61 protein-coding genes and 2 tRNA genes (1 of these 63 running past the window's edge) are annotated in these 55,523 nt (G+C 65.9%); 16 read left to right on the forward strand and 47 right to left on the reverse strand.

The features are described from left to right. Nucleotides 1-591: 591 nt before the first annotated feature. The gene (locus AruPA_RS15055; protein ID WP_265637560.1) at nt 592-1,179 is read left to right on the forward strand and encodes a hypothetical protein; all 588 of its coding nucleotides are present in this window, start codon (nt 592-594) and stop codon (nt 1,177-1,179) included. Nucleotides 1,180-1,212: 33 nt separating this feature from the next. After that, complete coding sequence (locus AruPA_RS15060) at nt 1,213-1,713, forward strand: DUF3291 domain-containing protein (RefSeq protein ID WP_265637562.1); 501 nt, start codon at nt 1,213-1,215, stop codon at nt 1,711-1,713. Between the two features lie 35 nt (nt 1,714-1,748). Here the strand turns inward: AruPA_RS15060 and AruPA_RS15065 are convergent, their stop codons facing one another. The 13 genes from AruPA_RS15065 to AruPA_RS15125 form a co-directional block, all read right to left on the reverse strand. Beyond that, complete coding sequence (locus tag AruPA_RS15065) at nt 1,749-2,777, reverse strand: Hint domain-containing protein (RefSeq protein ID WP_265637564.1); 1,029 nt, start codon at nt 2,775-2,777, stop codon at nt 1,749-1,751. 47 nt (nt 2,778-2,824) lie between these two features. After that, a complete protein-coding gene (locus AruPA_RS15070; protein ID WP_265637566.1) occupies nt 2,825-3,817 on the reverse strand; it encodes a Hint domain-containing protein in 993 nt (330 codons plus the stop codon). A gap of 191 nt (nt 3,818-4,008) precedes the next feature. Next, nucleotides 4,009-4,941, reverse strand: coding sequence for a LysR family transcriptional regulator (locus AruPA_RS15075; protein ID WP_265637568.1), 933 nt, complete (start codon nt 4,939-4,941; stop codon nt 4,009-4,011). A 45-nt stretch (nt 4,942-4,986) separates the two neighbouring features. Then, the gene (gmk, locus tag AruPA_RS15080; RefSeq protein ID WP_265637569.1) at nt 4,987-5,568 is read right to left on the reverse strand and encodes a guanylate kinase; all 582 of its coding nucleotides are present in this window, start codon (nt 5,566-5,568) and stop codon (nt 4,987-4,989) included. 6 nt (nt 5,569-5,574) lie between these two features. Next, nucleotides 5,575-6,495, reverse strand: coding sequence for a YicC/YloC family endoribonuclease (locus tag AruPA_RS15085; RefSeq protein ID WP_265637570.1), 921 nt, complete (start codon nt 6,493-6,495; stop codon nt 5,575-5,577). Continuing rightward, nucleotides 6,492-7,508, reverse strand: a complete 1,017-nt coding sequence (locus AruPA_RS15090; RefSeq protein WP_265637670.1) for a site-specific DNA-methyltransferase — start codon at nt 7,506-7,508, stop codon at nt 6,492-6,494. The genes AruPA_RS15085 and AruPA_RS15090 overlap by 4 nt, the downstream gene beginning before the upstream one ends. A gap of 242 nt (nt 7,509-7,750) precedes the next feature. Next, entirely contained in the window at nt 7,751-8,257 is a 507-nt protein-coding gene (locus tag AruPA_RS15095; protein WP_265637572.1) for a Cupredoxin, read from the reverse strand. 24 nt (nt 8,258-8,281) lie between these two features. After that, entirely contained in the window at nt 8,282-11,389 is a 3,108-nt protein-coding gene (locus tag AruPA_RS15100; protein ID WP_265637573.1) for an efflux RND transporter permease subunit, read from the reverse strand. Beyond that, complete coding sequence (locus AruPA_RS15105; protein ID WP_265637575.1) at nt 11,386-12,303, reverse strand: hypothetical protein; 918 nt, start codon at nt 12,301-12,303, stop codon at nt 11,386-11,388. The genes AruPA_RS15100 and AruPA_RS15105 overlap by 4 nt, the downstream gene beginning before the upstream one ends. Then, nucleotides 12,300-13,685 carry a TolC family protein gene (locus AruPA_RS15110; protein ID WP_265637576.1) on the reverse strand — a complete coding sequence of 462 codons (1,386 nt, stop codon included), beginning with the start codon at nt 13,683-13,685 and terminating at the stop codon, nt 12,300-12,302. The genes AruPA_RS15105 and AruPA_RS15110 overlap by 4 nt, the downstream gene beginning before the upstream one ends. Before the next feature lie 78 nt (nt 13,686-13,763). Next, nucleotides 13,764-15,233: a heavy metal sensor histidine kinase gene (locus AruPA_RS15115; protein ID WP_265637577.1), complete on the reverse strand. Its 1,470-nt coding sequence runs from the start codon at nt 15,231-15,233 to the stop codon at nt 13,764-13,766. Then, the gene (locus tag AruPA_RS15120) at nt 15,226-15,906 is read right to left on the reverse strand and encodes a heavy metal response regulator transcription factor (protein WP_265637578.1); all 681 of its coding nucleotides are present in this window, start codon (nt 15,904-15,906) and stop codon (nt 15,226-15,228) included. The genes AruPA_RS15115 and AruPA_RS15120 overlap by 8 nt, the downstream gene beginning before the upstream one ends. Further along, nucleotides 15,903-17,399, reverse strand: a complete 1,497-nt coding sequence (locus AruPA_RS15125) for an LssY C-terminal domain-containing protein (RefSeq protein ID WP_265637580.1) — start codon at nt 17,397-17,399, stop codon at nt 15,903-15,905. Before AruPA_RS15125 ends, AruPA_RS15120 begins: the two co-directional genes overlap by 4 nt. Before the next feature lie 148 nt (nt 17,400-17,547). Between AruPA_RS15125 and AruPA_RS15130 the strand changes: the two genes are divergently transcribed. Further along, nucleotides 17,548-18,297, forward strand: a complete 750-nt coding sequence (locus AruPA_RS15130; RefSeq protein WP_265637581.1) for a sulfite exporter TauE/SafE family protein — start codon at nt 17,548-17,550, stop codon at nt 18,295-18,297. 208 nt (nt 18,298-18,505) lie between these two features. On the opposite strand, the gene AruPA_RS15135 is transcribed toward AruPA_RS15130, so the two are convergent. Continuing rightward, a tRNA-Ser gene (locus AruPA_RS15135) sits at nt 18,506-18,595 on the reverse strand. 133 nt (nt 18,596-18,728) lie between these two features. Between AruPA_RS15135 and AruPA_RS15140 the strand changes: the two genes are divergently transcribed. Next, nucleotides 18,729-19,256: a ferritin-like domain-containing protein gene (locus AruPA_RS15140; RefSeq protein WP_265637582.1), complete on the forward strand. Its 528-nt coding sequence runs from the start codon at nt 18,729-18,731 to the stop codon at nt 19,254-19,256. Nucleotides 19,257-19,385: 129 nt separating this feature from the next. Then, nucleotides 19,386-19,643, forward strand: a complete 258-nt coding sequence (locus AruPA_RS15145; RefSeq protein ID WP_265637583.1) for a hypothetical protein — start codon at nt 19,386-19,388, stop codon at nt 19,641-19,643. Here the strand turns inward: AruPA_RS15145 and AruPA_RS15150 are convergent, their stop codons facing one another. The 8 genes from AruPA_RS15150 to AruPA_RS15185 all read right to left on the reverse strand — a co-directional run bounded on the left by AruPA_RS15150 (nt 19,644) and on the right by AruPA_RS15185 (nt 29,217). Next, a complete protein-coding gene (locus tag AruPA_RS15150) occupies nt 19,644-20,327 on the reverse strand; it encodes a Crp/Fnr family transcriptional regulator (protein ID WP_265637584.1) in 684 nt (227 codons plus the stop codon). It abuts the gene before it with no gap. A 238-nt stretch (nt 20,328-20,565) separates the two neighbouring features. Further along, nucleotides 20,566-22,809, reverse strand: a complete 2,244-nt coding sequence (locus tag AruPA_RS15155; protein ID WP_265637585.1) for a xanthine dehydrogenase family protein molybdopterin-binding subunit — start codon at nt 22,807-22,809, stop codon at nt 20,566-20,568. Between the two features lie 2 nt (nt 22,810-22,811). Beyond that, nucleotides 22,812-23,795 carry a xanthine dehydrogenase family protein subunit M gene (locus tag AruPA_RS15160; RefSeq protein WP_265637586.1) on the reverse strand — a complete coding sequence of 328 codons (984 nt, stop codon included), beginning with the start codon at nt 23,793-23,795 and terminating at the stop codon, nt 22,812-22,814. Beyond that, a complete protein-coding gene (locus tag AruPA_RS15165; RefSeq protein WP_265637587.1) occupies nt 23,795-24,316 on the reverse strand; it encodes a (2Fe-2S)-binding protein in 522 nt (173 codons plus the stop codon). The genes AruPA_RS15160 and AruPA_RS15165 overlap by 1 nt, the downstream gene beginning before the upstream one ends. After that, the gene (locus tag AruPA_RS15170) at nt 24,313-25,791 is read right to left on the reverse strand and encodes an NAD-dependent succinate-semialdehyde dehydrogenase (protein WP_265637588.1); all 1,479 of its coding nucleotides are present in this window, start codon (nt 25,789-25,791) and stop codon (nt 24,313-24,315) included. Before AruPA_RS15170 ends, AruPA_RS15165 begins: the two co-directional genes overlap by 4 nt. A gap of 325 nt (nt 25,792-26,116) precedes the next feature. Continuing rightward, the gene (locus AruPA_RS15175) at nt 26,117-26,800 is read right to left on the reverse strand and encodes a hypothetical protein (RefSeq protein WP_265637589.1); all 684 of its coding nucleotides are present in this window, start codon (nt 26,798-26,800) and stop codon (nt 26,117-26,119) included. A gap of 293 nt (nt 26,801-27,093) precedes the next feature. Next, the gene (locus tag AruPA_RS15180) at nt 27,094-28,677 is read right to left on the reverse strand and encodes a PhoX family phosphatase (protein ID WP_265637590.1); all 1,584 of its coding nucleotides are present in this window, start codon (nt 28,675-28,677) and stop codon (nt 27,094-27,096) included. 3 nt (nt 28,678-28,680) lie between these two features. Continuing rightward, nucleotides 28,681-29,217 carry an outer membrane protein assembly factor BamE gene (locus AruPA_RS15185; RefSeq protein ID WP_265637591.1) on the reverse strand — a complete coding sequence of 179 codons (537 nt, stop codon included), beginning with the start codon at nt 29,215-29,217 and terminating at the stop codon, nt 28,681-28,683. A gap of 138 nt (nt 29,218-29,355) precedes the next feature. Between AruPA_RS15185 and AruPA_RS15190 the strand changes: the two genes are divergently transcribed. From AruPA_RS15190 to AruPA_RS15220, 7 genes are all read left to right on the forward strand, one after another. Beyond that, on the forward strand, nt 29,356-29,943 hold the full coding sequence (locus AruPA_RS15190; RefSeq protein ID WP_265637593.1) for a DUF177 domain-containing protein: 588 nt from the start codon (nt 29,356-29,358) through the stop codon (nt 29,941-29,943). A gap of 115 nt (nt 29,944-30,058) precedes the next feature. Next, entirely contained in the window at nt 30,059-30,262 is a 204-nt protein-coding gene (gene rpmF / locus AruPA_RS15195; protein ID WP_265637595.1) for a 50S ribosomal protein L32, read from the forward strand. A gap of 45 nt (nt 30,263-30,307) precedes the next feature. Then, nucleotides 30,308-31,435, forward strand: coding sequence for a phosphate acyltransferase PlsX (gene plsX, locus AruPA_RS15200; protein WP_265637597.1), 1,128 nt, complete (start codon nt 30,308-30,310; stop codon nt 31,433-31,435). Then, complete coding sequence (locus AruPA_RS15205; protein ID WP_265637599.1) at nt 31,432-32,400, forward strand: beta-ketoacyl-ACP synthase III; 969 nt, start codon at nt 31,432-31,434, stop codon at nt 32,398-32,400. The genes plsX and AruPA_RS15205 overlap by 4 nt, the downstream gene beginning before the upstream one ends. 195 nt (nt 32,401-32,595) lie before the next feature. Then, complete coding sequence (locus AruPA_RS15210) at nt 32,596-32,907, forward strand: integration host factor subunit alpha (RefSeq protein ID WP_408858768.1); 312 nt, start codon at nt 32,596-32,598, stop codon at nt 32,905-32,907. Next, the gene (locus tag AruPA_RS15215; protein WP_408858770.1) at nt 32,904-33,491 is read left to right on the forward strand and encodes a MerR family transcriptional regulator; all 588 of its coding nucleotides are present in this window, start codon (nt 32,904-32,906) and stop codon (nt 33,489-33,491) included. Before AruPA_RS15210 ends, AruPA_RS15215 begins: the two co-directional genes overlap by 4 nt. Nucleotides 33,492-33,550: 59 nt before the next feature. After that, nucleotides 33,551-33,627 (forward strand) — tRNA-Pro (locus AruPA_RS15220). Between the two features lie 718 nt (nt 33,628-34,345). On the opposite strand, the gene AruPA_RS15225 is transcribed toward AruPA_RS15220, so the two are convergent. The 23 genes from AruPA_RS15225 to AruPA_RS15335 form a co-directional block, all read right to left on the reverse strand. After that, nucleotides 34,346-34,645, reverse strand: coding sequence for a hypothetical protein (locus AruPA_RS15225; RefSeq protein ID WP_265637600.1), 300 nt, complete (start codon nt 34,643-34,645; stop codon nt 34,346-34,348). A gap of 520 nt (nt 34,646-35,165) precedes the next feature. Further along, nucleotides 35,166-35,741 carry a hypothetical protein gene (locus AruPA_RS15230; protein WP_265637602.1) on the reverse strand — a complete coding sequence of 192 codons (576 nt, stop codon included), beginning with the start codon at nt 35,739-35,741 and terminating at the stop codon, nt 35,166-35,168. 1 nt (nt 35,742) lies between these two features. Beyond that, nucleotides 35,743-36,201: a hypothetical protein gene (locus tag AruPA_RS15235; protein WP_265637604.1), complete on the reverse strand. Its 459-nt coding sequence runs from the start codon at nt 36,199-36,201 to the stop codon at nt 35,743-35,745. Continuing rightward, a complete protein-coding gene (locus AruPA_RS15240) occupies nt 36,198-36,506 on the reverse strand; it encodes a hypothetical protein (RefSeq protein WP_265637605.1) in 309 nt (102 codons plus the stop codon). Before AruPA_RS15240 ends, AruPA_RS15235 begins: the two co-directional genes overlap by 4 nt. Beyond that, complete coding sequence (locus AruPA_RS15245) at nt 36,503-36,871, reverse strand: hypothetical protein (RefSeq protein WP_265637606.1); 369 nt, start codon at nt 36,869-36,871, stop codon at nt 36,503-36,505. The genes AruPA_RS15240 and AruPA_RS15245 overlap by 4 nt, the downstream gene beginning before the upstream one ends. After that, nucleotides 36,868-37,083: a hypothetical protein gene (locus tag AruPA_RS15250; protein WP_265637607.1), complete on the reverse strand. Its 216-nt coding sequence runs from the start codon at nt 37,081-37,083 to the stop codon at nt 36,868-36,870. Before AruPA_RS15250 ends, AruPA_RS15245 begins: the two co-directional genes overlap by 4 nt. Nucleotides 37,084-37,129: 46 nt before the next feature. After that, nucleotides 37,130-38,266, reverse strand: coding sequence for a phage major capsid protein (locus AruPA_RS15255; RefSeq protein ID WP_265637609.1), 1,137 nt, complete (start codon nt 38,264-38,266; stop codon nt 37,130-37,132). 42 nt (nt 38,267-38,308) lie between these two features. Further along, complete coding sequence (locus tag AruPA_RS15260; RefSeq protein ID WP_265637611.1) at nt 38,309-38,644, reverse strand: hypothetical protein; 336 nt, start codon at nt 38,642-38,644, stop codon at nt 38,309-38,311. Continuing rightward, the gene (locus AruPA_RS15265) at nt 38,644-41,172 is read right to left on the reverse strand and encodes a phage tail length tape measure family protein (protein WP_265637613.1); all 2,529 of its coding nucleotides are present in this window, start codon (nt 41,170-41,172) and stop codon (nt 38,644-38,646) included. Before AruPA_RS15265 ends, AruPA_RS15260 begins: the two co-directional genes overlap by 1 nt. Continuing rightward, complete coding sequence (locus tag AruPA_RS15270; protein WP_265637614.1) at nt 41,165-41,515, reverse strand: hypothetical protein; 351 nt, start codon at nt 41,513-41,515, stop codon at nt 41,165-41,167. Before AruPA_RS15270 ends, AruPA_RS15265 begins: the two co-directional genes overlap by 8 nt. Continuing rightward, nucleotides 41,512-42,969: a virulence-associated E family protein gene (locus AruPA_RS15275; RefSeq protein ID WP_265637616.1), complete on the reverse strand. Its 1,458-nt coding sequence runs from the start codon at nt 42,967-42,969 to the stop codon at nt 41,512-41,514. The genes AruPA_RS15270 and AruPA_RS15275 overlap by 4 nt, the downstream gene beginning before the upstream one ends. Further along, nucleotides 42,969-43,841, reverse strand: coding sequence for a toprim domain-containing protein (locus AruPA_RS15280; RefSeq protein WP_265637617.1), 873 nt, complete (start codon nt 43,839-43,841; stop codon nt 42,969-42,971). The genes AruPA_RS15275 and AruPA_RS15280 overlap by 1 nt, the downstream gene beginning before the upstream one ends. A 217-nt stretch (nt 43,842-44,058) precedes the next feature. Then, a complete protein-coding gene (locus AruPA_RS15285; protein ID WP_265637619.1) occupies nt 44,059-44,265 on the reverse strand; it encodes a hypothetical protein in 207 nt (68 codons plus the stop codon). Beyond that, nucleotides 44,262-44,519, reverse strand: a complete 258-nt coding sequence (locus AruPA_RS15290) for a hypothetical protein (RefSeq protein ID WP_265637620.1) — start codon at nt 44,517-44,519, stop codon at nt 44,262-44,264. Before AruPA_RS15290 ends, AruPA_RS15285 begins: the two co-directional genes overlap by 4 nt. 61 nt (nt 44,520-44,580) lie before the next feature. Beyond that, the gene (locus AruPA_RS15295) at nt 44,581-44,883 is read right to left on the reverse strand and encodes an AlpA family transcriptional regulator (protein ID WP_265637621.1); all 303 of its coding nucleotides are present in this window, start codon (nt 44,881-44,883) and stop codon (nt 44,581-44,583) included. A 64-nt stretch (nt 44,884-44,947) separates the two neighbouring features. Next, nucleotides 44,948-45,655, reverse strand: a complete 708-nt coding sequence (locus AruPA_RS15300) for a hypothetical protein (protein ID WP_265637622.1) — start codon at nt 45,653-45,655, stop codon at nt 44,948-44,950. Beyond that, a complete protein-coding gene (locus AruPA_RS15305) occupies nt 45,652-46,059 on the reverse strand; it encodes a hypothetical protein (protein WP_265637623.1) in 408 nt (135 codons plus the stop codon). Before AruPA_RS15305 ends, AruPA_RS15300 begins: the two co-directional genes overlap by 4 nt. After that, nucleotides 46,056-46,457 (reverse strand): hypothetical protein, encoded by a 402-nt coding sequence (locus AruPA_RS15310; protein WP_265637624.1) that lies wholly within the window; start codon nt 46,455-46,457, stop codon nt 46,056-46,058. The genes AruPA_RS15305 and AruPA_RS15310 overlap by 4 nt, the downstream gene beginning before the upstream one ends. Continuing rightward, entirely contained in the window at nt 46,454-46,645 is a 192-nt protein-coding gene (locus tag AruPA_RS15315) for a hypothetical protein (protein WP_265637625.1), read from the reverse strand. Before AruPA_RS15315 ends, AruPA_RS15310 begins: the two co-directional genes overlap by 4 nt. A 100-nt stretch (nt 46,646-46,745) precedes the next feature. Next, a complete protein-coding gene (locus tag AruPA_RS15320) occupies nt 46,746-47,957 on the reverse strand; it encodes a site-specific integrase (RefSeq protein WP_265637626.1) in 1,212 nt (403 codons plus the stop codon). Nucleotides 47,958-48,149: 192 nt separating this feature from the next. Beyond that, a complete protein-coding gene (locus tag AruPA_RS15325) occupies nt 48,150-50,183 on the reverse strand; it encodes a prolyl oligopeptidase family protein (RefSeq protein WP_265637628.1) in 2,034 nt (677 codons plus the stop codon). Nucleotides 50,184-50,275: 92 nt separating this feature from the next. Next, entirely contained in the window at nt 50,276-50,698 is a 423-nt protein-coding gene (locus AruPA_RS15330; protein WP_265637630.1) for a YMGG-like glycine zipper-containing protein, read from the reverse strand. Between the two features lie 87 nt (nt 50,699-50,785). Beyond that, entirely contained in the window at nt 50,786-51,169 is a 384-nt protein-coding gene (locus AruPA_RS15335; RefSeq protein WP_265637631.1) for an energy transducer TonB, read from the reverse strand. A 90-nt stretch (nt 51,170-51,259) separates the two neighbouring features. On the opposite strand from AruPA_RS15335, the gene AruPA_RS15340 reads away from it, so the two are divergent. Next, on the forward strand, nt 51,260-51,961 hold the full coding sequence (locus AruPA_RS15340; RefSeq protein ID WP_265637632.1) for a type 1 glutamine amidotransferase domain-containing protein: 702 nt from the start codon (nt 51,260-51,262) through the stop codon (nt 51,959-51,961). A gap of 47 nt (nt 51,962-52,008) precedes the next feature. Here the strand turns inward: AruPA_RS15340 and AruPA_RS15345 are convergent, their stop codons facing one another. Both AruPA_RS15345 and AruPA_RS15350 read right to left on the reverse strand, forming a co-directional pair. Continuing rightward, nucleotides 52,009-53,238: an argininosuccinate synthase gene (locus AruPA_RS15345; RefSeq protein WP_265637634.1), complete on the reverse strand. Its 1,230-nt coding sequence runs from the start codon at nt 53,236-53,238 to the stop codon at nt 52,009-52,011. A 62-nt stretch (nt 53,239-53,300) separates the two neighbouring features. Then, nucleotides 53,301-53,912, reverse strand: coding sequence for a TlpA disulfide reductase family protein (locus AruPA_RS15350; protein ID WP_265637636.1), 612 nt, complete (start codon nt 53,910-53,912; stop codon nt 53,301-53,303). On the opposite strand from AruPA_RS15350, the gene argH reads away from it, so the two are divergent. The 3 genes in view from argH to lysA are tightly spaced (each overlapping or abutting the next) and all read left to right on the forward strand, a layout consistent with a single transcriptional unit that may run on beyond the window. Beyond that, nucleotides 53,911-55,359, forward strand: coding sequence for an argininosuccinate lyase (gene argH, locus AruPA_RS15355; protein ID WP_265637637.1), 1,449 nt, complete (start codon nt 53,911-53,913; stop codon nt 55,357-55,359). The genes AruPA_RS15350 and argH overlap by 2 nt on opposite strands. Continuing rightward, the gene (locus AruPA_RS15360; protein WP_265637639.1) at nt 55,356-55,478 is read left to right on the forward strand and encodes a hypothetical protein; all 123 of its coding nucleotides are present in this window, start codon (nt 55,356-55,358) and stop codon (nt 55,476-55,478) included. Before argH ends, AruPA_RS15360 begins: the two co-directional genes overlap by 4 nt. Beyond that, nucleotides 55,475-55,523: the start of a diaminopimelate decarboxylase gene (gene lysA, locus AruPA_RS15365; RefSeq protein ID WP_265637641.1), read on the forward strand. 1,271 nt of this gene lie beyond the right edge of the window; the window shows 49 of its 1,320 coding nt (coding positions 1-49); it begins with the start codon at nt 55,475-55,477; its stop codon lies off the right edge, out of view. The genes AruPA_RS15360 and lysA overlap by 4 nt, the downstream gene beginning before the upstream one ends.

The raw sequence follows: 55,523 nt of genomic DNA on the forward strand, positions 1-55,523 counted from the left end.
CAAGAAACTCAGGGACACCCCGTCTTATGAGGCTCCGGATGACAAAGAGCTGACGCCCTTCAAATACATGCCGTTTACGAGTGACGACGATCGAATCCGTACCGTCTTGGTGATGGGTAGTCTGTCGTGTCTTCGTTAGAGTGATGCAGCGCGAAACGATCATGGCGTTTCGGATGCAGGTCAAGCCATCACTCTACGATTTCATGCACCCTGCCAAGAATCATCGATGGAGGTGTTGATGTCGCGGCCAATTTTCCGACCGATGAGGCGGCGCCCTATGACCAGCGATCTACGTGTGCCCGACGTGATCGTGTTCATCCTCGTTTCGGTGACGTCATCGACCTGCCATGAGCTGGCGGATTGCGCATAATGAAGGGTCCCGCCTAACCAGACTCATAGGCTGCGCCGGCAACGCGCAAAAACCAGCCAGCATGCGATCAGGCCAGCATTACCCAAAGTCGATAAAACCGCCCCAAACCCAGAGCACCAAAAGTTTTTTGCTTTCTTTTTTTCAAAAAAGAAGCGCTTTCTTCCTTTCTCACCCCCCGCCCACCATGGTTATCTCCCCTTGTGCGCACCGCCCCAACCCCGTTGACGATCTCACTCCTCGACCGCTTCGCCCTCATCATGGCGATGCTTGCCGAAATCGCCGTCCGGCAGGGCCACGCGCAACACCTGCCGGGGGCCAGAATCATCGCCATCTGGCAGCGCCTCACCGGCATCGCCGCCCGCTTCGCCCGCGCCGTCCTGCGCGGCCCCACCCGAAGCCGCAAGCGCCCCACCCCAGCCAAACCCAGCCGCACCGAACGCCCATCCCTGCCGGCAGGCTTCGGCTGGCTGCCCCGCGTCTTCCCCGGCACACCGGACATGCCCGCCGCCGTCACCTACCCCGCCCAGCAACTCCGCGACCTGCTCGCCGACCCCACCATGGCTCAGCTGATCGAAACCAACCCCGCCATCGGCCGCATCCTCCGCCCCCTCTTCGAAGCCCTCGGCATCGAACGCCCCGCCATCCTCGCCATCCCCAAACCCGCAGCCGAGGCCAGGCCCGTCCCCATCGAGCACCCCCAATCATCCCGCGCGACACAGATCCTCCCGGACCCCGTCCCACCACCCACGCCCGCACCGCCACCGGACTGCGTGCACCGAAATTCGAACCTCCCAGCCGTCCCTGCCTGATTCCATCGATTTCGTTGCAATATCGAAACTAATTTGAACCGCGCCCCGCCGATCATCGCCCTTCGCTCCACCCGCATCACCACCAGAACCCCGGACAGAACCATGACTTTCGTCAGTATCACCCGCCTGCGCCTCCGCTCGGTCCGTTTCCTGCCGTCATTCATGATTTACGCCCTGAAATCGGTCCGCCAGTGCAAACACACGCCCGGCTTTCAAGGCGGCTCCCTCCTGCCCGATCGCAAACTGACCTTCTGGACCATGACCCTCTGGCGCGACCAGAGCGCGATGCGCGCCTACATGACAACAGGGGCCCATCTCACTGCAATGTCGAAACTGCTCGATTGGTGCGACGAGGCGAGCATCGTGCACTGGATGCAGGACAATGCAGCGCAACCAAACTGGCACGAAGCCGACCGCCGGATGCGAACCGAAGGTCGCCCGTCGAAACTCCGCAATCCCGGCCCCAACCATGCCACATTGGGCTTCGCCCCGCCCCGCCCGACCCGTGCCGTAGCCCTCATGCCGCGGGCATGAGGGCTACGGCACGGTGGCCCGGCGCCCTTGCGCTGCTAAACCTCAGCCGACGGCGGCAGCGCCGAGAGCGGATACGCAAGCGTCGCCGCAATCGTGATGGCGATCTCGCGTCCCCCGGCCACGAGCGCGGCCGGGATCACACCGGCACCATCGGTCCAGCGCCCGTCGGCTTCGGGACTGTACCAGCCCTCCGTCAACGCCGGATGATCGAGCGGGACCGGCCTCCCATCGATCGTCAGTGCGGCGATCTTGATGCCAAGCGCGCGGCGGTCGCGCGGGTCCGCCAGGCGATAGCCCGGGATGGTGCTCCGGCTCGTGATCATCGCCGAGCCATCGGCGCAGTGATGGATCAGCACGGCCGCATCATCGGTGGTCGGCACCGGCGCGCGCGCCAGGATGCGCGCGCGCACCGTCTCGACCGCCGCGCCCGCTTCGGTGAACGGGGCAAACCGAGCGCCCTGCCGCCCACCCGCCGCGCGCTCAGGATCACAACGCATCGGCGTCACATCATCGAACACAGTGCGATCCCCGGCTTCGAAAGATGTTTCACACGCGATGCCCTCGGCCAGCAGAGCCGTGGGTTCGGGCACCTCGATCTCGAAATAGGTCACGAGACGGCGCGCCACCTGCACGATCGCATAGCCATCAATCAGCGATCTGACCGGTATCAAATGGCCATCCAGCAGAAGCGCCTGATCGGGCGATACCAACAGGTCGCACCGGGGCAGCTCATGCGCCAGCGCGCCGGCGCGCACCAGGATCGGTTGCACCATCGCAGGCGCCGGGTGGGAAATCAGCTTTATCCGCCGCCGGCTGATCCGCACGATCGGCGCGGGCCTGTAATCATGGCAGATGACGCGGTCACCCGTCCGCAGTTCCTCGACCGGCACCTCACCCCGCATGGTCAGAATGCGCGTGCCGATGGTCACGCCCGCGGTATCGGCCGGCACCCCCGAATCGGAGGCGTGAAACGCCAGATCAGCAACAATAAAGGATCTCGCACCACCGGCGGTGCCAGGCGTCATGCCGACAGTCATGGTACGATCGATCGTGGTGCCGGGCATGCTTGATCTCCGGTTGGGTTGGACTGTCAAAAGGGTAGGCAAGCTGATCAGCGCGCTGAATGCCGCGGTTGCGCCGCGGACCCCACGAGCGGATAGGCCAGCGTGGCGGCAAGCGTGACGGCAATTTCCGACGAATCCGACAGCAGGGACGCAGGGATCACCCCCGCCCCGTCGGTCCAGCGCCCATCGGCTTCCGGCTTATGCCAGCCCTTCGTCAGCGCCGTGTGCCCGAGCGGCAAAGTCGCCCCGTCGATCGTCAATGTCGCGACCTTGATGCCAAGCCGGCGGCAATCGCGCGGATCGTGCGTAATGTGCCCCGGAATCGCGCTGCGACTTTCGATAATCGCGGCACCGTCGGCCCGGCGCCGGATGACGAGCCTGGGATCACTGGTGGTGATGATGCCCGTGCGCGCGAGCAACCGGCGACGGACCCGCTCGACGATACGGCCCGAGACCGCGACCGGCGCGCACCCCTCCATTTCGCGCCGGGTTGGCGCGAATGCGGGGTGCAGAACGAGCGGCCCGTCGGCGTTGTCGAACCCTGCGCGGGTGGGGGTCTTGCGAAGGGATTCCGCAGGAACACCCTCGGCTTGCACCACGGCATGGACCGGCAGTTCGACATGATAATACATGACCGCATCCAGCGCGACCTGTCGGATGGTCACGCCATTGATCAGCACCTTGGCAGGGATCAGATGCCCCTCCAGATACAACGCATGATCAGGCGACAGCATCAGGTCGCGCCGCGGCATGCCATCGGCGATCGCTCCGGCCTCGATCAGGACCGGCAGGTCACGGTCACGATGGGCGTGGCGGCGCAGGTCGATCCGCCGGTGTCCGAGCCAGACGAGCGGTGCGGTCTGGCCATCGGCCAGGACCAGCGCGTCGCCGGCGCGCAGATGCTCCACCGCCACTTCGCCTCTGGCGGTCAGAATGCGGGTTCCTGCAACGAAACAGGGCGGCGGGCCCGCATCGACGGCGCGCCGACGCCTCCGGATAGCGACCTCCGTGTTGCCGGTAATTCCGCCAGGCGCGGTCACGGAGTCAAACCTGGGCACGAGCGGTATAACGCTTGGAGATTCGGTCATTGCCAATACAGACCTTCGATAATGCGTCGGCTTGAAAGGTTTCGTTCAATATTCCGGCTTCTGTTGTTAACCATGCCTGAACTGAACGGATAGCATAATGATCAGGCCACCCTGTTGCCGAAATCAGTACGCGTCGTCCTGCTTCAGTCCTGATTGGCGCCGGACAGATCAGACCGCAGAACATCGGCCACGGCCTGCGCGCTGCTGGACAGAACCCGGCCCCGGCGGGCGGCAAGGAAGAGCCGTGCGCTGGCAAGCGGCCGGTCCGCGAGCGGGATCGCAATCACGCCGTCGAGCGGCGCGCGGCCGCTACCGGCGAAGTGGAACTGAAAAGAAACCGCATCGGTCAGCCGCACATAATGCTTCATCACTTCGAACATATTGGTGATCAGCACTGGTTTGGTCCGAACGCCGCTGCCTCGCACGGTTGCAGCGGTGTCAGCCAGGGCGGTATCGACCAGAGCCCGTGCCGCAAGGTCGGCCTCGGCCAAAACAATCGGGTAGTCGAGACAATCATGGATCGACAGGATCGGGTGGTTGGCCAGCGGATGATCCTGGCGCATCATGGCGCAGAATGATTTGCCGATCTGCGCAAGCACCGCGACATCATGATGGCGCGGTTCCTCATGGGTCAGGATCAGATCCGCCCGGTCATCCAGCAGATCTTCCAGCAGGGCCGCAGGCGTGCCCACCGCGACGCTGAACCGCACATGCGGAAATTGCTGCTGGAATTGCACCATGATGCCGGGCAGCAGTTCGATCGCCGCGGATTCGGCGGAGGCGACGATAACATGGCCGCGCATCGGCCCCTGCAATTCCCGCAATGCCTCGCTGGTCTGGCGCACATCGGCCAGCACACGGCGGACATGGGCGGCAAAGATTTCACCGGCCGGCGTCAACTGCACGCCTTTCTGCGAACGGTCGAACAAGGCCGCGCCGAGTTCGGCTTCAAGGTCGAGAATACGGCGGCTGACCGCGGAAGCGGCGACGCGCATAGCCTCCGCCGCGCCGCGGATCGACCCGTGGCGGATCACCGCATCGAAATAGAGGTACAGGCGGGGTGGGGCGATGTCCAAGCCGTCACTCTAGCCAGGTGCGGCGTGAACACAACGCTGCGTGGACTAGGCGAGCCGCGACGTCATCAGCCGGCACGCCCGCCGCACCGCCCGCAGATCGCTCAGCGCGACCTCGAAATCGCGATTTTCGATGATGAAATCGAACTCGGTCTGATGCGCGAGTTCGGTCTCCGCCTCGGCCATCCGGCGTGCGATCGTCGCCGCGTCGTCGCCGCGCCGGATGAGCCTGGTCCGCAGATCCTCCAGCGTCGGCGTGCGGATGAACACGCCCATCACATCATTCGGCAGCGCCGCCCGGAGCTGGCGGTACCCCTGCCAGTCGATATCGAACAGCACGTCCCGCCCGGCCGCCAACGCCGCTTCGACCGGCGCGCGCGGCGTGCCATACGATCGGCCGAACACGTTGGCGTGTTCCAGGAATTCCCCCGCGGCGATCATCGCCGCAAAGGTTTCAGGCGTCTTGAAATAATAATGCACGCCCTCCTGCTCGCCCGGCCGCGGCGCGCGGGTGGTGGCGCTCACCGAGAGCGACATGAACGTGTCGCCATCGAGCAACGCGCGTGAAAGCGATGTCTTGCCCGCACCCGAGGGCGCCGCCAGCACCAGGCAAAGCCCGCGCCGCTTCATCGGGGATTATTCAATATTTTGCACCTGTTCGCGCAACTGCTCGATCGCCACCTTCAGCTCGAGCCCGATCTCGGTCAGCGCCAGCGAGGTCGATTTGCTGCACAAAGTGTTCGTCTCGCGATTGAATTCCTGCATCAGAAAATCGAATCGCCGTCCGATCGGCACCGTCTCACCCAGCAGCGCCCGCGCCGCGGCGCAATGAGCACCCAGGCGATCCAGCTCCTCGCGCACATCCGATTTGCTGGCCAGCAGGGCCACTTCCTGCGCCAGCCGATCCGGTGCGAGCGGATTTGCCTCGCTCAACAAAGTCGCCAGCGCCGCTTCCAACCGGGCGCGATGCTGGGCCACCTGGTCATCGGCCCGTCCCCACGCCGCCTCGACCTGCGCCTCGATCCGATCGAGAAACGCCGCGATCAGCACGCCCAGCCGAGCGCCTTCGGCAATCCGTGCTGCGGCCAGGTCACCCAGCGCCGCCTCGAAACTCACCGCCAGCTCACTCGCCAACGCCGCCTGCGCCACTTCATCGTCGTCGATCTCGACGGCATCGTGGCTCACCGGGCGGATTACCCCCGGCAATGCCAGCAACGCCGTCGCAGAGGGCACCGGCGCGCCGGGAATCTGCGCCGCCAATGCCACCGCGCGCGCCCGATACCGCTCGAGCACCGTCTCGTCGATCACATTGCCGGCCGCGGCGTCACGCTTGAGCGTCAGCGTCACCGAAACATTGCCACGCTTCAGCCGGCGCCCGGCTGCCTCACGCAGTGCCGGTTCCAGCGCATCGAACCCGGGCGGCAGCCGCAGCTTGAGGTCAAATCCCTTGCCGTTCACGCTCCGGAGCTCCCAGGCATAGCTGGTCGCTGCATGCACGCCGGCCACGCGGGCGAAGCCGGTCATCGATGCAAGCGTGGGCGCAATCGGGTTGTTCATGGCCGCAAGGTTTCGCGCACATGATCCAGTGCGACAAGCCTGCCGTCACGCTCGACGTGCCAGAACGTCCATCCGTTACAGCTTGCCGCGTTCTGCACCAGCGAACCGACCTGATGGATCGAGCCGCGGTGCGCGCCGGCGATGATCGTGCCATCCGCCGTCACCGTGGCCGCAACCCGCCGCAACCGGTCGTGCAGTACCGTTCCCGGCGGCACCAGACCCCGCTCCACCAGCACGCCGAAGGCGATCCGCGGCGCCTCGCGGCGGTTGGTTGCCGAACTGGTCAGATGCGCCGGCGCGGCGCGCAGCGCGCGCAGCCTCGCCCACCCCGCCTCGACATAGGCGGGATGCCGCTCGATCCCGATGAAATGCCGGTTCAGCCGCTTGGCCACCGCCGCCGTCGTCGCCGTGCCGGAAAACGGGTCGAGCACCACGTCGTCCACATTGGTCGCCGCGAGAATAACCCTGTGCAGCAACGCCTCGGGCTTCTGCGTCGGATGCAGTTTCAGCCCATGCTGGTTGCGTAAGCGCTCGTTGCCGGTGCAGAGCGGGATTGTCCAGTCGCTGCGCATCTGCGTGTCGTCGTTCAATGACTTCATTGCCTGATAATTGAAACGATAGCGGGATTTCGGCTCGCGCGCCGCCCAGATCATCGTCTCATGAGCGTTGGTGAACCGCCGGCCGCGGAAATTCGGCATTGGATTGGTCTTGCGCCAGATCACGTCGTTCAGGATCCAGAAGCCCAGATCCTGCATGATCGCGCCGAGGCGGAAAATATTGTGATACGACCCGATCACCCAGATTGTCGCGTCCTTGTGCAGCAGCCGCCGCGCCTCGCTCAGCCATGCCCGCGAAAACGCATCGTAGGCGGCAAAGTCGGTGAACTTATCCCAATCGTCATCCACCCCGTCGACCAGACTATCATCGGGCCGCCGCAATTCCCCGCGCAGTTGCAGGTTGTATGGCGGATCGGCGAAGATGCAGTCGATCGATGCATCAGGCAGCATCCGCATCGTCTCGGCGGCATCGCCGAGAAGCAACTGGTCGAGCGGCAGTTCACGAATTGCGGACAAGGGCAAGGGCAGCCTCAGCAGGTTTCGACCCTTATACCTGACGAAGCCGCCGTAGTCGCGTCAATGGGCTTCGCGCCGGGATCGCGGAAGACGGGCCGGGCGAGAGACTAATTTGTTTCCGTCTTTCAAGGAAAACGCACTCCCTGCCCTGCCTTGGCCCGCCCTGCGCGTCCCGGCCGCGATCAGCCGCCGAAATAACCGGGCAGGATCTTTTCGCTGGCGGTTTTCGGGTTGTCGGCGAGCAGTTTGGGATCGGTGGTGACGATGATGGTGCCGGCCATCGGGTCGCCGAAGCCATGGACACCGGGGCGGACCTTGGCAACGGTGCGCCCGCCGGGTTCCTTGGCAAGAACCGCATGGACCGAGCAGTAGTAATGCACGATGCCCTGATGCGGAAAGCTGATGGTATAGGTGTGCACCGGGCTGCCGGCGCCCTTGGTGCCTGCGACCGCGCCATCGAAGCGGGAACTGACTTTGCCGGAACTCGCACGGTAGCCGATGATGGTATGCCCGCCGGTATCTTCATTGACGAAGATCACCTTCTGACCCGGGCGCACGGCGACCGGGTTTTCAAGGAACATGTTGGCCCCGTTCATGTGGATATAAACCGGCTTCGGCGCGGCGGCGCGGGCTGCGAGCGGCGAGGCCAGCGCGGCGGCTATCAGGGCTGTGCGGGTGAGGTGGCGCATGGTGGTGTCCTTTCGTGTGATCGATCAATGGTCTGGCGGGTCCAACCCGTCGTTGACTGGCGGGCCGATCCGCAGGTAGCGGGAAGCGAGGCGCGGCAGCACCAGCAGGGTGAGCATGGTCGCGGTGAACAGGCCGCCGAGGATGATGATGGCCATCGGCCCCTCGATTTCATCCCCCGGCGCGCCGTTGGCAAGGGCGAGCGGCAGCAACCCGATCGCGGTGACGGTCGCGGTGATCACGATGGCGGGCAGACGATCCATCGCGCCACGCCGTGCGGTCGCGGCCGACCAGGCGAGCCCGTCGGTCTGCACCAGCCTGGCATAGTGGATCAGCAGCAGCAGCCCGTTGCGCAGCGACAGGCCGAACAGCGTGACCAGCCCGACCATCGCGCCCAGGCTGATCGTGCCGGCCAGGAACAGCCAGGCGGCAGCGATGCCGCCCGCCAGCGCGAACGGCAGGCCGAGCGCCATGAGCGCGACACCGCGCGCCGATTTCAGCGCGAGCGCCACCAGTGCTGCGATCAGGACCAACGCGATGCCGGCATGGATCAACAGCGAACGCCGCGCCGCGCCGCCGGCCACGGCACTGCCGCCATAGGTCACATAGGCATTGCCGGTCAGATGCAGGGTGGCGATGCGGCGCTTGATCGCCGCGAGCACGGCATCGCCGAAACCGGGTCGCGTATTGACGGTGATCACCTGTTCGGTGCGCCCGGCATTGTGCAGAATGAGCGCCGGCGCGCTGGTCTGGCGGATGTGGGCGACCAGACCGAGCGGCACGATGCGATGATCGACCGCCTCGATCGGCAGGCTGCGCAGCGCATCGGGATCGGCCCGGCGGGCTTTGGGCAGGGTGATCACGATCGGTTCAATCACGCTGCCCTGATAGACCTGGCCCACCCGATCGCCGGCGTACCCCATATTGATGGCGGCGAGCAGCGCGCGTGCGGTAACGCCGTAGCGCAGCATGGCCGCGCGGTCGGGTGCGATCGCCAGTTCAGGCGTGTTCGGCGGGGCGGCGACGGATGCGACGATGACGCCTTTGATCGGGCGTATGGCGTGCAGGATACGGTCGGCGTCCGCCGCGATGTTCGCGAGCGTGTCGCCATAGACCGAAATCACCAGCGGTGCGGTGAAACCGGACAGGGTTTCGTGGATGCGCTCGGTCAGGAAGCTGTTGGCCCACCAGCGCACGCCGGGCACGGTATCGATCGCGGCGAGAATTTTGCGCTCCGCCACCGTATTATGGGCGTTGCCGCTGCGGCTGAGCGTGATGTCGACTTCGGCCTTGTTGACATCGGGGTGGCCGTTGCCGAGCGTCGCCCGGCCGACATGCTCGACCACATCGGCCACTTCGGGCATCCGGCCCAGAACGGCGGCGACATGCCGGCCGATCGTCAGCATCGTCTTGATTGAGGTGCCGGGGGCGGCAAGGTAATGGGCGATCATATCCTGCTCGCGGAACTGCGGCAGAAACTGGGTGCGCACCAGCGGCAGCGAGGCGCCCATGCCGATTACGAACACAATGGCGATCAGCGCGAGCAGGCCGGCACGGCGGGCGACGCCATCGAGCAGGCGGCCGTAGGCGCTGCGCGCCGATTGCATCGGCACATGTGCGGCCCCGCCGGTGCGGCGCGCCAGCAGCAGCCCGGCGAGCGCGGGGGTGAGCGTGAGGGCGACGAACAGCGAGGCGATGATCGCCGCGAGATAGGCGATGCCGAGCGGGGCGAACAACCGCCCGGCCACACCCCCCAACAACAGCACCGGGGTGAACATCACCGCAACGCATAACGTCGCGAAAATGATCGCGCTGCGCACTTCGACCGAGGCATCGCGGATCACCCGCAGCACCGGCAGCGGCGTCGCGCGTGCGCGGTTTTCGATCAGCCGCCGGTTGATGTTTTCGATATCCACCACCGCGTCATCGACGATTTCGCCGAGCGCGATGGCGAGGCCGGCGAGCGCCATAGTGTTCATGGTGACACCGAGGGCGCGGAGCACGAGGGTTGCCAACAGCAGCGCCACCGGGATCGAGACGAACGAAATCAACGCGATCCGCCAGTCACGCAGGGCGAGCAGCAGCACGATCAGGATGAGCACGGCGCCGATCAGCAGCACCCGGCCCAGATCGCTCAAAGCTTCGCGCACGAAACCCGAGGGTGCCAGGGCATGCGCATCGATTTCGATGCCCTGGCGGCGCAGCGCCGGGGTGACCGCGGCGAGCGCCTGTTCGGCGCCATGCGCGACGCGCAGCGTATCGGCCCCGGCGAGCGAGGAAACGATCAGCAGCAGGCCCGGCTTGCCGTGGACCAGCGCGGCACCGAACCGGGGCGGCGGCGCGGTGATGACGCGTGCGACATCGCTGAGGGTGACCGGCAGGCCGGCGTGTTCGCCGAGCAGGCTTTGCGCCAGCGCGCCAGCGTCGCGGGTCTGGCCATGGGCATCGAGCACGAGTTGCTGGTTGCCGGTATCGATGAAGCCGCCGCCGAGCAAGGTGCTCGCATCATGCGCGGCGGTCGCGACCTGGTTGAGCCCGAAGCCGCTGGCGAGCAGCGCGCGCCGGTCCAGTTGAATTTCCAGCCGCGGCAGCGCCAGGCCGAACACGACGACATTGGCAACCCCCGGCACCGCCAGCAGCGCGGGGCGGATGGTGGTCTCCGTGATCGCGCTCAGGCGCATCAGCGACATCGCCGGTGCATCGAGCCCGATCACCACCGCCGTGCCGGTCGCGGATTGGCGCGGCATGATCACCGGCACGGCGCGCGGCGGCAGCGCGGCGGTCAGGCTGGTCAGCCGGCCGGCAACGCTCGCGCGATCCGCCGCGATATCGGTGCCGCCGTGGAACACCAGGTTGATCACCGACAGGCCGGCACTCGACTCCGAGCGGATGGCGGCGATTCCAGGCAGGCCGCTCAACCCCTGCTCCAGCCGGTCGGTCACGGTGTGCTCGACCTCGCGCGGATTGAGGCCGTTGGCGTTGGTCTGGATCTGCACGGTGGGCGGCGCGAATTCGGGAAACACGCCGTAATGCGCCGCCGGCAGCGCGGCCGCGGCGGACAGAGCCACGCTCGCGATGCCGAGCACGACCAGCAGGCGATAGCGCAGCGACAGGCGGATGATCGCCTCGATCATCGTGTGCGGCCGCCCGTCTGGCCGTTATGGCTGGCGACGATCGAGAGCAGCAATCCCGCGCCGGCGATCGCCACGGCGGGGTGCGGCGGCAGGTTGGCGCGGCGGACGAACGCATAGCGCAAACGGCCACCGGTTCGCACCGGTACGGCACCGCGCAGCGCCACCATGCTGAAGCGGTGCGGCGCGGTTTCGACAAAGATGGCCCGGCGCCCCGGCTGATAGATGATCGCCGAGGCCGGGATCAGGTAGCCGCGATGGGCATCCGCCTGATCGAGATGGAGTGCTAACGGCTCGCCGGCGGGCAGCAGCGGCGCGCGGTAGTAGACGCCCGGCCCGATCCGCCCGGCCGGCGCATGCGCCATGGCGCCGATGAGCTTCAGCGTGATCGGTGCACCGGCGGCATCCCGCCCGCTGGCCCGCGGCGGCGGGCTCGCGGTGAGCGCGACCGCGACCAGCGCGGCCTTGCCGGCGGCGATGGCGGCGACCGGACCGGTCGGCTGCGCCATCATGCCGGCGAGCGCCGGGCCGAACCGGGCGATCGCCTGGGCAGTGAGTGCCTGCAGGCGCGCGGTGGCGAGCGCATCGGCCGCCTCGGCCTGTTGCAGGCTGGCGGCGGAGACGTTCTGACCGGCGCGGTATAACTCGTGGGTGCGCGTGAGTTCCGCCGCGCTGAGATGGGCGCGGATGCCCGCGTTGATCAACGCCGCCCGCAGCGTCAGCAAGCCGGCCGGATCGATCACGACGCCATCGGCCTCGCGCGCCGGCTGAAAGCGGGTCAGTGCCAGTGTCGCGGTGCGCACGCCGCCGGCGAGCGCCGGGCCGCTGCCGATCACGGCGACCGGCTCGGTGCCACCGGCCGACGCCGGCAGCGGCAGCAGGGCCAGTCCGGCGAGGATGAGCGCGCGACGGATCATGGGGAACTCCTGAAGAAACGATGATGCAGGGCATCTTCCAGCCGACCGATCGCGGCCAGGTTCTGCACGCGGGCGGTCAGCGCGTCCTGCCGGGCCACGATCGCCGCCTGCCGCGCCCCCAGCAGGCTGAGCCTGCCGCTGGCACCGACGTGAAACGCCTGTGCAGCGGCGGCCGCGGTGCGGTCGGTGCTGGCGACGCTGCGATCGGCCGCACGCAGCGCGACCGCGCTCGCGCGCAGATCGGCCCGCGCCTGATCGATCATGGCGAGCACGTGCTGCTGCACCGCATCGAACCGCGCGGCGGCGCGGCGGCGTTGAGCACGCGCGATCGCGATCGGCCCCTCGTTCTGGTTGAACACCGGCAGCGGCACGGACAGCGCGAGCAGGAATTTGTTGTCGCCCTGGTCGTAATGATAGCCAGGCCCGATGGTGAAGCCGGGATATTGCCGGTCGATCGCGGCGCGCAATCGATCCTGCGCCGCACGATAGGTGGCGAGTGCCGCGCGTACCGCCGGCCGGCCGATCAGCGCGGCGCGCGCGAGGCGCGCGACATCATGCGGCTGTGGCACGGTGTCGAACGCGGCGAGATCGAGCGGAATACCGCGCAGCGCCGCCGCCGGCATGCCGATCGCGGCGGCCAGACGCGTCAATGCGAGCGCGCTGCGCCGCGCCGCCTCGGCGGCGGCGAAGCCGGTCTGCTCGGCATTGATCTGCCCGGCGGTGAGCACGGGTGCCGCAATCATGCCGGCCGTGAACCGCTGTTCAAGCACGATCTGGCTGGCGGCGGCGGTACGCGCCGCCCGATCGGCGATCGCGGCCTCGGCGCGCGCCTGCCAGACCGCGAGCAGCGCATCACGCACGCGGGCGCGCTCACGCCAGGCGGCCGTGCGGATCGCCGCGCGGGCCGCTGCGATGTTCGCCCGCGCCGCCGCGGCATCGGCCGCGCGGGCACCGAAACTGTCGATCATAAAATCGACGATCGGACCGATCTTGATCGGTGACGGCAGGCCGGCAGCGGTGTTGAAGGTGGGGCTGAGCCCGAGCGTCGGGTTCGGCAGGGCGGTGGCTGCGACCAACCCGCCCCTTGCGATCGCCTGGTCCGCCACCGCGATCCGCAGGTCCGGCCGCTCGAACACCGCAACCAGCGTGAGCGTGCCGATGCCCCAGCGCGGCGTGGGATGACCCATCGCGGCAAGAAACCGGCGCAAGGCCGCGTCATCGAGCCGGCGGGCCGCAAGGTGGGAGGCGCTGGTGGCTGCATCGATCGGGCGCGGCACATAGCGCGCGCAACCGGCGAGCGTCGCCGGCAGCAGCAGCGCGGCCAGCATCACAGCGCGCCATCCGCATCGCCGCCGGCAGGTCGAATCCATCATCGGGCTCATGTCGACCGAGCCGTTACCAGCGCAATCTGACGTTTGATAAACACGAACCTGACGGAAGCGTCAGAAACGAAAATTTGTTCAGCCGGCGGCGAGCGGCAGACGCACGCTGACCACGGTGCCGATCCCGAGTGTGCTCGCGATCGAGACCGTGCCGCCATGCAGCGTGGCGATGCTGCGCACCACCGCGAGACCGAGGCCGAAATTGCCGCCGCGGCTCGAACGCGCCGCATCGGCGCGGTAGAACCGGTCGAACACATGCGGCAGATGCGCGGGCGCGATGCCGCTGCCGGTATCGGCCACATCGATCCGCAGCATCGGCGCGGGTGCGCTGACCGCATCCGATCCCAGCGCCACGGTGACCGTGCCGCCCCGGCCGGTATGGGCGATCGCGTTGGCGACCAGATTGCCGACCGCCTGCTGGAACAGCGTGCGATCGCACGGGGCGATCAGCCGCGCATCGGCGTGCAATGCCAGACTGATGCCGGAGTCGAGCGCCGCCGGCTCGTAGAACTCCAGGATTGCCTCGAGTTCCGCTGCGATGTCCAGCGCCTCGCGGCGCGGCGCCGCACCGGCGGCCTCGGCACGCGCCAGAAACAGCAGGCTGTCGATCACCCGATTGATCCGGCCGCATTCCTCGAGCGCCGATCCCAGCACATCGCGGTAATCCGGCGCGGACCGGACCCGGCCGAGTGCGACCTCGAGCTCACCGCGCAGATTATTGACCGGCGTGCGCAGCTCATGCGCGACATCCGCCGAAAATTGCGAGACCTGCGCGAAGGAGGCTTCCAGCCGGTCCAGCATGTCGTTGAACGTCGCGGCCAGCGATTGCAGTTCGTCGGGCAGATCGGCGGTATCGAGCCGTTCGTGCAGGGTGGTGGCGCGGATGCTGCCCGCCGCCGCCGCGATCCGCGCCACCGGGCGGATGCCGCCACGCGCGATGGCATAACCGATCGCGGCGCACAGCCCGAGCGACAGGATCAGCATGAACAGCAGCCGCTCGCGATCCTTGACGAGCACCCGCTGGTCGCGCGCCCGGTCGATCGCGACCTGCACGATGGTCTCGGTGCGGCCGGCGCCGAACCGCTCGCTCAGCAACTCGAACGGGGTGCCGTGCTCGTTCTGCACCGTCGCGAAATCCTGCGCGCCGGGGCGCAGCGCCAGCAGCGCCGCGAAATCGGCCAGCGGCACCGCGCGGTCCATACCGGCGGTCTCACGCTCGATCCGGCCGTCCGGCGCGATCAGCCGGAACCAGATGAAACCCGAACCGGGCAGGACGAGGCGCGATGCACGGGTATCCGGCCCGGCAGCGCGGGGTACATCGGCCGTCAGCAACCGCAGATTGGCCGCCGTATCGGTCAGGATGCGCCGATCTTCCGCGCGCAGATTGCCGGCCACGGTGCCATACAGCACGCTCGCCGCGATCAGGATGAGCAGAAAACTGGTCCCGGCGTACCACGCCGTCATGCGGATCACGATCGAGCCGGCGGCATGCGGCACCGCTGCCCGCGCGGCCGCGCCCGGCGCCGGCAATCCGCCCTGGTCAGGCACCGGAGCGATCCTCGAGCACATAGCCGATCCCGCGCACGGTATGGATCAGCCGGACGGGGAAGGGATCGTCCACCTTGGCGCGCAGACGGTGCATGTGCACATCGACGACATTGGCCCCGCTGTCGAAATTGATGTCCCACACCTGCTCGGCGATCAGGGTGCGGGTGATCACGTCACCGGCGCGCCGGGCCAGCAGCGAGAGCAGCCGAAACTCCTTCGGCGTCAGATCGAGCGGCCGGCCGGACCGCAGCGCGCGGTGGCGCTGCACATCGATCAGCAGATCGGCGACCTGCAGCGTCGCGGCCTGGCGCTGCGGCCCGCGGCGCAAGATGGTGCGGATGCGCGCGAGCAATTCGGAAAACGCAAAGGGCTTGACCAGATAATCATCCGCGCCCAGCTCCAGCCCATGCACGCGGTCGGCCACCGCGTCGCGCGCGGTCAGGAACAGCGCGGGCGTGTGATCGCGCCGCTGGCGCATGTCCTTCAACAGGGTCCAGCCATCGACGCCCGGCAACATCGCATCGAGGATGACCAGATCATAGGCGCCCTGGCGGATCAGCGAGCCCGCGATCGCCCCATCGTTCGCGATGTCGGCGCTGAAGCCGTTCTCTTCGAGGCCTTTTTTCAGAAACCCGGCGGTCTTGGGTTCATCCTCGACGATCAGGAGCTTCATGGCGCGGACGGTCCTTGTGCCGCAACGAAAGCGAGGCGGAGCGGTTCGCCGCCGACGGCACGGTCGATTACGATCGGTGCGGTCATCGCGCGGATCAGATGGTTCCTGGCCCCGGCATCGGCGCCGATTTCAAGCGGCAACGGGAAGATCGATCCGATGCGGCGAATGCGCTCGGTCGAGACCGCGCCGAGCCAGATGTGCGCAAACCCGCCCGTGCGCGACGGCACCATGACGCGCGAGCGCCACAGGCGGAACACCAGGCGCCGATCGGCCGGCAGCGTGCCACCGGCGCGGATCATCACCAGGGCGGGCAGCCGGCCGTCATCGAAGCGCGGCACCACTGGCAGGGCGCCGGGTGCTGCCCCTCTTCCCAGGAAGCGCAGCAGCGTCGCCACTTGCCACGGCGGCGGCTGGCGCCAGCCATGCGCGGCCAGATCGTGGCGCAAGGCGCCCGGCGGACCGAGAAACTGCACCGTGAACGGATGACCGAACCGGCCGAGCAGCGAGAGCGGCCGGCGCGGCAGGCGCGCCCAGCCGCCATGCAACCACGCGCCGCGCGACATGGTCAGGCTGCCCGTCGTCAGTGTCGCATCGCGCAGGGCGGCGCGCTGGCCGATCGCGCCGGAAACCCCGCCGACGCCGAAGATCACGACCAGGATCATCAACCCCAACCCCGCCGGGCGCACCGCCTCGGCCGGATGCACCAGATAGACCAGCCCGAGCAGCACCGCCCAGGCGGCGCCGAAGGCGATTGCTTCGAGCGCGGTCGAGAGATAATCCGCCCCGAGATACAGCCGCGCCGTGAGCAGCCCCGCCAGAAACAGCAGCGTGGCGCCGACGATCATAATCCGCCAAAACGCGCCGGCGCTGCGGCAGATCACCACGCCCATGAAGCCGAGCAAGGCGGTCAGCACGGCAAGATGCGTGCCGGGAAACGGCAGCAGGCTCAAGCCGGTGGGGCGCAGGAACGGTGCCGGCCGGCCCAGCGCGACATCGAGCCCCGCGGTGAACAGGATTGCGCCGATCGCGGCGGTGATCGCATAAGCCATGGCGCGCCAGGCGCGCCGCCGGTCGAGCCAGAGCACGATGCCGATGCCCAGCGCCACCACGACCGCGCCGCTGCCCAGCGCGCTGCACCAGACCGCCAGCCGCAGCGCCCAGCGGACGCGCAGCGAGAGCAGCAGTTGCAGCACCGCGTGATCCGCCTGTACCAGCGGATCGCCGGCGATCAGGTCCTGCATCACGCCGAACAGCAGCCACAGGCTGGCGACCAGCAGCACCCCGAGGGCGGCGATGCCCGGCAGTTCGGCGCGTGCGGGGTCGAGCAGGGTGCGCAGGCGGCGCGGCAGCAGGCTCGCCGGCGCGCCGGAGGCGGCCAGGATCGGCACCAGAACACGCACCGCGGCCTCGGTGGCCCAGGCGAGCGCGGCCGCGACGCCCAGCAGCACAACGCCGCCCAGCCCCAGCCCGATCAGGATCATGTCACGCGTCATGCCAACGCATCATAGTCCGGCCCGGGCCGGATGCCCAACATCGCCGCCTGCGCCACCCACCGATTGGATACCGGCGCTCCGTCATGTCATAGCACATCCCATCATCGCGTTTGACGTCTGACCGACGATTTCACCATCGGGCCGAACCATGCTGCTTGCGACGACACCCTGGTTTCTCCTCGCCGCCGGTCTTGCGGGGTTCGCGGCCGGCTTCGTGAAGGGGTTCGCGGGGTTTGGCTTCGCGGTCGTGTTCACACCGGTGATGTCGCTGCTGTCACATAATCCGCGGCAGGTGGTGTTCGTGGCGCTGGTGCTCGGCACGGTCATGAGCCTCGGGGTGATCGCCGAACTGCGTCACGCGATCGCACGCGACCGGACCGTGCCGCTGGTGATCGGCACGGTGATCGGCACGCCGCTCGGCATCATGCTGCTTGGCGTGATCGATGCGGCGACGTTGAAGCTGATTATCGCCGGCGTTGCGATCGCGGTGACGGCGCTGCGCCTGGCCGATGTCCGCATTGCGATCCGCTCCGGCGCCGGTCCACTTGCCGCCGGGGCGGTTCTGGGCGGGGCGCTGAACGGCTGCACCAGCATGGGCGGGCCGGTGCCGGCGCTGATCGTCGCGTGGCAGGGCCGCGGCATCGACGAGAGCCGGTCGATCCTCGTCGTATTCAACCTGCTCGGCTATGTTTTAGCCATTGCGATCGCGCTCGCCACCGGCGTCGCACGCGCGCGATGGCTCGCCTCCGGCCTCTGGCTGCTACCGCCCGCCGGCCTCGGTACCTTCACGGGCATCCGGGCGGTACGGCGCGTCTCCCCGACCAGGTTCGCGCATGTCGTGACCGGTATCATAGGGCTGGCCGGCATCGCGGGTGCGCTTTCAGCGGTGCGTTTATGACCCCGGGCGGCGAGGCGCCTTTCGATCATCGGCGCCTGGTTGATCATCTCCAGCAAAACGCGCTTCGCATCCGCCGCATACCGCAACTTCAACACCCGCAGACCGCGGGATAGCGCCACGTCGAATGGGACAGAGACGGTGCATCCCGCTGAGAAACGACAATATCTTAGACGGTGCGGGTAAGGTGTGGCTGCGCCATACGCGACAGTGGCGGATGGGGTGGGATTCGAACCCACGGAACGCTTTCACGTTCGGCGGTTTTCAAGACCGCTACCTTAAACCGCTCGGTCACCCATCCAACGGCTTCGTCTCGCCGATGTACCCCGGCCCTCGTCGCTACTCAAGGCCGACCGGGCTTGCGTTGCCTCGCACGGCAAAAGCTTTATGATATTCATCACGTTAAACAGGTTCCACCGCGAAAGTTCAAGCCGATGGCCGATACCATGGTGTCCACCGACAATCTGTTTCTCCGCGACGTCGTCGCGTTGCGGTCGAGTGTGCAGGAGTTCCTGGCCGCCCCGTCCCGCCCCGCGCACGCGGACGACGCCATCTCGCTGTTACAGGCGGCCCTCACGATCGAGATCGTCTGCGTCTGGCGCTACACCATGATGTCGGTCTCCGCCCGCGGCCTGCGTGAAGAACGGGTCGGCTTTGAGTTCCAGGAACAAGCGAACGACGAGCGCAAGCACACGAGGATGGTGGCCGAACGGATCGAGCAACTCGGCGGCGTGCCCAATTTCCAACCAAAGGGCCTGATGTCGGGCCTCGCGATGGATTACAACGCCGATTTCGACGGCATGATCGCCCAGAACCTCAAGGCCGAACAATCGGTCGTCGAATACTACACCGATCTGATCAACCATTTTCACGATTCCGACCCGCAGACCACCGCAATGCTCGAAATCATCCTGCAGGACGAGGAAGACCACGCCACCGACATGCAGGATCTGCTCGCCTGAACGGATCATGCGCGATTGATAGCGCCCCCGAAACGAGTTATGTGACACCAATCACAGAACGCAGGACATGAAATGACTATGAATGCCTGGACGGCGACATGATCGCCCTCCATCAGAAAGGCATTCGACATGTACAACCATTATCGCCACATCGTCCTCGCTGAACCCAAGGCAACCGCGGTTACATCGCTCGGCGCGACCGACCACGAACTCGCCAGTTTCAGCAAGCCTGCCAAACATTCCAAACTTCGCGAATTGGCCTCGAATGTCGCTCCCGCCCTGCCATTCGTGGCAGCCATCTTGCTGGTCACGGGTTTCGCAATCGCGGCCTACCCGCTCATCGTCCACGATCTGCCGGTGTTTCTTGCACAAAGCCCGCTCGGTTGATCACGCCACCGGCGAGATCGACGATACCAGTGCCGCCAGCCGGGCACGATCGAGAATGGTGATCCGCCCTGGCGACAGGGCGATCAGCCCCTGCATTTCGAGGTCCCGCAACCGCCGGTTCACCGTCTCACGGGCCGACCCGACCACACGGCCTAGTGCGCTCTGCGTAATATCGATCCGCGCCAGCCCCCGCTCGTCGTGGCGGCGCAGCAAATACATGATCAAGCGCTGATTGACGTCTTGAAACACCATCGAATCGAGTTGCGCGATCGTTGCGCGCAGCCGGGCACAGATGATTTCCACCACCCGGTGCGCAAAGCCGCTGTCCTGCTCCATCAGGCGCAGCGTTGCCGCCCGCTCGATCACCAGCAGCCGGCCGTTGGTCACCGCGACCGCATCCGCGCTGCGGGATTTTCCGTCGAACAGGGCGATCTCACCGAACACCGCGCCCTGGGTCAGCACATTCAGCACCTGATCCTGGCCGTCCTCGCTCGGCAGCACAATCCGCACCTCGCCGGCCAGAATCGCCATCATCGACACGCCGGGATCACCGCGCTGAAACAGCGTTTCGCCCGCGCGCATCGTCCGCTCATACGCGCAGCCGAACAACGCATCGAGATCGGCCGGGCGAAACGGCGCAAACAGCGGAATCCGGCCCAGCAATTGCCGACCGTCGCGGATCATCACGTCAAACCGAGCCTGCGCAAACCGTCATCACGTCACATCAGTAACGAAAACGCCAATGGATCGCAACGTCGGGGCGTACACGCGCACGGAGAGGGAAGCACTGCTTTTTTGTAAAAAAGCAGCAAAAAACTTTCTTTAATTTGGTGCACGGGCGTTTTCGTAAGCACAGACCCAGACAAATAAAAGTTTTTTGCTTCTTCTTTACAAAAAGAAGCGCTTCCCCTCCTTTCTTCCCTTACAGCAAATCCTCCATCAGAATCGGCGTCTTGCGGACCCGCACACCCGTCGCGTGGTAGACCGCATTCGCGATCGCCGCCGGCACGCCGACAATTCCGACCTCCCCGACCGCCTTCGCGCCGATCGCGTTCACCACGCTATCATGCTCATCGAGCATCTCGACCACCACCTCGCCGATATCCGCATTCGCGGCAAAATGATATGATGCCAGATCGGTATTGGCGAACCGCCCGCGCGCCCGATCGACCTGCGATTGCTCGAGCAGTGCGGAACTGGCACCCCAGATCATGCCGCCCATCAGATTGCTGCGCGCGGTCCGCGGGTTGATGATCCGGCCGCAGGCAAACACGCCCACCATGCGCGCCACCCGGATCGTGCGCAGCAGCGGATCGATCCGCACCTCGGCAAACTGCGCGCCGAACGAGAACGACACATGTGTCTCACCCACCGGCCCGGCAAACGCCATGCCGCCGGCGAGACCCTGCCGCATCGTCTTGTCGTCCATATCGGTCGGTTTCCAGTCGGCCTGCTCCTCGATCACGCCGCCCGGCAGGCCGCCAATGATGTCGCTGATCGCGCGCCGGGACCCATCGGGCAGCACCACGTGCCGATCCGCCAGCGTCATTTTCGTACGATCCTGCCCGCCCGCAACTGTCGCGAACAGGCGTTCGCGCACCGCGCGTGCAGCCATATGCACCGCCGAACCGGCCGAGCCCGTGGTGATCGAGCCGCCCGAAACCGGGCCGGAGGGATGCCTGCTGTGCCCCATCTCGACCGTGACGAGCTCATCCGGCACGCCCAGCACGTCCGCCGCCACCTGACCGAGCACGGTATAGGCGCCGGTGCCGACGTCATGCGCGGCGCAATACACCACGCACGAGCCATCGGCGGCAAGCCGCACCCGCGCCGAGGATGGCGCCATCGCCGAAGGATAGGTCGCGGTCGCACAGCCGTAGCCGATCAATGTGCCATCCGCCGCCACCATCGAACCCGGCTTGGCGTTGCGGGCGCTCCAGCCGAACAGCGCGGCCCCGCGCCGGTAGCATTCCACCAGGGAACGGCTGCTCCACGGCAGGCCGCTTACCGGATCGCGCGCGGGTTCGTTCATGATCCGCAGTTCGACCGGGTCGATCCCGAGCGAGACCGCCAGTTCATCCATGGCGCTCTCGAAGCCGAAGAAGCTCGGTGCCTCGGCCGGCGCCCGCATGAAGCCCGGCGTGTTCACATCGGTCGCAACGGTTGCAGAGCGCATGCGGATGTTCGGCGAGGCATACATTTTCGAGGTCGCCTCCATGCCCGGAAACGCGACATGGTCGATCACCGCGCTTTGGCCGACCTCGTCATGCATCACCGCCGTCAGCTTCCCCTCACGCGTCGCCGCCAGGCGCACCCGGCTGCGTGCGGCGGGGCGGAAACTGCCCACGGTGAAGCCGGCCTCGCGCGGCACGACGAGCTTCACCGGTCGGCCCAGCCGCCGCGCCGCCATCGCCACCAGCACGACATGCGGCAGGATCGACGCCTTGGCGCCGAACGCCCCGCCGACATAGGGGCTTTCCACCTGCACATCCTCGACCGGGATGCCGAACACCTTGGCCAGTCCCGCGCGCGTGCCCATCACCCACTGGCTCGGCAGATTGATCAGCAGTTTGCCGTCCCGCCAGGCCGCCGCCGCGGCATAGAGTTCGATCGGGTTATGGTGCTGCGCCGGTGTCAGGTAGGTCGCATCAACCTTGACCTCGGCCGCCGCGAACGCCGCCTCGGCGTCACCCACATCGATGCCGCTGTCGGCTGGTTCCTCGGTCAGCCCGGCATCGTCGATCGATGCCGAAGCCGGCTCGGTCGTGTAGTCGATCGCGACCAGCCGCGCCGCTTCCTCCGCCGCTTCCTGCGTATCGGCGATCGTCAGCGACACGATCTGCCCGGCGTAATGGATCTCATCGGAGGAGAGCGGCAGGAAGGAGGATTGCATGTGCCCGCCCTTCATCACGAAGGTCTCGTCGCCGAGGCTCTCGTTCAGGCTCCGATGAGTCAGGACCAGCCGGACCCCTGCCACCGCCTCGGCCGCCGCGGTGTCGAGCCGGCTGATCCGCCCGCGCGCCACCTTGCTCAGCGTCAACGCCGCATAGGCGGTGTTTTCATGCGGAAAATCGGCGGCGTATTGCGCGAGACCCAGCGCCTTGGCCATCGCGTCGCGGCGGACCACCGGCTCGCCGATGCCGCCGTTACCCATATTGATATCCATGCTCAATGCTTTCCTTTCGCGACCATGGCGGCCCGCGCCACCGTGCGGGCCCCCAGATCGATCTTGAATCCGTTGTGGCGCAGTGGCCTGGCATCGGCGAACGCCGCTTTGCCCGCGTCCAGCGCCACCGCCTCGTTCAACACCTTGCCGACCAGCGCCGCCTCCGCCGCCGGCGCGCGCCACGGCTTGCTGGCAACGCCGCCCACCGATACCCGCGCGGCGGTGACGCGATCACCATCGAGTTCCAGCGCGACCGCCGCCGATGTCACCGCATAGGCATAGCTCTGCCGGTCGCGCACTTTCACATAGGTCGAATGGCGTCCCGCCGGCGTCGCCTGCACCAGAATCGCGGTCACGATCTCGCCCGGCTGCAAAATGCTCTCGCGCGCCGGATCATCGCCATAGGCCACGTGAAAATCGGCAAACTTCACGGTCTTGGTCCCCGAGGCCGAACTGATCTCGACGCTGGTATCGAACGCCGCCAGCGCGGTTCCCCAATCGCCCGGATAGGTTGCCACGCACCGGTCGGAGGTTCCGAACAGCGCCATCTCGCGATCCTCGCCGTCCAGCGCCGCACAGCCGGAGCCGGGTACGCGCTTGTTGCAGTCGGACACGCCGTCGCGGAAATAAACGCAGCGCGTCCGCTGCAACAAATTGCCGCCCAGCGTGGCCGCGTTGCGGATCTGCTGCGAGGCGGCGAGCTGCAAACTCTCGACCAGCGCAGGGTAATTCTGTTTCAGAAACGGCAGCTCCGCGACATCCGCCATCCGCGCCAGCGCGCCGAACCGCAGCACCGGGCCATCCAGCTCAACCTTGGCCAGACCGGGCAGATGACCGATGTCGATCACGTGCTCGGCCCCTGCCAGATCGCCCCGCATCAGATCGACCAGCGTGGTGCCGCCGGCCATGATCGCGGCGTGGCTTTGCGCCGCCTCGCTCATCGCCTGCTCCAGCGTCATCGCACGGCTGTATAGAAACGGGCGCATCAGGCGGCCTCCGCCATCGTCGAACCCGCAACTTCGCGCACTGCCGCAACGATGTTCGGATAGGCCGCACAGCGGCACAGATTGCCGGACATATATTCGCGGATCTCGTCATCCGACCCCGCATGACCCTCCGCCACGCACGCGACCGCCGACATGATCTGCCCGGGCGTGCAGTAGCCGCACTGCAAGGCATCGTGCGCGACGAACGCCGCCTGCATCGGGTGCGGTGCACCATCGGCGCCGGCCAGTCCCTCGATCGTGGTGATCGCCGAACCCGCCGCGGCCGCCGCGAGCATCAGGCAAGACAATTGACGACGGCCATCGACATGCACGGTGCACGCGCCGCAGGTGCCGTGGTTGCAGCCGACCTTGGTGCCGGTCAGGCCCAGATGCTCGCGCAGCGCATCGAGCAGCGTGGTGCGCGGATCGAGTTGAATGTCGTGATCGGTGCCGTTGACCGTCAGTGTCACCCGCATGCGCGGACCGATCGCCGCGTTACCCATCGTGTCGTTACCGCTCATGAGCCAATGCCCCCTAACGCCAGATATTTGATTTCAAGATAATCCTCGATTCCGTATTTCGAGCCCTCGCGGCCCAGGCCGGAGGATTTGACACCGCCGAACGGCGCCACCTCCGTCGAAATTAAGCCTTCGTTGATGCCGACGATGCCGTACTCCAGCGCTTCCGCCACGCGGAAAATCCGGCCGACGTCGCGCGCATAGAAATAACTCGCAAGGCCGAACTCGGTGTCGTTCGCCATCGCCACCGCCTCGTCCTCGGTCTTGAAGCGGAACAGCGGCGCCACCGGCCCGAATGTTTCTTCGCGGAAAATCAACGCCTCGCGCGGTACATCCGCCAGCACGGTCGGCTCGAAGAACAGTCCGCCCATTGCGTGCGGTTTGCCGCCGGTAACAACGCGCGCACCGTGCTTCACCGCATCGGCGATATGTTCCTCGACCTTCTCGACCGCGGCGCGGTTGATCAACGGCCCCTGGGTGACGCCGTCATCCATCCCGTTGCCGACCTTCAAGGCTTCGACGGCAATTTTAAGCTTCGCGGTGAACGCATCGAACACGCCGTCCTGCACCAGCAAACGATTGGCGCACACACAGGTCTGGCCGGCATTGCGGAATTTGGAATCGATCGCGCCCTTCACCGCCGCATCGAGATCGGCATCGTCGAACACGATGAACGGCGCATTGCCGCCCAACTCCATCGAGGTCTTTTTGATCGTCGGCGCGCATTGCGCCAGTAACTTCGCACCCACCCCGGTACTGCCGGTAAAGCTCAGCTTTCGCACGATCGGGTTGGCGGTCAATTCCCCGCCGATCGGGCCGGACGGGCCGGTGATCACATTGCACACACCCGGCGGCATGCCGGCACGCTCGGCCAAAACGCCCAGGGCCAGCGCGGAAAACGGCGTCTGGCTCGCCGGCCGGATCACGCCGGTGCAGCCCGCCGCCCAGCCTGGCCCCGCCTTGCGGGTGATCATCGCGGCCGGAAAATTCCACGGTGTGATCGCGGCAAACACGCCGATCGGCTGCTTCTGCACGATGATCCGGCGCCCCTTGGCATTTTCCGGAATCGTATCGCCATAAATCCGCTTTCCCTCCTCACCGAACCACTCGATGAACCCGGCGGCATACGCGATCTCGCCCTTGGACTCCGCCAGCGGCTTGCCCTGCTCCGCTGTCATGATCACGGCCAGATCGTCCTGATTTGCCATCATCAGATCGAATAATTTGCGCAAAATCCTGGCGCGCTCCTTGGCGAGCATGCCCCGCCAACCCGCCAGCGCCGCATCCGCCGCGACAATCGCCCGCCGCGTCTCCGCCGCGCCCATCGCGGGGACCCGGCCGACCAACGCGCCCGTCGCCGGATTCAAAATCTCGATCGTCGCCCCATCATCGGCCCCCACCCACTTGCCGCCAATCAAATTGGCCTCACGCAGCAAGGTCGGGTCACTCAATTTCAGCTTGCTCGGCTGGTCCAGCATGGCATCCTCCACTTCACTGCGGCATCACATAGGGATGCCTCGGTCGAATCAGAACCCGCCGGATGCAAAACAATGCGGTCGGGGTGATCGGGGAAGGACGTGAGGGAAGACCTTCTTTTTTGGGAAAAAAGAAGCAAAACACTTTTGGTCCTCTGGGTTCGCGGCGGTTTTAGTGGCTTGGGCCAGAGCGGCCGGGATTGCATTTGGCCCGTTATCGCGTCTGGTCGGCGAACGCCATGGATATAGGCAGCCGGAGATCTTTATGATGGTCAACCCACCGGCAAATGGCGGTCCGATGCCGTCATCGAACTGCGGATGAGCAGGATCACGCGGGCGTATGCAAGCTGATTAATGTTTCGAATTCGTAATAAAATAGCTGTGGTCGGGCGGCGGGCTCAGTGTGGGTTGATATTCGGTCGTCGGGGCACGTGGAGGTTTCCGGCACCCGGGCGGTGAGCCGGGCGGGGTGATGAACGCTGGGCGACCGGGCGGGTGGGGGTTCGGGGTTGGCGGGTGTGGGTTGGGGTGCGACGGGTTGGGGTGCGGCGGGTTTGGGGATGGCGAGGATGGCGGGGCGTTCGAGGCCGAGGGCTTCGAACAGGGGGCGGAGGATGCGGCCGATGGCGGGGTTGGTTTCGATCAGCTGAGCCATGGTGGGGTCGGCGAGCAGGTCGCGGAGTTGCTGGGCGGGGTAGGTGACGGCGGCGGGCATGTCGTGGGTGCCGGGGAAGACGCGGGGGAGCCAGCCGAAGCCTGCAGGCAGGGATGGGCGTTCGGTGCGGCTGGGTTTGGCTGGGGTGAGGCGTGGGCGGTTTGGGGTGGGGCCGCGCAGGACGGCGCGGGCGAAGCGGGCGGCGATGCTGGTGAGGCGTTGCCAGATGGCGATGATTTTGGCCCCCGGCAGGTGCTGCGCGTGGCCCTGGTTGACGGCGATTTCGGCGAGCATCGCCATGACGAGGGCGAAGCGGTCGAGGAGTGAGATCGTCAGCGGGGTTGGAGTGGTGCGCACAAGGGCAGATAACCACGGTGGGCGGGGGGTGAGAAAGAGATTTGTTAGAATTTTTATCAGAATTGTTGGCGTGAGGCATCGCCAGCTTCACCAGCAACAGCCCAGATTAAAAAAGTTTTTTTGCTTCTTTTTTGTTCACAAAAAAGAAGACTCTGCCTTTCCGCGCCTGTCTCGCCTGTGTTCAGGCCGGGAGGGCTCGGTCGATTTCGGTTGTGTCGGTCGGACCGGACGGATGAAGCGTGGCTGAAGTGGTGGGGTGCGGTAGGGCACCCCACCCTACGCGTCGGGCAATCTCACCGCGCCAGTGCGACCAGTGTCGTCTGCGGCGGCATGCCGGGCTGGACTGTCGGCCAGCGGGTTGCCGGGTCGGCGAAGCTGGCGTTCGGGGTGGCGCCGGGGTGCCGGGCGACGGTGAATATTGTGTGTCCCAGCGGGCCGAACGCCGCGGCGCCGATCGCGCCACCGATGGGGGCGAGGTAGAGTTCGGTCAGCGCGTATCGGTCGTAGCCTGCAACGTCCATCACGAACAATCCATCGGCGGTGTCGCTGACCGCGCCGCCCTGGTCGGTGCCGACGTACAGCCGGTCGGCAGGGCCGAAATTCAACGAATAGGGCGCGCGCAGCCATGCCAGCGATCCCGTGCCGTAGCGTGCCGAGGGGTCGGTGGCGGGGTCGCCGCCGAGCAGCACGACTTCGCCGGTGAAGCGCGGGGCCGCGAGATCGCCGCCGGTTGGCCGGAGCGCCAGGATATGGCCGCCGCCGTTGCCGGCGCGTGGATTGAGTGCATCCACCTGGTTCACACCGCGACCGGGATTGCCGGAGCAGGCGAGGTAGACCGACCGGTCCGGCCCGATCGCGAGGCCGGCTGGCGCATCGAAGCGGGCGCCGTGCCGCGCGGCGGAGAGGGTTGCGGTGACGCTGGGCAGGCCATCCGGCAGGTCGTGCCAGACGATCGAAGCGCCTTCGATGGTCGCCACGGCGAGCGTGCCGGCGTCGAGTGCGGCGCTGCCGTCGCCGATCGGTGCCGCGCCTTTGAAGCGGAACAGGCGGCCCATCGGGGCGTCCTCGGTCATGAAGACGACGGCCGAGCCATCGGCGGCGATGCCACAGGCGAGGCCGGCGCGCGGCATGCGCCCGAGCGCGGTGCGTTTGGCGGGAAACGAGGTCGGGCTCAGCGCATCGAGTTCGACCACCCAGCCGAAGCCGGCGCCGACGGTGGGTGCCGCGAAGCCTGCGGCGCGGCCGGCGAGGCGGGTGATCCAGGTATCGGTGCGGCCTTCGGGCAGCAGCACGGTGTTCCAGGGTGTGACGCAGCCGAGTCCCGGTGCGAGCACGCCTTGCACGCTTGCGCCGATCGCGCTCGCGGCGGGTCCGGTGATGGTGCAGAGCGTGCCATCGGTGATCCGGCGGGACTGATAGCCGCCGTCCACCACCACCCAGCGGCCGCCGCGCTCCGACAAATTCAACACCGATGCGCCCTGGAGCTTGCCGGCGATCCGTGGCTGATCGCGCCCGCCGGGGAATACCATGCGCGCCGAGACATCCGGGTGGGTGACCACCATGACGAGCCGCGCGACGCCATCCTGCGCCTGCGGCGGTGTGACGATGCCGGCGATGATGCCATCCCAGCCGAACTGGCGCGCGGCCTCGGTTTCGGTCAGGCGGTTCGGGGTGAAGGGCGGCGCGTTGGCCAGGACCGGATCACCCCAGCGGATGATCACGTCCCGGCGCAATCCGTCCGCCACCACATCGTTCAATTGCGGCGATTCCGGGTTTGCCCCCTGCAGCAGGGGCGAGACGGTCTGCGCCCAGGCGCGGGCCGGCACCGCCAATGGTGCCAGCGCCACACCCGCCATCAGGCTACGCCGTGTCGCCATGGCTCAGAAACCCGACAATCCGCTGCTGCCGCTGGCGCCGCCGATGTCGCTTTGCCCGCCGGTGCCGAAGCCGCCGGCGCCGGTGCCGCCGAGCGGATTGTAGTGCCCGACACCGCCGACCAGCTGCTGGAACAGGCTGGCGTGGCCGCCGGGCGCGGGGGTGTGGCCGGCCGCCATCGCCACATTGACCGCGGCTTTCTTGCCGACGTCGTGGATGGATTGCAGCACGCCCGCATTATTGAAGGTGAGTTTGACGACTTTTTGTTTCAGGACACCCTGGGTCTGGCCGATCCGCCGCTTGGTCACCTGGCTGACGTAGAGCCATTGATTGCGGTCGAACGTTTCATGCAGGGTGGGCGAGCCGAGCAGCGCGGTGGCATCGGCTTCGGTCGAGACGCCGGGGGTGAGTTGTTTGAGCGCGTGGGACGAGACGTCGTTGCCGCGATAATGCGGGGCCGCCGAAAAAATCGCACATCCGCCGAGCGCCGGCAGCAGCAGCAAGGGCAACAGGCGGTGGAGCTTGATGGCTGGTTTGCGCACGCGGCTCAATCCTTACGATAGAAACGATGGTGATCCCAGGCCGTGCTGCCTGAGGGCGGTGCCACCGGCCGCATGCGAGCGATCGCGGGTTCTATGGGCGAGCTTCCCGCTTCGCGCAAGATGCGACATGATCGGGTGATGACCGACACGCCAGCCCCCATCCTGTCCCATAATTTCGACCTGTCGCGAGTCGCCGATGTGCGGCGCCGTGATCCGGCGCACGAGATCGGCATCACCGCGACCGAAGCGCAATGCGCCGCGATCGCCGCCGGTTTCGGCCTGCCGGGCATTGCGGCGCTGACCGGCCATTTCGCGCTGCGCCGCGCGCCGGATGGGCTGGTGCATGCGACGCTGACGCTGCGCGCGCGGGTGACGCAGACCTGCGTCGTCACCAGCGAGACCTTCGAGCAGGCGGTTGCGGAACAGGCGGCGCTGATTTTGCTCACCGAGGCGCAGGCCGAGGCGCGGCGCGATGCGGGCGCGGAGGGGTTGATCGACCCCGATGCGCCGGATGACATTGTGGCGACCGGCACCTTGGTCGACCTCGGTGCGATTCTCACCGAGCAGCTCGCGCTGGCGCTCGACCCCTACCCCCGCAAACCGGATGCGGCGATTCCGGCCGACCTTACCCCGCAGCGCGAAAGCCGGTTCAGCGCCCTTGCGCAGCTGCGTGATCTTGCCAATGCCGCCGGCAAACCCGGCCCCGACAGGTCGCGCCCTGAATGAGGGCGGCGCTTGCCGGGGTTGAGCGGCTCTGCTAGACGGCGTGATCTTGAACCACCCCCGTCATGGGGCGGTCGCGCGTTGCTGCGCCGCCGATACATAAGATACGAGAGTTGATATGGCCGTACCCAAGCGTAAAACCAGCCCGTCCCGCAAAGGCATGCGCCGGAGCCATCAGGCCCTGGTGGTCCAGCCGCACGCCGAGTGTGGGAATTGCGGCGAATTGAAGCGCCCGCATCACGTTTGCGGCCATTGCGGCCATTACGACGGCCGGGAAGTCGTTGCCGCGGGCAAGGACATCAAGGGCACGGTCCGGGTCTGATCTTCCATTGATCGCGCCACCGAAGCCGCCGCGCCAGGCGCGATCATGACATCCGAGACCGACCAGATCGTCACACTGACGCCGCAGGCCGGCGCATCCGCGATTCTGGCCGTGGATGCGATGGGCGGGGATCATGCACCGGGTGTCATTATCGCGGGACTCGATATCGCCGCCGAGCGCCACCCCAAGGCGATCTTTCATGTGTTCGGGGATGCCGCGCTGATCGAACCGCTGGTGCGCGCCGCCAGGCGGCTTGCCGGAAGGGTCGTGGTGCACGGCACCTCCGAGATCATCGCGGATGATCTGAAACCGACCGCCGCGCTGCGGCTGCGCGATGCCTCGATGCGGCGGGCGATCGATGCGGTTGCCAGCGGCGAGGCGGCGGGCATCATTTCGGCCGGCAACACCGGCGCGATGCTGGCGCTCGCGAAAATCGTGATCAAGACCATGGCGGGGATCGATCGTCCGGCGATGGCCGCGATCGGCCCCTCGGCCAAGGGGGATGTCGTGATGCTCGACCTTGGTGCCAACATGGTCTGCGACGCCCGCAATCTGGTGGAATTCGCGGTGATGGGCGAGATGTTCGCCCGCACCGTGCTCGGCCTGCCGAAACCCACCATCGGTCTGCTCAATGTCGGTTCCGAGGAGATGAAGGGCGACGAGACCCTGAAACGCGCCGCCGAGGCGTTGCGCGCCAGCCCGATCGGGTCGCAATTCCACGGATTCGTCGAGGGCCATGATATTGCGGGCGGCACGGTCGATGTCGTGGTCACTGATGGGTTCACCGGCAATGTCGCGCTGAAAACCGGCGAAGGGGCGCTGCGGCTGGTCGGCGATCTGCTCAGGCGGGTCTTTACCGCGAGCCTTGCCGCCAAACTCGCCTATCTGCTGGCCAAGCCCGGCCTCAACCGGCTGCGCGAGTGGCTCGATCCGCGGCGCTACAACGGGGCGGTGCTGCTCGGGCTCAACGGCGTCGTCGTCAAATCGCACGGCGGCACCGATGCCGAGGGCTTCGCCCATGCGGTCGATGTTGCGATGGACATGATCGTGAACCGCTTCAATGAACGGATCAAGGACGGTCTGCTGCAGCATGACAACCGCGATGCGCTGGTCGCCGATGCGGCGCCGCGCGTGGCACCCCTGCCCGTCCCGCCGATCGTCTCTGCCGGATGACCACGCCGGGGACCACGCTCGATGGCATCGGCGGTTATCTGCCGGAACGCATCGTCACCAACGATGAGCTTGCCGCGCGCGTCGATACCTCGGACATCTGGATCCGCGAGCGCACCGGCATCACCATGCGCCATATCGCCGGGCCGCACGAGACCGCCACGTTCATGGGTGAACAGGCCGCGCGGCGCGCCCTGAGCCGGGCGGGTGCGACGGTCGATGAGGTCGATGCCATCATCGTCGCGACCGCAACGCCCGACCAGGGGTTTCCGGCGACCGCGGTCAGCATTCAGCACGCGCTCGGGGTGACGAGCGGTTTCGCGTTCGACCTTTCGGCGGCGTGTTCGGGCTTCGTCTATGCCCTTGCCGTCGCGGATGCGATGGTGCGGGCCGGCCAGTGCCGCGGCGTTCTGATCATCGGTACCGAGGTCTATTCGCGCATTCTCAACTGGCAGGATCGCGGCACCTGCGTGCTGTTTGGCGATGGTGCCGGCGCGGCGTTCCTGCGGGCCAACACCACCGGAGCGGATCGGGGGGTTATTTCGACGCATATCCATGCCGATGGGCGCTATGGCGATATTCTGTTTATCGACGGCGCCACCGGCCAACCCGCCAAACCGCAGCATCTCGTGATGAACGGCCGCGAGGTGTTCCGCCATGCCGTGCCCAAACTGGCCGGTGCGGTCGACGAGGCGCTGCAGGCCAATCATCTGAGCCACGCCGATATCGACTGGCTGGTGCCGCACCAGGCGAACCGGCGGATTATCGACGCCATGGGTCGGCGGCTGAACCTGGCCCCGGAGCAGGTGGTGGTGACCGTCGACCGGCACGCCAATACCTCGGCCGCGTCGATCCCGCTGGCGCTGGACGATGCGATTGGCGACGGGCGCATCAAACCGGGGCACCTCGTGCTGATCGAGGCGCTGGGCGGTGGGCTGACCTGGGGTTCCGCGCTGATCCGCATGTGAGCGGCTGCATGGGCCGCCGGAGCGGTGAGGCCGCCACGGCCGATGCTGCCCGCGCGCCGATGGTGCTCACGGGCCGAGACACATCCGCTCGTCCCAATCGGTGCGAAGGTGTATTTTTTCTTTGATTTCCAGCGACTTTGCCGGGGCGGCCGACATTTCGGTTGACCCGCTTGGCTTTCTTGCTAATCTCGTCTGATGGGCACTTTGACGCGCGCGGGTCTGGCGGAATCGATTTATGCGGCGGTCGGTTTGTCGCGTAACGAAAGTGCGGCACTGCTGGAATCGGTGCTGGACCGTATGAAGATGGCGCTCGCCGATGGTGATTCCATTAAAATCAGTGGGTTTGGCACGTTTTCGGTGCGCCAAAAGGGGCGGCGGATCGGTCGTAATCCCAAGACCGGGCATGAGGTGCCTATTCTGCCGCGCCGGGTTCTGATCTTCCGTGCCAGCCAGATCCTGCGCGAGGCGGTCGATCGGGGCGCGCCGGACGGGGCCGGGCGGTCTTGAGCGGGGATGCCGGCACGGTGACCGCGGACGGCGACGAATTCCGTGGCCGTACCCGCAAATCGGCGGAAGCCTACCGCACCATCAGCGAAGTTGCGGACGAGTTGCATGTGCCGCAGCATGTTCTGCGTTTCTGGGAAACCAAATTTCCGCGCATCAAACCCCTGAAACGGGGCGGCGGGCGGCGCTACTATCGGCCGGATGATGTCGTGTTGCTGCGCCGGATCGCGGATTTACTGTATATTCAAGGCTATACGATCAAAGGTGTGCAACGTCTGCTCAAGGAAGGGGGCGGCGCGCTGCATGATGAAATCCCGCCCGCCTCCGAGGAGGAACGCGCCGCCGCCGCCGCCGAACGCGCCCAGACATCCAGCCTCGGCGCGGGTGCGCCGGCGCGCGCCGACCTTCCCGAACTGCCGATCCACGATGCGACGCCGGTCGCCCGTGCAACGCCAGCGCCGCCGGCGGCGGGTGACGATCTCGAGTCGATGCTCGCCCGAAGCCAGCGGGTCAACGCCATGCTCCGCACGACCCTGCGGATGACGCTCACGGAGCTGGAAAACCTGCGCGCCCGCCTCGCGGGCTGAGGCCGGCCGGGGCGGTGGGGGTTTCCCTCGGTTGATGGACTTGCTAAGGACCGTGGCGTCGGAGCGTAGCGCAGCCTGGTAGCGCATCAGTCTGGGGGACTGGGGGTCGTGGGTTCGAATCCCGCCGCTCCGACCAATGTTTGCAAGGGGTTAAGGTCCATCCCGCCAATCGCCGGACCGCAGCGGATACCGGTTGGAACACACTCCGACCCGGCGGATTGCTTAGACTTCACGTTTCCGTGATCGCCCGATGGGATGACCAGCAGGTGATGTCGGCAGTGACGCCAGTGACGGCATATGACGTCACTTTCCTATAGAAGCCCCTATACCATTATGTAAAAAAATAGTTGTTAATGGGGTGTAGTGGTGTCATTGGCGTCATCATTGCGAAACCTGCCGATAAAATCACGATGTTTGGAATGACGCCACTGTGACGCCACTCTAAAAAATGCCGTCACTGCCGTCATTCGGCGCGATCGGATCGAAACCACGAAAACCCCGTGCCCGGCGCAACCGGATAGGCGTTGTCTGCCGCCGCCCGCCTGGTGCAGGATACCGCCCATGCGCTTGCTCTCGCTTGCGGGACGGAGCTTACCGATAGCTGTATCGGGGAGCGCGGCGGTGTGGCCGCACACTCGTCGCGCCAACCGGCTTCAGCGTCCCCTATCCGCCCGTCATGCCGATGCAGTGGCGCTGCGCATGCGCCTTGTGGTAGCGACCCGGTGGGTGTCAGCGGAACGCCGCCGATGCCGAGAAATACCACCTTCGCCGCCGCACCGATTTGCCATCGGGCGGCGGCGTTTTTCACCCCTCGATGTCGCGATGCCGATGCCCGGCTTTACCGCCGGCGCGAATCAGTCGGTGATCGGCTTGATCAATCCCAACCGCACGGCCGCTGCTCGATCACGCCATCCCAGATGCTCGCCACGGCTGATCCTGCCGACCAGATCGGCCGCCATCGCCTCATCGCCCGCATAGGCCGCTACGGCTTCACGGTGCCGGCGCAGTGCCGACCTCGCCCTGATCCGGTGAGACGGTGGTGCCATCGGGTTCTCGGCAATGACCACCAACCGCGCCACGGTATCAGCGTCAAGCATGCCGCGCTCTATTTCCAGCCGATCAACCGCTGATAAATCAGGCTGCATGGCGTTCATCGTCGTGCTGCATCATCGCTCGATCCTATTCAAGCCGGCACCCTTGCACTGATAACTCACCGTTATTCTCGCGCACAAGAGCACACTGGTATCAATCCGGCACGCCGAACCATGCGGGTTGTCGCATATATGCGGCAGGACGGTTTAGAGCGTGCTGTGCGCCGTCCGGCTTTTCAGGTCTCGCGATGGCAACCACTATGCTTCGGCCTACCACATTGCGATTTCTGGCCAGCCATCCGCAAAATTTTCAGGGTCCTTCCCACCCGGCACCCGGTCACGGGTAACGCGCGACCGCGTCACATCGCTAGCGCCATAATTTTCAAATTTGGTCCGGTTGGGATTTCGCGCAAAGTCAGAAATGTTGCGATTTTTGTTAGGAATAAGCGACACTTAACCGAAAATAGCAGCGGCGTTGCCAACCATCCCCACACAAAACCGTCAGAAACCCCCGCTTAAAGCGGGTTCCGGTGGTCCGGTTGGTGGTCCGGTTGGTGCCGCTACGCCGCTGGTGTAGGTGCTGCTACTCCGGCGCGGCCGGCGGCGCGTCGAAATCGAGCTGGGCGAGTTCGAGGCAAGCCTCCCTGATCTCGCGCGTGAGGATGATGTGGACCACGCCAGCGTCGCCCTCGGCTGCCAGTTCGGCGGCGATGCGGTCGGGGATGTTGAACATCCGGTCCCGAAACGCGCGGGCGATGCGGAAACCTACCTGCCGTTCGGCCGCGGCTGACACCAATTCACCCCGCTCAAGCTGAAGTTTGATCGCCGCCAATTCCGCCTCGGTTTCCGCAAGCCGCGCCCGGTGGTGCGACCATCGCTTACGCGAGTCCGCAAGCGCCTCGATACCGCCCGGCTCTGTTCCATCCGCTGCTGCTGGTGCCGCCGCTGGTGCGGTTTGCACCGCCTCGCCAGCACTAGCGTCATGCCGGCCGCCCACGGCAGGGTCAGTGTGCTCGACCCATTCTCGATCGGCCAGGGCGGGATCAATGGACCATACCCGCCCCGCGCGCTCTGCGCTGATCCGGTTGGCGGCGATCGCCTTGCTGACGGCGCGTTCACTGCACCCGCGATGGCGCGCATATTCCGCAACATTCATCATTTCAGTGGATCCAATCGTCAATAATTTCGAGCTGTCCCGGCACGCTCACGATGACGGGCATGCGTTTGATGAAAAACTGCGACCAAAGCCGCATTAGGGGCTGCTCGCACTCTATGACCACAGCCCGGCCAAACTGCCGCGCAACCTCGATCACCCCGGCGGCTTTCGCGTCATGCAGCACCACGGCCGCAACCCGCCCGAACGCCCTCAGATCACGCGCCGCCCGCCATCCGTCAGGCCCGGCGCCGTCGCAATCGCAGAGTAGCGCCACGCCAGGCGCGCGGCCGGACACCATCGGCCACATATCGTCGAGGGTGCGGTCTGGCCCGACGATCTCCTGATAGATGATCAGCCCAGCCTCGGCAGCGTCGATTAGCTTCAGGCGTTCGGGAGCCCCGACATAGGCTTGCCGGTAGCTGGCGATGACGCGGGCCTGATCCTCCGCCCGGTCCGGGGTCATTTCCGCACCATCCTGACCACGGTTGCCCGCCGGCGCACCGCCTCTGCCGCCCTACGCCGCCTCTGCGCTGCCCGGCGTCGTGCTGCGCTGGTCTCGCCTATCGCCTGCCGGATGAGGCGCACGGCACGCGCCGCGCTGTACGCCACCCGGACCGGAAACCATGGCTTCGCCGGGCTGGTCGATGCTGCCCAGGCGCGGGCTTCGCTGGCCTTCACCCGCATCAGATCGCCGGCGGCGAACGCGCGGCCGTCATGGTTGATGGTGAAGCCCCGGCGCACCCTCAGCCACCGCCACCGCCCGCTCACGCCGCGCTCCGCGTGGCCTGCCCAAACCCGCCGATGTCCCGCTGGTTCGCAGCCACCAGCACTCGCCACGCTCGCGCATCCGTTTCTGCGCATGCGATCACCAGCACGCTATCGCCGGCCTTCCCCATTTGGGCAGCGTACCGCCCGATCGCAGCATCCGGCGCGCGGACCGTCACGACGATGGACGCGGCGCGAATTGCAGCAATCGCCGCCGGCCAGCGGCCAGGGTCCGGCGTGTTGCGAGCATCGATCACCACCACCCTGCCGGCTCGATCTGCGGTAGCGAGCACCGCAGGCTTATCACCGGCCCGTACCGCAATCAGCGTCACCCCGGCCAGCGTGGCGGCGGTTGCGACCGCGCTCACGACGCCCTCAGCGCGGTTTTCATCACCACCTTCTCCGGCGGCTTCGGACGCGGCCGTGCCGGGCGATGGCCGGGGGTTTCGTCTGCGGGCTCGATCTGTGCCGACCACGCTTTTGCGAGTTCCGGCGTAAGGTCGAGAATCGCCCCGCCGGTGAATGTGCCTGCGCTTCCCATCGCCAAGGTGAAACCGCCGCGGACTCGATAAAGTGCCATGTTATACTCCAACAAAAAGCGGCCCGGCTTTCACCGGGCACGCGGTTTACGAGGCGTCGGTGATGGCCGCGAAGCTGACCGGGTGGCGCGGCGCGATATCGACCGTTGCCATCACCCTCAATTCCAGTCCGCCGGATGAAAAGCCCGCGCCGTATGGGTTGGTCGCAAGTTCGATCACACCCCATTCCCCGATCAACAAATCCGGCCAGTTCCCGAACAAAACCGCTGACAGGCCGGTGCCGGTGCCTTTGGTCAGCCCGCTCGGCACGTTTGTGGAGCGGGCGACTGGCAGGCCGTTCAGCGCACCAGGCGCGCGGCCGGGCTTTCCGGTGGGGTCCGGGAAGTATGACCAGACCGGCCGGTTGGCGCTATCCACCAGCCCGCGCATTTCCTTCACGATCGCCGGCGTGGTCAGGTAAGCCATGTCATCGGTATCGACATTTGCCGCCGTCACGGTTTCCTCGAGCGCCTCGAGCGCGGCCAGCGTGATCGGCCCGCCGTTGGTGCCGAGCGCCACCGTGCCGATGCCGCTGGTGCCCAGGATGCCGAGTGGTTGCCCGTTGCTGCCGGTGCCGGCGATCGCCGCGATATCGATCGCCTGCGCAACGCCCCGCGCCAGATCACGCATCAAAAACGCCTCCGCTTCGGGGCTGATCGAGACGATAAATTGGCGTGTGGCCTGCGCGTAACCCGCAACGGTTTTCGGGGTCATCCGAACCTGATCCATCGCGGACGCCTCGCTCTCGGTGATGTCCGAACCTTCGGGGCTGATCCAGGCTGCCGCCGCACCGGTGCCGAGGCGCGGGATGGCGACATTGCCCACCAGGCCGGGCAGGACGGTCGCGCCAAGCTGCAGCACGCGGCTCTTACCGCGCAAGGCTGCGATGAAACCGCCCGGCGCAAACTCCTGCCCAACCAATGCAGCACCAGTGGTTGAGGCGACGTACGGCGCGGCCGGCGAATACGTTTGGGCCGGAGCCGTGCCGCCACCCGGATAGGCGCGCCCGAGCATGCTTGATGGCATGAAAAACCCAGTGCGCTTCATGTTTTTCGCGATCGAGTCCGAAATTTCAAACTCGATGCCGGTTTGCTTTTTTTTGTCGAGCATGCCGGCCAGCAACCGCTGCACGCTGTATGCGTTGCGCTCGCGGGTCGAAAGATCGGGGTAAAGTGAGTCGGGCATTGTCGTGTCCTATGTCAAAAGTTGTAGGCCGCGCCTAAACATTTAGGCCGCGCGTGGTGGGGGTTCGTCGTCGGGGTTGAATGGTGGCGCGCTGCGGTTTGTGATCAAAACGCGAGGCTTGCCCTGCCAGACTTTTCCAGCGTTCCAGCCTTTCCCCCGCCATGGTTCCGGTGAGTTCCATGCGTGAGGCCAAGGCGTGGGGCGCCGAAACGGGATCACGTTGCCTGCATCTGCGACCGCTTCGGGCTTCGCCGGCGCCGGCGCATCCGCCTGCCCATCGGGCATCGTATCGGCAATGATCTCATCGAGCTCGGCATCGAGCCGGGTTTGTTGCTCACGCCGCTCCCGCACCTGAATTTCCAGCCAATCCTCTGACATCAGCCGTAGCCAGTCCCGTTCATTGCCATCAGGCCGCCATCGCGCTTCTGGCGGATCATCTCATGCTGGATCGCCGCGCGGATTGCCGTGTGCAGCCCGGCCGCGCTGTTCTGCGGATCGCCGGTGACGGTGCCATCGCTGTGGACATGGGTGTTGATGTTGAAGGTGTGGTTGCCACCACCCCCACCTTTCATGCTGACCGGGATCGAGCGGCCATCGGGGAGGGGAACGTAGGCTTCCGGCATCCGGCCTTCGCCGTACATCGCGACCTGCGGGCTGCTGGCAACGCCGCCACTGGAATAGGCGTGCAATGGCATCGGGCCCATCGGGGTCATGATGCCGCCGTTGGCGAAGCCGAAAAATTTGCCGATGGTGCCGAGTACCGGGCCGATGTCAGACGCCGCGCTCATCAGCGAACTGCCCTTGCTGAACAATGAGCCGATGCCGGTGATCGTGTTGATGAAGCCAAGCCCCGATTTCGCCGCGCCGAGAGCGTCGCCTAGGATCGAGCCTGAGCCGGTGGGGCTCGGCATTGTCGGTTGCTGGCCACCACCCCAGCCGATGTTGCCCATCGAGCCGCTAAACGCACTGCCGCCGCTGCCGCCCTTGGTGCCGCCGCTGAACATGTCGGCAATACTGCCCGCGCCACCGAGGCCCTTTAAGAGCGAACCGAGGCCGGTGGACAGCGGTGAGACAATGGCCTGCTGGACCACCATCGAGGTCATGTCCTTGAAGATGCTGGCCGCGAAGCTGCGGAATGTCACCCGGCCGCCCTCGAGCGCGGTGGTGAGTTGATCGCTCATGCCGGACCAGGTTTTGGCCCAAATTTGCTTGATGTCATTGCTGGCCGTGCTGACGGTGTGGACGGTTTTTTTAACGCTTTCATGCATGGGCGTGGTTGCCGGTGCGCCCGTCACTGAGGTGTTGGCGATGGCCGCGACATTGCCGGTCATGGCGGCCGTGATCGCCGGAGCCATCGCGGGATATTTCGCGATCTCCTTGCGCGCCCATGCCTCGGTCGCAAGAGCATCAGCAAGCTGGCGATGCGACAACGCCGCCGCGGTGGCGTGACTGCTGTCGGCCTGCAGCGTTGCGATCTGGTTTTGCACCTCCGCATTCTGGGTGCGCAAGATCGTGTTGAAGCGGTCCGCCGCGCTCACCGCGCCCGATCCAGAGGCGTCCCGCAACGTCGCGACGTGATCGCGGATCGCCGCGGTATGCTGGTGCAGATCGGAGGTTCCGCGCGCGGCGTGTTTCTGCGTTGCCGCATAGCTGTCGATCGCCGCCGATTGCTGTTGCGCGTAGACGCCCCGCGCCGCCGCCATCGATTGATTGCCGATCTGCTCGATCTGAAGGCGGTGCAGGCGATCTTGCAGCAAGGTCGTATTGCCGCCGCCGAACCGGCTCATCACACCTCGATCCGTGATCTGGTGTTTCAGCGATGCGATCTGGTCGGACAGGGTGGTGGTGCGACCGATGCTTTCGAGCGCGTCGACCGCGCCGATCGCCTCGTTGCGGACTTCGTGCAGGGCTTCGATCAGGTAGCCCAGGTTGCGCGGCGCGTCGGTGCCGAGGGAGTGATAAAGGTCGTTTGCGACGGCGCGTTCTGCTTGCTCTTTGTGCCCCTGCTTTTCCAGGGTGGCGATGTACTCGTATTGGGCGAGGTCGAGGAAGTGATATTCATGGTTCGCCTTGAGCGCCCACTTGGCAACGCCATCGCCCATCTTTGCGAAGTCCGCGACAACCTTTGTCGCTTTCTCGCCAGACACCCGGGCGAACTCGACGGCCGCGCGGGTCACGTCCTGCAGGGTGGCGCCGGTGAACTGACCGGTGCGGATCAGGTCATTGAGCGCGGCGCGAGCCATCAGCACGCCGCCGGGAATCTGGCGGCCGATCGTCTCCGCCATCGTGTTGAACTGGCCCTCGGTGATGCCGGCGACATTGCCAGTAAGCTGCATGCCGCGGGCGAACCGGGCCGATTGCATCTCACCCAGCACCATCCCGGCCCCGACCGCCGCCACTTCGGCTGCCAAGCCACCGAGCGCGACACTCGCGACGCCTGCGGAGGCAATGACTTCGGAGAGGTTTAGCTGTTCGGCCTCCACCATGAGCGAGCCGCCGAACCGGCTGTAGTTGCCCATGATCGCGACCTCGTGAAAGAGCACGATCAGCTCCCGCAAAGAGCGCCCCGAGGTGAGCATTTTCTTGAAGCCCATTTCCGCGTGGTGCGCCGCCTTGGTGACGCCAGTGCCCATCGCCGCCGCTGCCAGTTCCGCGTCACGCATCGCGCCGGTGACCGGTCCCAGCGCATCGGTGAGGCCAAGTTGGGCATTGCGTGCGGCCAGGATTTCGGTTTTCGAATAGGCCATCGACTCGGCGTGCTTGACGGTCTGATCAACCGCGCGCCGCTGGGCTTTGCTTAGTTCGACGGTCGAAAGGTCCAGTTTACCAATCTCGGCTCGCAGGGCTGCAACCTGCGATGTGCCGGTGGCATGGGCGGAGATGATGACTTCTGCGGTTTCAACCATGGATCGTGTTCTCCGTTGGAAATTTCAGCACGTTTCGGCTGGCGCGTTCGGCGGCTTCGGTCTCGCGATCGGCCAGGACCTCGTCGATCGCGGGATGCGGTGGAAGCAGGTCCGCAACATCGGCGGCGATCTGTGCGGTTCGAAACGGGTTGGCCGGATCGATCGAGCGGCGCACCATCAGGCTGGTGATGGCGATGCGCTGTTGTTCTTCCGTGATGGCGGCCAGTTCGGCGCGCAAGCGGCTGATCTGGCGTTTGATGAGACCAGCGCGTGCGCGGCAAAGCTGGCGGGCGGCGGCCAGCATTGCGCGGAGTTCCTGCGGATCAAGTCCGGGCTCGATCACGTCCGCGACTCCCTTATCCAGAATCGCTTTTTTCCGTTGCGGCTCGGTTCAAATCCCATCTGCGAAAGAATTGCGGTGATCCGGCGCGTGTGGCTGGTGCCCAAGTCCTTCAGCGGAATATGCAGCGCCTCTACCGAAATCTCATGCACACTCACGCGGTCTCGGCATTCGACAAACCTGTCGACGGTCTCGCTCCATGCGTCGACCTCCCGCCTCGCCTCTTGCTCGTCGGCGATATGCTCGCGCTCAAAATCCGCCGCCGGCCAATAGGGTTCGCCCGCCTTGAATCGATGCACCGCCTCGGCGAATAGCTGGTCCCGCGCCTGCCGCAGTCCGTCGATATCGATTGATTTTACAGCCACCGGCCAGAAACGACGATTGCCGGTGGCGTCTCTCAGATATTGCGCCTCGTTCGTGGTCAGCACGAATACGCACTGCCGCGGCTCTTTGATCGTCCTGCGGCCATAGGCCGGTCGATAATCCTCAACCCGGCGCGTCAGGAAAGCCTTGAGCAGGTTGGCGTCAGCCTTGTCGAGCGCGGCCATTTCCGAAATTTCGACCAGCCACTTGTCCCGGATAAACCCGGAAAGGTCTTTACCTCCATTGCGCAAGTCCGGCATCTGATCGCCGCAGAATTCGCCAGCCAGCACAGTGCAGATCGATGATTTCAGGATGCCCTGCGGCCCCTCGAGCACCATCGCATAATCAAGCTGGCAACCCGGCCGCATGATGCGCGCCACCATGCCCATCAGGAACATTTCACCGACACGCTCGTTATAGATGGACGCCTCTGTGCCGAGGTATTCAGACAGCCAGAACGCAAGCCGGGGGTTGCCGTCCCATTTTAGGCCGGTGAGGTAGTCCCGGACCGGGTGAAACGCCTGCTCATGCGCGCGCAAGTCGATCGCATCGGACAGGATGTCCGCGCTCATCCGTGGCAGGCCGGCGCGCTGGATGTGCTCGAGCACCGCCGCAAGGTGGTGGTCAGCGAATGAGCAGGGCTCGGTCACGGCGCGCAATGTTGTCGACGGTACCGGCCGCATGAGCATGACTTCGCGGCGCATCTCATTATAGGCCACCAGATCGCGAAGCGCCGGGTCACGGCGCATCGCAATCAGCGCATTCGTGAGGTTGTTGCGGGGTTCGTTAGTGAGGTTAGTCTGGCAGTCCCGCAACCAATCCGGCGCCGGCGTACTGCGCGACGTGGCTTCGATCTTTGACCAGGCGCGCCGGAGAGATTCGCCGCCCGCCGCTTGCGCGCGGAGGATGTATGCAGAGGTGCGCTCATTTTTTCGCAAGGTCTCGATCGTCTCATCGAGCGTGCGGCCTTCACGATAGGCGATGCCCATGGCGCGGAATGCAATCTTTGCCGGGGACATCGGCGCGGACGCCTGCCGCACCAGATCGTCATCATCGAATTCGTGGTCGAGAATTTCGGCGGCGTTCAAGTCCATCAGGCGGCCTCGCCCCGCTCGCTGCGAGCCATGAGCACGTCATTGAAGTCGGTGCCGGCGGTTTGCGGTTTGATGATGCGAACCTCCCGGCCCTGCCGCTTCCAGCGTCGAGCAGCGGCCTCGGCAGCGCGCAATCCGGGGCCGTCAGGATCGGCGGCGATCGTCACTCGGCGCACCAGATCAGGCAGATCAAGCGAGTGCTCGAGGTTGCCCGCCGATACCGATGACCATGCCGGCAACCCGGTCAGAATTCCCGCGCTGGCAGCGGTTTCGATGCCCTCGGCGATGAGCAGATCGGGCGAAGCAGGGGCGAGGCGGACCGCACCGCCTGCGACGATGCCGAGCGACGCCTTGACCGGCTCGACATTCCCCTTGCGGCCGTCCGGGGTAAGAAACGTCCTATGAATTGCCTGAGGCGTGCCGTCAGTGCCCACGATCAGGGCGAGCATTGCGTCAAGCTGCCGCTTCGATGGGTGCCAGGTGTCGGGGCGGTACCGGATCGAGGTCGAGCCCATGATCGCAGCGATGCCGCGCATAGCGAGGTATCGGCCAACCGGGTCATCCGGGTTCGGTGCCACCGCCCCGCACCAGGCGCGCCTTGCACGCTCCACGCGGGCCGCATCATGGGCGGCGCGATCTGCGTCATGCCGGGGTTCCTGTTGCGCTTGAGCAGGCGGCGCGCCACCGATCTGAGCGAAAATGCCGGCAGGGCCATCCGGCAGATTGCACGATGAGCACCATAGGAGCGGTTGCCCATTGCGGCCCGTCGAAACCTTGAACGCCTCGCGATAGCCGCAGTCCGGGCAATCGCCGCGGAAGTCCCGGCCGGCGCGGTGCAGGTTCAACCGCTGCGCAACAATCTCCGGGGTCATCGCGCGCTCGGTGCGGGAGCCGTGACAGCCCCCGCACGCTCGCCTAACGTTGCGGTCGCAACACCTGCAACGGAGAGTGATATGGATGATTTGACGCGCACGCACCTATTAGCACAAGCGATAGTTCTGCGAATTTGTTTCCAGCAGATCCTTGAGATTAAAAAAATCTCACCGATCGATCTGCGAGAAACGATCACGGAGGCCTCGATGGAAGCAATCACTTTGTCGATGCCTCCGGGGTCAGATTACCATCACCTGTCCGAGCAGGTCGTGCGACAAATAGAATCCCTGCTTGGCGGCTGACGGCATTCACAACAACGTCCCGGACCGCCGCATTAATTGATGCCTTGTTGATAGCGGATTGGTCCTGCCGCACGGCCTCAATTTCTTCCCGAACAATGCGGCGGACTTCGGCTTCGGTCATGCTGCCCTCCAAAGAATCGGCACCTGTTTGTCGCCGCCGGTTGCGGCGAGCATGGCCGGCGTGATCCGCTGGTAATCCATCAGGCGTCGGGTGATTTCCTTGCGGCAATTGAACGCGACCACGAGTTCGACCAGAAATTCCTCGATGGCGCGCGGTCCGAGCGATGCCAGATGGGCAGCGCCGCGCTGTATTGCCGGATCGGGTCGGTTGGGATTTTGGTTGACGCGGGAAGGTCGATTCGGGTATTCGGACATTCTGGGACTTTCGGATATCGGGGCGCGGCCTGCGGGGGCTGCGCCTCATCTATTTTCGGGGTCAGGCGGCCAGCGGCTGTTTCATCCGGGCGGCCAGCCACCCATCGAGATCGGCCTTGCGGTAGATGTACCGGCGCGGCGTGATCCAGACGCGGGCAGGCCCATCGCCGGCGGCGTCCAGGCGTTCAAGGGTCCGCTTGCAGACACCAAGGTAAGCCGCAGCGCCCGCGCCGTCGAAATTTTCCCGCATCGCAGGTTCGGCAGCGGCTGGTTTCGTGGCGGGCGCATCGGTAGGCCGCGCGGCGCGTGACACGATTTCAGCAAGAACCCTGTCGGCCAGTTGGGCAATCGGATCATTCGTCATCGTGAACCCCTGAGCGATGTAATCGCGACTAATTGCGACACCGGGAGTTTGTGCGATCTGGGACCTACCCGTCTCGGTCAGATTTCCGCTTTTCGAGTTTCTGACCTTTTTGGGTGTTCCGACTTTCAAGCCACTCCCTGATCATGCCGGCGGTGATCGGGAGCGCCCTATTTCCGGTCCGCTCTTGGGTGACGCCGCACGCCGCCAACAGATGCACCAAGACTGAAACCCGCCTCGATCCGGCCGCGCTGGTCCGGGCATCGCGTCCGATTGATCGAATCGCGGGATCGATGACGAAGCTCAAAGCGTCCTCCGCGATGATCTGCCACGCGGGCGGGGCGGTTGGTGCCCGCAATCCGTATTCGAGCAATTCCAGGTCGGTGCGCAGACTCGCTAAAATCGCCATCACACCCGGAAACGGAAGCACCGCCCGATCACCTTCCGGCATTGCGGTCAATTCATTGATCTGCCGGCGAAGGGTGAGCGCGGCAGCGCGCGCGGCCTTCACCGTTTTGCCGACGCGATCAATCGCCTCGATCTCGGCAGCAAGATCACCCGTCATGTAGTGGTGACGGACAACCGCGGCGAAATACTGGATTGATTCGATGCGCGATTGCGCCGGCGGGTGTTTCCCGAACCATGCCACAACATCCGCTTCGGATGGCGCGAACGCTTCCACCAGATGCCACTCGCGAGCCGTCATCCGCACCGTCGCGCGCTGCGAAGCGGGAGACGGGGGGTTGCCCCGTTCTCCCTTGTGTTGCGCCGTCACGCCGCCATCGCCTTTACGAGCCGATCACGTGCCAGGCGCGCTAGATCGCCAAGCGCCTCGACTGCATGCCCGTCGATTTCGAGCCCGGCCGCCTTCTTGCCAGCCAGCCCGGTCGCCAGCCCGGCCAAGCCATCGAGGTCATCCCTGACGGCGCGGATGTCGTCCGGATCGATGGTCCGCCACTGATCGGCCGGCGCCGGCTCAGAGACCTCGCGGTGCGGGGAAAACTCGATGCCCTTCTCAACCTGATCGACAATCAACCGAGCGAGCAGGTCGATTGCGGTGCCGGCAATCGGTTTGTTTTCGCTGATCTCCCGCGCGGCGATGTCGCGGAGGATGCCCGCAAGTTCACCAATCTGGTAGAGTAGATCGAACATGTCGGCAGGGATTGAATGGCGGGTCATGACATGGCCCTCGCATCCCGCACCAGCATCGCCACCAGCTGCTCGTTGATGCAACCGTGCTGCTCCGGTTCACCGATCTGCGAATCCCATAGACCAAGGCTCCGCGCCACCGCCGCGAAGCCGGCAAGCGTGGTGATGCGGTGGCTGGTGATCTCTGTGGCAAGGGCGTGTTGCTCGTCTTGAATGGGATCGGTCACGGCGTCGCGAGCATCATCGTCAGGAATGTGGTTTTCGCCACCCGGGTAGAAGGAGAGATAGTGCCGCTCATTGGCATCGAACCGGGCGCACAGGGCGATCAGTTCGGCATCGGCTGCGGCGGCTTGCGAAGTTGAAACCGACACGGCCAGGGCGGCAGCGGTTCCTGCGACGAGGTTGGCAATGGCATCGCGGCGGTTCATCGCACCGCCTCCGCGAATACGGCCCGCATCGCCTGTGTTGCCACGGCCGCGATGATCCGGCGTTCGCTCGGGGTCGATCCGAGCGCGGCCAGGTCGTGCGCGGCCGCCTTGGCTTGCGCGGCGATATCGATCAGGCGCGGCGAGTTGCCACTGGCAACGGTTTTTGTGCTAGACACATTTTCGGTCATCGTATTGTCCCCTCAGGACCATTTTCCGAGGCCATGCCCGGTGGTGTTACAGCACCATCGGGCCACCCCTCTGCCGGCATCCGGCCGGCGCGGCATCTCCCTATTCGGCTTTCCTTTTCCGCTTTGGGTCGATCTCGATAATCTCCGCCTGCCGGCCACCGCCAAGCATGGCAGCGATCTTTCCGCCCATTCGATCGGCGGCCGCCTTGGCGGGATCAGGCGCAAGGTGCGCATAGCGTTCTGTAGTCGCCGACTGGCGATGTCCTAGGAGCTTGCCCACAATGAACAGGGAGTCGCCGCCGGCCACGCCGACGCTGGCAAATGAATGCCGCAAATCGTGCAGATGGACGTCCTCGAGCCCGGCGGTGGCGCGGATTCGCTGCCATGGTTTCTGAGCGCCGACGAAGGGAGCACCAGCCCGATCGCCGGGCAGAACATACGGGCTTGCTGCTACGCGAGGCAGTCCGGCCAGCAGCTCGAGCGCGGGGGCGGACAAGAACAGGTTCTTCGCACCCGTCTTGCTTTCCGGCAGGCGCGCAATGCCGGTGTTGAGGTCGATCCAATCCCAACGGAGGGTCAGGATTTCGGAGAGCCGCGCGCCGGTGAAAAGCAGAAGCCGGATCAGCGATACCGAACGCCAATCTGCCAGGCCCGCGGTCTCGGCAGTCGCCAGGGCATCGCCAAGGCGCGCAAGTTCCTCTGCGCTCAGGAATCGCTCGCGGGATTTTTCCTTGTTCTTGTCTATGTGCCGGCATGGGTTGGAATTATCAGGCCGCTCACCAACCCGCTCAGCCCATCCCATGATTGCCGACAAGAGCGCCAAGGCGCGGTTTGCCGCCACCGGCACGGCGCGCATCGATGAATGAAACCGCGCCACATCCGCCTTACCGATGTCGACCAAGCGCAACCGGCCTAGCGCCGGCAGGATGTGCAGCCGGAGCAGCCTTTTATCCTCGGTCACAGTCCGCGGCTTTTTTTGGCCTTCCGCGTATTCCGTCATGTACCGGGCGGCGAACGCCTCCAAGGTTGGCGCGCTCCGCGCGGCGTTCCGCTCAGCGGCGGGGTCTTTCCCATCGCGGATGAGGCCGAGCAGCCGGACCGCTTCACGCCTCGCCCGTTCCGCGCTCCAATAGCCCGCCCCGTGCCGCCCGATGGTCAGGATGGTCTGGCGTCGCTTGATCCGGCATTTCAGGCAGTAGATCGCATCGCGCCCGCGATGGCGCACGCCGAACCCGCGCACACTGTCATCCCAGAACACATCGCCGGGCTGCATTTTTTCGACCAGTTCGGCAGTGATGCGGCGGGTCGCCATGGCGCGGTCCTTTCAGCCGATGGATACCACCGGACACTCTGCGGATACCACGTCATGAAATTAAATCAACCGCATTGAAGCGACAACATCAAGAAAACCGCCATTTTTTCGTCGCATGTCGCCTCATGCCGCATCGCTATTCAAGTCTGGGGGACTGGGGGTCGTGGGTTCGAATCCCGCCGCTCCGACCATTCAATCCCCGATATTTTTCCTGACGGTCTGGCGCATGAAGGCGAAGCTCAGGGCGAAGAAGAACGCGCGCTGGGCGGCATCGGCGCCGGCGCCGTGGCCGCCTTCGGCCTGTTCGTAATAAAGAGCGTCGTACCCCAGTGATTGCAGTTTTGCCGCCATTTTCCGGGCATGGCCGGGGTGGACCCGGTCGTCCCGGCGGGTGGTGTTGATGAAGGCGGGCGGGTAGGTCTGGCCGGCGCGCACGAGCTGGTAGGCCGAAATCTCGTGCAGGAAGGCCCAGTCCTCGGCGATGTCGGGGTCGCCGTATTCGGCGATCCAGGAATGGCCGGCGAGGAGTTTGGTGTAGCGCCGCATGTCGAGCAGCGGCACCGCGCAGATAATCGCGCCGAACGCGGCGGGGTGGCGGGTCAGCATGTTGCCGACCAGCAATCCGCCGTTGCTGCCGCCCGAGCCGAGGATGCGGGCGGGCGTCGAGAGGCCGCGGGTCACGAGGTCGGCGGCGACGGCGGCGAAATCATCCTGGGCGGTTTTCTTGCCGGCGCGAATGCCGGCCTTGTGCCAGTCCGGCCCGAACTCGCCACCGCCGCGGATGTTCGCGAGCACGAAGGCGCCCCCCGTGCGGCACCACAGCGCGCCCTGGGCGGCGAGATAATAGGGGGTCAGCGAGACCTCAAACCCGCCGTAGCCGTAGAGATAGGTGGGGAAGCCGCCGGCCGGTGGATCGCCCGCGGGGGCGACGACGAAATAGGGGATCGCGGTGCCATCTGCGGCGGTCGCCTCGTACTGGCGGACGGTGAGGCCGCTGGCGTCGAATTGGGCGGGTAGCTGTTTCAGGAGACTCGGCGCTGCGTGCGGGCTGCCGAGCAGGAGGGAATCCGGCGTCAGGAAACCGCTGACGTTGAACAGCAGCGCGTCGGATTCGTAATCGTCGACCGATAAGTCCCGCACCGAAATGGCGCTGTTCGCCGGCATGCCGGGCACGGGGCGGACGGTCCAGCCGTGCGCGGCGTCGGCGAATTCGATCACGCTCGCCACATTGTCGAGCACGGTCAGCACCACGCCGGATTTCAGATTGACCCAGCTCTCGAGCGCGCGCTTGCGGGTCGGTGTGAAGATCGCCGCGAAATCGCGGGCGCCGGCGATGAATGCATCGATCCCGATGGTCAGGAGGCTGCCGGGGGCGAATCCGGCCAGCATCGAGCGCGGGCGCACCAGGAGCCGCCCGTGCCCGATGTCGACATCGGCATCCTCGGGCAGATCGAGCTGCACGCGATCGCCGCCGATCGGCTGATAGAAACATTGGTTGCGATAGAACGCGATCGCGCGGGTGAACCACAGGAACCGGTGCGCCGGATCGTGGCTGCACGAGCCGGAGGCCGCCATATCGCCGGGTTCGACCGCGAAGACGGTCGGGGCGTCCTCGATCGAGGTGCCGCGCGTCCATTGCCGCACGGTGCGGGCGTAGCCCGAAGACGTCACATCTCCGCCATGGGCCGAGGCGAGCAGCACGGTATCTGCATCGATCCAGGACACGGCGGTTTTGGCAAGTGGCACGGTGAACCCGTCCGGCACGAACCGGCGGCCCGCCATATCGAATTCGCGCACCACCGTGGCATCGGAGCCGCCGGGCGACAGGCTGATCAGGGCGCGTTCATGGGCTGGCGGCAGGGTTTGCGCGCCGTGCCAGACCCAGCTTTCGCCCTCGCTGGCGCACAGCGCATCGAGGTCGAGCAGCAGATCCCAACGGGGTGCCTCGGTGCGGTAATCGGCGAGCGTCGTGCGGCGCCATATACCGCGCTGGTGCGCGGCATCGGTCCAGAAATTATAGACGAACCCGCCACGCTGCACGATGGCGGGAATGCGGGCGTCGGAATTGAATTGGGCGGTCAGCACCGACTGGTCGGCTGCGAATCCGTCGTCGCACAGCCGGGCGATGCTCGCGCGGTTCTGCGCCTCGACCCATGCGAGCGCCCGTTCGCCTTCGATGTCCTCAAGCCAGAGGAATTCATCGGTCTGCGTGTCGATGTCGTTCATGCCGTGCTCCGGGGGTGAATACCTTACCCGCGAATAGAGCGCGCCCGCCCGGTGAAGTCCACCGGGCGGGCGCATCGGGCACGGCGCGCCGATCAGTAGCCGGGCGGCGGCGGGGGCGGCGGTCCACCGTTGTTGTAATAACCGGGCGGCGGCGGCGGCGGCGGGCCGCCGTTGCCATACCCGGGGCCATACCCGGGGCCATAGCCGGGCCGTTGCCCGCCATAGCCCTGATCGTTGTAACCACCGTGATTGTAATAGGGGCGCGGCGCCTGCGGCGTGGTCAGGGCGCCGCCAAGCGCGCCCACCGCACCACCGATCAACGCGCCTGCCGCAGGGCTGCCGCCCGTCGCCGCACCGATCACTGCGCCGGTGCCGGCACCGATCGCGCCACCACCCAGCGCGCGCTGGCCCGGGTCATACGGGTTGGTGCAACCCGCGAGGCCCAGAGCGGTGACGATCACCGCGCCGGCCAACCCGGCACGGCGCATGCGCCGGCCTGAAATCATCGTACTCATGGTTCTTCCTCCTGCAAACATGACAGCGATATAGGCGCGCACCATGGCCGGCGCAGGGTGAAATCATGGCAAAATTCCGCGCCTCCGTCACCGCGGTGGCGGCGGTCCGCCCGGCTCGGCCATGGCGCCGTGTTTGTGAAACTCGATCGGCACGACGAACTGCATCCGCGGCGGTGCATTGGCCGGCAGTTGCTTGAGGATCGCCTTGCCGATCGCGGCCAGCGCCAGCCGGTCGAGCGAAGGCCGGCCGGAGGGCCGCACCACCCATTCACTCAGCACATGCCCGGCGCGATCGACCGTGAAGCCGTAAAACCCGACATGCCGCACCCCTTTCTGTGCCAGCAGCTGCGGCACCTGGCGCGCAATCGCTGCCCGGGTTGCCGCGCTGATCGGATGCCGCGCCGGGGCCTGCGCGTGTGCCATGACCGGAACGACCATCATCAACCAAACGACCCAGCGACCACCCGGCATCCGCCACTCCTTCACGACATCATGACAATTTCTCGCAATCGGCCTGCCTGATCCCCATCTGCCGGTCAATTCATCCATCAGGAGCGCCGCATGACCAACATCCTCATCGTCACCACCTCGCACACCGCCATCCCCGGTTCGGATGATCGCACCGGCGTCTGGTTCGAGGAGTTGGCCACGCCCTATTACGCCTTCATCGATGCCGACTGCACCGTCACCCTCGCCTCGGTGCGCGGCGGTGAAATTCCGATCGATGGCCGCAGCCTTGCCGAAACCCCCCTGCCCGCCTCGGTCCAGCGTTTCCATGACGATCCCGCCGCGCTGGATGCCGCGCACCACAGCAAAGCCCTGGCCGATCTGACCGCGACCGAGTTTGACGCGATTTATCTCCCCGGCGGCCACGGCACGATGTGGGATTTCCCGCACAATCCGACCCTTGCCACCGCCATCACCTCCATGCTCGATGCCGGAAAAATCGTCGCCTCGGTCTGCCACGGCCCGGCCGCGTTCCTCGGCGTCGAGCGGATCGACGGCTCGCCGCTGATCAAGGGCCGCTCGATCACCTGCTTCACCGATGATGAGGAGCGCGCCGTTCACCTCGACGACAAAGTGCCGTTCCTGCTGGAATCCAGCCTGCGGGCCGCGGGCGCCCAAGTCTCCACCGGTCCGGATTTCGCGCCGCATATCATGGAGGATGGCAATCTGCTGACCGGGCAGAACCCGAAATCGTCCGAGCCGTTGGCGCATGCGGTGGTGGATGCCTTGAAGGCTCGGCAGGTCAAAGCAGCGTAGGGCGAAGGGTTCTTTTTTGTAAAAAAGAACCAAAAAACTTTTATTCGTTAGAGCGCACCGCCCCGCCGTCCCACCGCCGCGCCCAGTCGCAGCCGCAGCGCGTTCAACTTTATGAACCCCGCCGCATCCTGCTGATTATAGGCGCCCTGGTCATCCTCGAACGTGACCATGCGCGCCGAATACAGCGAATGCGGGCTGTCGCGGCCGATCACGATGACGTTGCCCTTGTAGAGTTTCAGCCGCACGGTGCCGGTGACCGAATGCTGGCTGGTGTCGATCAGCGCCTGCAGCATGTGCCGCTCCGGGCTGAACCAGAACCCGTTGTAGATCAGCTCCGCATAGCGCGGCATGATGCTGTCCTTGAGATGCGCCGCCTCGCGATCCAGCGTGATGCTCTCGATCGCCCGGTGCGCCGCCAGCAGGATCGTGCCGCCCGGCGTCTCGTACACGCCGCGCGACTTCATGCCGACGAACCGGTTTTCCACCAGATCGAGCCGGCCGATGCCGTTCTCCCGCCCCAGCGCGTTCAACCGCGTCAGCAAGGTCGCGGGCGACAGGGCCTCGCCATCGATCGACACCGCATCGCCCTGCGCGAACCCGATCGAGATCACCGTCGCCACATCCGGCGCGGCTTCGGGGCTGATGGTGCGCTGATAGACGATTTCGTCCGGCGCCTCCGCCGGGTCTTCCAGCAATTTTCCCTCGGAGGAGGAATGCAGCAGATTGGCATCGACCGAAAACGGCGCCTCGCCGCGCTTGTCCTTGGCGATCGGGATCTGATGCGCCTCGGCGAATTCGAGCAGCCTGGTCCGGCTGGTCAGGTCCCATTCGCGCCACGGCGCGATCACCCGCACATCGGGCTTCAACGCATAATAGGCGAGTTCGAACCGCACCTGGTCGTTGCCCTTGCCGGTGGCGCCATGCGCCACCGCATCGGCCCCGACCATCTCGGCAATCTCGATCTGGCGCTGCGCGATCAACGGCCGCGCGATCGAGGTGCCCAGGAGATACTGCCCCTCGTAGAGCGCATTGGCGCGGAACATCGGGAAGACGAAATCCTTCGTGAAGGTCTCGCGCAGATCCTCGACGAAAATCTCTTTCACGCCAAACATTTCGGCCTTGCGGCGCGCCGGTTCCAGCTCCTCGCCCTGGCCTAGATCGGCCGTGAAGGTGACGACCTCGGCGTTGTATTCGGTCTGCAACCAGCGCAGGATCACGCTGGTGTCCAGCCCGCCGGAATACGCCAGCACCACTTTCTTCACGGACTTGTCGGCCATCGCGGTCACCCTCTGTTCGGAGCGCGCGCCGTATCAGCCCCATGCCTCAACCGCAAGAGATATCAGGTCGGTGTCGTCGCCGTCGGCCTGGCGCCGACGCCCGTTGCCGGCCCGACCAGCTGGCGCACCCGCGCGACCGTGCCGGCACTGTTCCAGTTGCCCGCACCGCTCAGTGTGGCCACCACTTCGCTCTTGCGGTTGACGATCACGGTGAGCGGGATGCCGTTGACCTGAAACGCCTGCAGGGCGCTGGAATTGGGGTTGAACAGCATCGGCACGCCGGTGATGCCATGTGCCTTGTAATAGGGGGCGACCGCCTGGATGCCGTTGGAGTCGACCGAGATCGGCAACACCCTGATCCCGTCGGGCAGCAGCACCTTGTTGATCGCCACCAGCGACGGCAGTTCCGCGCGGCACGGGGGGCACCAGGTCGCCCAGAAATTCACCACCAGCCCCTCGCCCCGATAATGCGCGAGCGTCAGGCGCCGTCCCGCGGCATTGAGGAAGTGAAACAGCGGCACCGGCTGCGGCAAAGTTTCCGCCAGATTCTGCCCGACATCGGGCAATTGTCCCGCCCGCGCCGATTTGCCGAAGCCGCCGAGCGCCGTTAAGTCTGGCAGCAGAAGACCCGCGCCCAACGCCGCGAAATGCCGCCGTGAAAGTCCGATTGTCATGAATGCCGATGCTCCACCCGAGATTAGCCCCGAACCCGCATCTGATGGTAACCCGCCAGGAGCGCAATGGGCCAAGCTGCAATGGGGGGGCCGGTTCTCCGAGGGGCCGGCCGCGATCATGCAGGCGATCAACGCCTCGATCGGGTTCGATTACCGGCTCTGGCGCGAAGATATCGAGGGCAGCCTTGCGCATGCCTCGATGCTGGCAAGCCAGGGGATCATATCACAATCCGACGAGGCCGCGATCCGCACGGGATTGACCGAAATCGGCGATGCGATCGCCGCCGGCACCTTCACCTTCGATCCCGCGCTCGAAGACATCCACACCAATATCGAGGCCTGGCTGGTCGGGCGGATCGGCGAGGCCGGGCGCCGGCTGCACACCGCGCGCAGCCGCAACGATCAGGTCGCGACCGATTTCAGACTGTGGGTGCGCAACGCGATCGATGCGACCGACCTGCAGCTGCGCGACCTGATGCGCGCCCTGGCCGATCGCGCGGCGGAACATGCCGGTGCCATCATGCCCGGCTTCACCCATCTGCAGACCGCCCAGCCCGTCACCTTCGGGCATCATCTGCTTGCCTATGTCGAAATGCTGGCGCGCGACCGCTCGCGTCTCGCCGATTGCCGCCGCCGGCTCAACCAATCGCCGCTGGGGGCCGCGGCACTCGCCGGCACCACCTTCCCGATCGACCGCGGCATGACCGCGCAGGCGCTCGGGTTTGACCGGCCGACCGCCAATTCGCTCGATTCGGTCTCGGACCGTGATTTCGCGATCGAATTCCTGTCCGCCTTATCGATCATGGCGATGCATCTGTCGCGTTTCGCCGAGGAAATCATCATCTGGGTCAGCGCGCCGTACCGGTTCATCCGCCTGTCGGATGCGTTCACCACCGGCTCCTCGATCATGCCGCAGAAACGCAACCCGGATGCCGCCGAGCTGGCCCGCGCCAAGACCGGGCGGATTTTCGGCGCGCTGATTTCGCTGCTCACCGTCATGAAGGGCCTGCCGCTCGCCTATGCGAAGGACATGCAGGAGGACAAGGAGGCGGTGTTCAACGCGGCCGACGCCGCCGAACTCAGCATCGCCGCGATGACCGGCATGGTGCGCGACATGCAGGCCGATGAGGCGCGGATGCGCGAGGCCGCCGGGGCGGATTACGCGACCGCGACCGATCTGGCCGATTACCTGGTGCGCGACCTGGGCCTGCCGTTCCGCACCGCCCATCACGTGACCGGGCGCATCGTCGCCGCCGCCGAGGCGCGCGGCATCGACCTCGCCGATCTGCCGCTCGCGGTGATGCAGGAGGCCGAACCGCGCATCACCGAAGCGGTGTTCGCGACGCTGAGCATCGATGCCTCGGTGGCGGCCCGCAGCGCCTATGGCGGTACCGCACCGGCGAATGTGGCGCGCGAGGCCGCGCAATGGCAGGAGAGTCTGCGATGAAATATCTGATCCTGATCCTGGCCTGCGCCGCGCTCGCCGGCTGCGGCCGCGCCGGCGCACCCTCGCCGCCCGGGCCGGCCAGCGCGATCACCTATCCGCACACCTACCCGTCGCAATGAACGACGCGCCCGATCTCGCCCGCGACCAGCCCTGGCACCGGCTGA

Origin of the sequence: Acidiphilium sp. PA, from assembly GCF_026191915.1 — a bacterium.
Lineage (GTDB): Bacteria > Pseudomonadota > Alphaproteobacteria > Acetobacterales > Acetobacteraceae > Acidiphilium.

Excerpts from the sequence above, each read along its gene's own strand:
- gmk (WP_265637569.1), bottom strand. The coding sequence starts at position 5,568 with ATGAAGCGGCGCGGGCTTTGCCTGGTGCTGGCGGCGCCCTCGGGTGCG.
- AruPA_RS15100 (WP_265637573.1), bottom strand. The coding sequence starts at position 11,389 with ATGATCGAGGCGATCATCCGCCTGTCGCTGCGCTATCGCCTGCTGGTC.
- AruPA_RS15110 (WP_265637576.1), bottom strand. The coding sequence starts at position 13,685 with ATGAGCCCGATGATGGATTCGACCTGCCGGCGGCGATGCGGATGGCGC.
- rpmF (WP_265637595.1), top strand. The coding sequence starts at position 30,059 with ATGGCCGTACCCAAGCGTAAAACCAGCCCGTCCCGCAAAGGCATGCGC.
- AruPA_RS15130 (WP_265637581.1), top strand. The coding sequence starts at position 17,548 with ATGCTGCTTGCGACGACACCCTGGTTTCTCCTCGCCGCCGGTCTTGCG.
- AruPA_RS15340 (WP_265637632.1), top strand. The coding sequence starts at position 51,260 with ATGACCAACATCCTCATCGTCACCACCTCGCACACCGCCATCCCCGGT.
- AruPA_RS15145 (WP_265637583.1), top strand. The coding sequence starts at position 19,386 with ATGTACAACCATTATCGCCACATCGTCCTCGCTGAACCCAAGGCAACC.
- AruPA_RS15335 (WP_265637631.1), bottom strand. The coding sequence starts at position 51,169 with ATGCCGGGTGGTCGCTGGGTCGTTTGGTTGATGATGGTCGTTCCGGTC.
- AruPA_RS15320 (WP_265637626.1), bottom strand. The coding sequence starts at position 47,957 with ATGGCGACCCGCCGCATCACTGCCGAACTGGTCGAAAAAATGCAGCCC.
- AruPA_RS15250 (WP_265637607.1), bottom strand. The coding sequence starts at position 37,083 with ATGGCACTTTATCGAGTCCGCGGCGGTTTCACCTTGGCGATGGGAAGC.
- plsX (WP_265637597.1), top strand. The coding sequence starts at position 30,308 with ATGACATCCGAGACCGACCAGATCGTCACACTGACGCCGCAGGCCGGC.
- AruPA_RS15165 (WP_265637587.1), bottom strand. The coding sequence starts at position 24,316 with ATGAGCGGTAACGACACGATGGGTAACGCGGCGATCGGTCCGCGCATG.
- AruPA_RS15290 (WP_265637620.1), bottom strand. The coding sequence starts at position 44,519 with ATGTCCGAATACCCGAATCGACCTTCCCGCGTCAACCAAAATCCCAAC.
- AruPA_RS15105 (WP_265637575.1), bottom strand. The coding sequence starts at position 12,303 with ATGATCCGTCGCGCGCTCATCCTCGCCGGACTGGCCCTGCTGCCGCTG.
- AruPA_RS15255 (WP_265637609.1), bottom strand. The coding sequence starts at position 38,266 with ATGCCCGACTCACTTTACCCCGATCTTTCGACCCGCGAGCGCAACGCA.
- AruPA_RS15125 (WP_265637580.1), bottom strand. The coding sequence starts at position 17,399 with ATGACGCGTGACATGATCCTGATCGGGCTGGGGCTGGGCGGCGTTGTG.
- AruPA_RS15140 (WP_265637582.1), top strand. The coding sequence starts at position 18,729 with ATGGCCGATACCATGGTGTCCACCGACAATCTGTTTCTCCGCGACGTC.
- AruPA_RS15345 (WP_265637634.1), bottom strand. The coding sequence starts at position 53,238 with ATGGCCGACAAGTCCGTGAAGAAAGTGGTGCTGGCGTATTCCGGCGGG.
- AruPA_RS15150 (WP_265637584.1), bottom strand. The coding sequence starts at position 20,327 with ATGATCCGCGACGGTCGGCAATTGCTGGGCCGGATTCCGCTGTTTGCG.
- AruPA_RS15170 (WP_265637588.1), bottom strand. The coding sequence starts at position 25,791 with ATGCTGGACCAGCCGAGCAAGCTGAAATTGAGTGACCCGACCTTGCTG.
- AruPA_RS15280 (WP_265637617.1), bottom strand. The coding sequence starts at position 43,841 with ATGACCCCGGAGATTGTTGCGCAGCGGTTGAACCTGCACCGCGCCGGC.
- AruPA_RS15265 (WP_265637613.1), bottom strand. The coding sequence starts at position 41,172 with ATGGTTGAAACCGCAGAAGTCATCATCTCCGCCCATGCCACCGGCACA.
- AruPA_RS15305 (WP_265637623.1), bottom strand. The coding sequence starts at position 46,059 with ATGACCCGCCATTCAATCCCTGCCGACATGTTCGATCTACTCTACCAG.
- AruPA_RS15210 (WP_408858768.1), top strand. The coding sequence starts at position 32,596 with ATGGGCACTTTGACGCGCGCGGGTCTGGCGGAATCGATTTATGCGGCG.
- AruPA_RS15065 (WP_265637564.1), bottom strand. The coding sequence starts at position 2,777 with ATGCCCGGCACCACGATCGATCGTACCATGACTGTCGGCATGACGCCT.
- AruPA_RS15325 (WP_265637628.1), bottom strand. The coding sequence starts at position 50,183 with ATGAACGACATCGACACGCAGACCGATGAATTCCTCTGGCTTGAGGAC.
- AruPA_RS15160 (WP_265637586.1), bottom strand. The coding sequence starts at position 23,795 with ATGCGCCCGTTTCTATACAGCCGTGCGATGACGCTGGAGCAGGCGATG.
- AruPA_RS15225 (WP_265637600.1), bottom strand. The coding sequence starts at position 34,645 with ATGAACGCCATGCAGCCTGATTTATCAGCGGTTGATCGGCTGGAAATA.
- AruPA_RS15190 (WP_265637593.1), top strand. The coding sequence starts at position 29,356 with ATGACCGACACGCCAGCCCCCATCCTGTCCCATAATTTCGACCTGTCG.
- AruPA_RS15310 (WP_265637624.1), bottom strand. The coding sequence starts at position 46,457 with ATGAACCGCCGCGATGCCATTGCCAACCTCGTCGCAGGAACCGCTGCC.
- AruPA_RS15235 (WP_265637604.1), bottom strand. The coding sequence starts at position 36,201 with ATGACCCCGGACCGGGCGGAGGATCAGGCCCGCGTCATCGCCAGCTAC.
- AruPA_RS15095 (WP_265637572.1), bottom strand. The coding sequence starts at position 8,257 with ATGCGCCACCTCACCCGCACAGCCCTGATAGCCGCCGCGCTGGCCTCG.
- AruPA_RS15260 (WP_265637611.1), bottom strand. The coding sequence starts at position 38,644 with ATGTCAGAGGATTGGCTGGAAATTCAGGTGCGGGAGCGGCGTGAGCAA.
- AruPA_RS15090 (WP_265637670.1), bottom strand. The coding sequence starts at position 7,508 with ATGCGGATGCTGCCTGATGCATCGATCGACTGCATCTTCGCCGATCCG.
- AruPA_RS15350 (WP_265637636.1), bottom strand. The coding sequence starts at position 53,912 with ATGACAATCGGACTTTCACGGCGGCATTTCGCGGCGTTGGGCGCGGGT.
- AruPA_RS15180 (WP_265637590.1), bottom strand. The coding sequence starts at position 28,677 with ATGGCGACACGGCGTAGCCTGATGGCGGGTGTGGCGCTGGCACCATTG.
- AruPA_RS15285 (WP_265637619.1), bottom strand. The coding sequence starts at position 44,265 with ATGACCGAAGCCGAAGTCCGCCGCATTGTTCGGGAAGAAATTGAGGCC.
- AruPA_RS15295 (WP_265637621.1), bottom strand. The coding sequence starts at position 44,883 with ATGACGAATGATCCGATTGCCCAACTGGCCGACAGGGTTCTTGCTGAA.
- AruPA_RS15155 (WP_265637585.1), bottom strand. The coding sequence starts at position 22,809 with ATGGATATCAATATGGGTAACGGCGGCATCGGCGAGCCGGTGGTCCGC.
- AruPA_RS15315 (WP_265637625.1), bottom strand. The coding sequence starts at position 46,645 with ATGACCGAAAATGTGTCTAGCACAAAAACCGTTGCCAGTGGCAACTCG.
- AruPA_RS15330 (WP_265637630.1), bottom strand. The coding sequence starts at position 50,698 with ATGAGTACGATGATTTCAGGCCGGCGCATGCGCCGTGCCGGGTTGGCC.
- AruPA_RS15230 (WP_265637602.1), bottom strand. The coding sequence starts at position 35,741 with ATGATGAATGTTGCGGAATATGCGCGCCATCGCGGGTGCAGTGAACGC.
- AruPA_RS15275 (WP_265637616.1), bottom strand. The coding sequence starts at position 42,969 with ATGGACTTGAACGCCGCCGAAATTCTCGACCACGAATTCGATGATGAC.
- AruPA_RS15360 (WP_265637639.1), top strand. The coding sequence starts at position 55,356 with ATGAAATATCTGATCCTGATCCTGGCCTGCGCCGCGCTCGCCGGCTGC.
- AruPA_RS15205 (WP_265637599.1), top strand. The coding sequence starts at position 31,432 with ATGACCACGCCGGGGACCACGCTCGATGGCATCGGCGGTTATCTGCCG.
- AruPA_RS15120 (WP_265637578.1), bottom strand. The coding sequence starts at position 15,906 with ATGAAGCTCCTGATCGTCGAGGATGAACCCAAGACCGCCGGGTTTCTG.
- argH (WP_265637637.1), top strand. The coding sequence starts at position 53,911 with ATGAATGCCGATGCTCCACCCGAGATTAGCCCCGAACCCGCATCTGAT.
- AruPA_RS15085 (WP_265637570.1), bottom strand. The coding sequence starts at position 6,495 with ATGAACAACCCGATTGCGCCCACGCTTGCATCGATGACCGGCTTCGCC.